The sequence below is a fragment of the Luteolibacter yonseiensis genome, from assembly GCF_016595465.1.
Lineage (GTDB): Bacteria > Verrucomicrobiota > Verrucomicrobiia > Verrucomicrobiales > Akkermansiaceae > Luteolibacter > Luteolibacter yonseiensis.
The window spans coordinates 346,030-403,700 of the sequence record NZ_JAENIK010000004.1 but is presented as its reverse complement, the minus strand read 5'-3'; the positions used below and the strand labels follow the sequence as shown (position 1 = coordinate 403,700).

Annotated in this window: 40 protein-coding genes and 2 tRNA genes (2 of these 42 only partly in view); 21 read left to right on the top strand and 21 right to left on the bottom strand. The window is 61.9% G+C overall.

The genetic code is table 11. The features are described 5' to 3' along the window. The 4 genes from JIN84_RS03285 to JIN84_RS03270 form a co-directional block, all read left to right on the top strand. Positions 1–675, top strand: partial view of an efflux RND transporter periplasmic adaptor subunit gene (locus tag JIN84_RS03285; RefSeq protein WP_200349577.1) — the 3' portion only. 480 nt of this gene lie to the left of the window's left edge; 675 of the gene's 1,155 nt are visible here — the last part of the coding sequence; its start codon lies off the left edge, out of view; its stop codon occupies positions 673–675. A 3-nt stretch (positions 676–678) separates the two neighbouring features. Then, a complete protein-coding gene (locus JIN84_RS03280) occupies positions 679–3,807 on the top strand; it encodes an efflux RND transporter permease subunit (RefSeq protein WP_200349576.1) in 3,129 nt (1,042 codons plus the stop codon). A gap of 43 nt (positions 3,808–3,850) precedes the next feature. Continuing rightward, positions 3,851–4,327 carry a hypothetical protein gene (locus tag JIN84_RS03275; protein ID WP_200349575.1) on the top strand — a complete coding sequence of 159 codons (477 nt, stop codon included), beginning with the start codon at positions 3,851–3,853 and terminating at the stop codon, positions 4,325–4,327. A gap of 130 nt (positions 4,328–4,457) precedes the next feature. Beyond that, positions 4,458–6,434, top strand: coding sequence for a heavy metal translocating P-type ATPase (locus JIN84_RS03270; protein WP_200349574.1), 1,977 nt, complete (start codon positions 4,458–4,460; stop codon positions 6,432–6,434). 155 nt (positions 6,435–6,589) lie between these two features. Here JIN84_RS03270 and JIN84_RS03265 read toward each other — a convergent pair whose 3' ends face one another. The 4 genes from JIN84_RS03265 to JIN84_RS03250 are packed head-to-tail and all read right to left on the bottom strand — an operon-like array spanning position 6,590 to position 10,477. After that, positions 6,590–7,009 carry a VOC family protein gene (locus tag JIN84_RS03265; protein WP_200349573.1) on the bottom strand — a complete coding sequence of 140 codons (420 nt, stop codon included), beginning with the start codon at positions 7,007–7,009 and terminating at the stop codon, positions 6,590–6,592. 12 nt (positions 7,010–7,021) lie between these two features. Further along, complete coding sequence (locus tag JIN84_RS03260) at positions 7,022–7,552, bottom strand: hypothetical protein (RefSeq protein ID WP_234043159.1); 531 nt, start codon at positions 7,550–7,552, stop codon at positions 7,022–7,024. A gap of 58 nt (positions 7,553–7,610) precedes the next feature. After that, a complete protein-coding gene (locus JIN84_RS03255) occupies positions 7,611–8,939 on the bottom strand; it encodes a hypothetical protein (RefSeq protein WP_200349571.1) in 1,329 nt (442 codons plus the stop codon). Beyond that, entirely contained in the window at positions 8,936–10,477 is a 1,542-nt protein-coding gene (locus tag JIN84_RS03250; RefSeq protein ID WP_200349570.1) for a hypothetical protein, read from the bottom strand. The genes JIN84_RS03255 and JIN84_RS03250 overlap by 4 nt, the downstream gene beginning before the upstream one ends. 187 nt (positions 10,478–10,664) lie before the next feature. Between JIN84_RS03250 and JIN84_RS03245 the strand changes: the two genes are divergently transcribed. From JIN84_RS03245 to JIN84_RS03225, 5 genes are all read left to right on the top strand, one after another. Further along, positions 10,665–10,820: a small basic protein gene (locus JIN84_RS03245; RefSeq protein WP_200349569.1), complete on the top strand. Its 156-nt coding sequence runs from the start codon at positions 10,665–10,667 to the stop codon at positions 10,818–10,820. Between the two features lie 81 nt (positions 10,821–10,901). Next, positions 10,902–11,660, top strand: coding sequence for a pseudouridine synthase (locus JIN84_RS03240; RefSeq protein WP_200349568.1), 759 nt, complete (start codon positions 10,902–10,904; stop codon positions 11,658–11,660). Between the two features lie 394 nt (positions 11,661–12,054). Further along, positions 12,055–14,013 (top strand): acetate--CoA ligase, encoded by a 1,959-nt coding sequence (gene acs, locus JIN84_RS03235; protein ID WP_200349567.1) that lies wholly within the window; start codon positions 12,055–12,057, stop codon positions 14,011–14,013. Positions 14,014–14,023: 10 nt separating this feature from the next. Further along, positions 14,024–14,905 (top strand): hypothetical protein, encoded by an 882-nt coding sequence (locus JIN84_RS03230; protein ID WP_200349566.1) that lies wholly within the window; start codon positions 14,024–14,026, stop codon positions 14,903–14,905. Between the two features lie 166 nt (positions 14,906–15,071). Beyond that, positions 15,072–15,359 carry a hypothetical protein gene (locus JIN84_RS03225; RefSeq protein WP_200349565.1) on the top strand — a complete coding sequence of 96 codons (288 nt, stop codon included), beginning with the start codon at positions 15,072–15,074 and terminating at the stop codon, positions 15,357–15,359. A gap of 68 nt (positions 15,360–15,427) precedes the next feature. Here the strand turns inward: JIN84_RS03225 and JIN84_RS03220 are convergent, their stop codons facing one another. The 6 genes from JIN84_RS03220 to JIN84_RS03195 all read right to left on the bottom strand — a co-directional run bounded on the left by JIN84_RS03220 (position 15,428) and on the right by JIN84_RS03195 (position 22,462). Further along, complete coding sequence (locus JIN84_RS03220) at positions 15,428–16,255, bottom strand: metal ABC transporter permease (protein ID WP_200349564.1); 828 nt, start codon at positions 16,253–16,255, stop codon at positions 15,428–15,430. Next, positions 16,252–17,118 (bottom strand): metal ABC transporter permease, encoded by an 867-nt coding sequence (locus tag JIN84_RS03215; protein ID WP_200349563.1) that lies wholly within the window; start codon positions 17,116–17,118, stop codon positions 16,252–16,254. Before JIN84_RS03215 ends, JIN84_RS03220 begins: the two co-directional genes overlap by 4 nt. Next, positions 17,111–18,007 carry an ATP-binding cassette domain-containing protein gene (locus JIN84_RS03210; RefSeq protein WP_200349562.1) on the bottom strand — a complete coding sequence of 299 codons (897 nt, stop codon included), beginning with the start codon at positions 18,005–18,007 and terminating at the stop codon, positions 17,111–17,113. Before JIN84_RS03210 ends, JIN84_RS03215 begins: the two co-directional genes overlap by 8 nt. Next, positions 18,004–18,939, bottom strand: coding sequence for a metal ABC transporter substrate-binding protein (locus JIN84_RS03205; protein WP_325099550.1), 936 nt, complete (start codon positions 18,937–18,939; stop codon positions 18,004–18,006). Before JIN84_RS03205 ends, JIN84_RS03210 begins: the two co-directional genes overlap by 4 nt. A gap of 66 nt (positions 18,940–19,005) precedes the next feature. Next, a complete protein-coding gene (locus tag JIN84_RS03200; protein ID WP_200349561.1) occupies positions 19,006–19,746 on the bottom strand; it encodes a transporter in 741 nt (246 codons plus the stop codon). A gap of 346 nt (positions 19,747–20,092) precedes the next feature. Beyond that, positions 20,093–22,462 carry a transglycosylase domain-containing protein gene (locus JIN84_RS03195; protein ID WP_200349560.1) on the bottom strand — a complete coding sequence of 790 codons (2,370 nt, stop codon included), beginning with the start codon at positions 22,460–22,462 and terminating at the stop codon, positions 20,093–20,095. Positions 22,463–22,517: 55 nt separating this feature from the next. Between JIN84_RS03195 and JIN84_RS03190 the strand changes: the two genes are divergently transcribed. The 6 genes from JIN84_RS03190 (at position 22,518) to JIN84_RS03165 (ending at position 35,294) form a co-directional block, all read left to right on the top strand. Further along, positions 22,518–23,747 carry a class I SAM-dependent methyltransferase gene (locus JIN84_RS03190; protein ID WP_200349559.1) on the top strand — a complete coding sequence of 410 codons (1,230 nt, stop codon included), beginning with the start codon at positions 22,518–22,520 and terminating at the stop codon, positions 23,745–23,747. A 13-nt stretch (positions 23,748–23,760) separates the two neighbouring features. Then, positions 23,761–23,842: transfer RNA gene (locus tag JIN84_RS03185), tRNA-Leu, on the top strand. 738 nt (positions 23,843–24,580) lie between these two features. Beyond that, positions 24,581–24,976 (top strand): hypothetical protein, encoded by a 396-nt coding sequence (locus JIN84_RS03180; RefSeq protein WP_200349558.1) that lies wholly within the window; start codon positions 24,581–24,583, stop codon positions 24,974–24,976. A 35-nt stretch (positions 24,977–25,011) separates the two neighbouring features. Further along, entirely contained in the window at positions 25,012–25,686 is a 675-nt protein-coding gene (locus tag JIN84_RS03175; protein ID WP_200349557.1) for a hypothetical protein, read from the top strand. Positions 25,687–25,778: 92 nt separating this feature from the next. Further along, entirely contained in the window at positions 25,779–34,085 is an 8,307-nt protein-coding gene (locus JIN84_RS03170) for an RHS repeat-associated core domain-containing protein (protein ID WP_200349556.1), read from the top strand. A gap of 792 nt (positions 34,086–34,877) precedes the next feature. After that, positions 34,878–35,294, top strand: coding sequence for a hypothetical protein (locus tag JIN84_RS03165; RefSeq protein ID WP_200349555.1), 417 nt, complete (start codon positions 34,878–34,880; stop codon positions 35,292–35,294). 366 nt (positions 35,295–35,660) lie between these two features. Here JIN84_RS03165 and JIN84_RS03160 read toward each other — a convergent pair. Further along, positions 35,661–35,737: transfer RNA gene (locus JIN84_RS03160), tRNA-Pro, on the bottom strand. A gap of 76 nt (positions 35,738–35,813) precedes the next feature. On the opposite strand from JIN84_RS03160, the gene argC reads away from it, so the two are divergent. Together argC and argJ are read left to right on the top strand one after the other, a co-directional pair. Then, positions 35,814–36,857 (top strand): N-acetyl-gamma-glutamyl-phosphate reductase, encoded by a 1,044-nt coding sequence (gene argC, locus JIN84_RS03155; protein WP_200349554.1) that lies wholly within the window; start codon positions 35,814–35,816, stop codon positions 36,855–36,857. Positions 36,858–36,894: 37 nt separating this feature from the next. Further along, positions 36,895–38,148 carry a bifunctional glutamate N-acetyltransferase/amino-acid acetyltransferase ArgJ gene (gene argJ / locus JIN84_RS03150; protein WP_200349553.1) on the top strand — a complete coding sequence of 418 codons (1,254 nt, stop codon included), beginning with the start codon at positions 36,895–36,897 and terminating at the stop codon, positions 38,146–38,148. Between the two features lie 25 nt (positions 38,149–38,173). On the opposite strand, the gene JIN84_RS03145 is transcribed toward argJ, so the two are convergent. Both JIN84_RS03145 and JIN84_RS03140 read right to left on the bottom strand, forming a co-directional pair. Next, positions 38,174–39,433 (bottom strand): DUF2244 domain-containing protein, encoded by a 1,260-nt coding sequence (locus tag JIN84_RS03145; RefSeq protein WP_200349552.1) that lies wholly within the window; start codon positions 39,431–39,433, stop codon positions 38,174–38,176. Positions 39,434–39,580: 147 nt separating this feature from the next. Further along, positions 39,581–40,648, bottom strand: coding sequence for a DUF3592 domain-containing protein (locus JIN84_RS03140; protein WP_200349551.1), 1,068 nt, complete (start codon positions 40,646–40,648; stop codon positions 39,581–39,583). 26 nt (positions 40,649–40,674) lie between these two features. Between JIN84_RS03140 and JIN84_RS03135 the strand changes: the two genes are divergently transcribed. Both JIN84_RS03135 and JIN84_RS03130 read left to right on the top strand, forming a co-directional pair. After that, a complete protein-coding gene (locus tag JIN84_RS03135; RefSeq protein ID WP_200349550.1) occupies positions 40,675–42,729 on the top strand; it encodes an RNA polymerase sigma factor in 2,055 nt (684 codons plus the stop codon). Then, entirely contained in the window at positions 42,726–43,973 is a 1,248-nt protein-coding gene (locus tag JIN84_RS03130) for a hypothetical protein (protein WP_200349549.1), read from the top strand. Before JIN84_RS03135 ends, JIN84_RS03130 begins: the two co-directional genes overlap by 4 nt. A 44-nt stretch (positions 43,974–44,017) precedes the next feature. Here JIN84_RS03130 and JIN84_RS03125 read toward each other — a convergent pair whose 3' ends face one another. Further along, complete coding sequence (locus tag JIN84_RS03125; protein ID WP_200349548.1) at positions 44,018–44,467, bottom strand: universal stress protein; 450 nt, start codon at positions 44,465–44,467, stop codon at positions 44,018–44,020. Between the two features lie 126 nt (positions 44,468–44,593). On the opposite strand from JIN84_RS03125, the gene JIN84_RS03120 reads away from it, so the two are divergent. Continuing rightward, a complete protein-coding gene (locus JIN84_RS03120; protein WP_200349547.1) occupies positions 44,594–44,968 on the top strand; it encodes a VOC family protein in 375 nt (124 codons plus the stop codon). Between the two features lie 7 nt (positions 44,969–44,975). On the opposite strand, the gene JIN84_RS03115 is transcribed toward JIN84_RS03120, so the two are convergent. The 4 genes from JIN84_RS03115 to JIN84_RS03100 form a co-directional block, all read right to left on the bottom strand. Next, entirely contained in the window at positions 44,976–45,893 is a 918-nt protein-coding gene (locus tag JIN84_RS03115; protein WP_200349546.1) for a hypothetical protein, read from the bottom strand. Positions 45,894–45,936: 43 nt separating this feature from the next. Beyond that, positions 45,937–46,236: a transcriptional regulator gene (locus JIN84_RS03110; protein WP_200349545.1), complete on the bottom strand. Its 300-nt coding sequence runs from the start codon at positions 46,234–46,236 to the stop codon at positions 45,937–45,939. Further along, complete coding sequence (locus tag JIN84_RS03105) at positions 46,233–46,853, bottom strand: hypothetical protein (RefSeq protein ID WP_200349544.1); 621 nt, start codon at positions 46,851–46,853, stop codon at positions 46,233–46,235. Before JIN84_RS03105 ends, JIN84_RS03110 begins: the two co-directional genes overlap by 4 nt. Before the next feature lie 75 nt (positions 46,854–46,928). Then, positions 46,929–49,052, bottom strand: coding sequence for a family 1 glycosylhydrolase (locus tag JIN84_RS03100; protein WP_200349543.1), 2,124 nt, complete (start codon positions 49,050–49,052; stop codon positions 46,929–46,931). A 111-nt stretch (positions 49,053–49,163) separates the two neighbouring features. Here JIN84_RS03100 and JIN84_RS03095 point away from each other — a divergent pair, with 111 nt between their 5' ends. Beyond that, positions 49,164–52,592 (top strand): PVC-type heme-binding CxxCH protein, encoded by a 3,429-nt coding sequence (locus tag JIN84_RS03095; protein ID WP_200349542.1) that lies wholly within the window; start codon positions 49,164–49,166, stop codon positions 52,590–52,592. A gap of 22 nt (positions 52,593–52,614) precedes the next feature. Here the strand turns inward: JIN84_RS03095 and JIN84_RS03090 are convergent, their stop codons facing one another. From JIN84_RS03090 to JIN84_RS03080, 3 genes are all read right to left on the bottom strand, one after another. Then, positions 52,615–54,930: an acetate/propionate family kinase gene (locus JIN84_RS03090; protein WP_200349541.1), complete on the bottom strand. Its 2,316-nt coding sequence runs from the start codon at positions 54,928–54,930 to the stop codon at positions 52,615–52,617. A gap of 205 nt (positions 54,931–55,135) precedes the next feature. Further along, positions 55,136–56,992 carry an aspartate ammonia-lyase gene (locus JIN84_RS03085; protein WP_200349540.1) on the bottom strand — a complete coding sequence of 619 codons (1,857 nt, stop codon included), beginning with the start codon at positions 56,990–56,992 and terminating at the stop codon, positions 55,136–55,138. A gap of 11 nt (positions 56,993–57,003) precedes the next feature. Beyond that, positions 57,004–57,671, bottom strand: the 3' portion of a protein-coding gene (locus tag JIN84_RS03080; protein ID WP_200349539.1) for an anaerobic C4-dicarboxylate transporter family protein. It continues 658 nt past the right edge of the window; 668 of the gene's 1,326 nt are visible here — the last part of the coding sequence; its start codon lies beyond the right edge, outside the window; its stop codon occupies positions 57,004–57,006.

Below are 57,671 nucleotides of genomic sequence, written 5' to 3'. Positions count from 1 at the left end.
TTGCTCAAGCCCGGAGCCAAGGCCCGGATCAGGATTCCAGCGCTCGGGGAAAAGGTCTTCGAGGGAGAGCTGCTCCGCTTCGGCACCGCGGCGGATGCCGAGAACGGCACGATCGACGCGTTTTTCCACATGCCCAATCCGGAAGGAACCCTGCGCCCCAGCATGCGGGCGGAGTTCACCATCGTGAAGTCGATGCGTGCGGGAGTGCTTTCCGTGCCGAAGGAGTCCTTGCAGGGAAATCCGGCCAACCGTCACGTTTACGTGAAACACGCCAAGCTGCCGAACGCCTTCGACAAGGTGATTGTCCAGACAGGTGCGACCAGCAACGACCGGGTGGAAATCGTCGATGGCCTCCTGCCGGGAGACGAGGTCGTCACCCGTGGTTCCTACTCGCTCGGCTTCGCCGGTGGCGGCGGAGGGGTATCCCTCAAGGAAGCGCTTGATGCCGCGCACGGCCACAAGCACAACGAGGACGGCTCGGAAATGAGTGCCGAACAGGCGGCCGCGGCCAAGGCCGGCGGTGGTGATGACGGCCACGACCATGGTGCCGGGAAAGGATCTTCCTCACTGAGGGAGAAGTTCTTCATGGCCACCACGGCGCTGCTCTTCCTCCTCCTCGTCCTCACTTCCATTTTCCGCAAGGGCGGGAAAAACGAAAACTCCGACTTCGCCTGACCCATGCTCAACAAACTCATCCGCTGGGCGCTGCGGAACCGGGCGATCATCCTGTGCCTCGCGGTGCTGATCCTCGCGCTTGGTTTCAAGACAGGCCGCGAGCTGCCGGTGGAGGTCCTGCCGGATCTCACGAAACCGACGGTCACCATTCTCACGGAATCTCCCGGCCTCGCGCCGGAGGAAGTCGAAGCCCTCATCACCCAGCCGATCGAAAATTCGCTCATGGGTGTGTCCGGACTCACCCGGATGCGCTCCACCTCGGACATCTCGCTCTCGCTCGTCTTCGCCGAGTTCGAGTGGGGCACGGACATCTATCGCGCCCGGCAGTTCGTCCAGGAGCGTCTTCAGGGGGCGAACGAATCCCTGCCCGAGGGGACGCAGCCCTATCTCACGCCCGTGGCTTCGCTGATGGGGGAGATCCTGCTCATCGGTGTCAGGAGCACCGACGGCAGCACCTTGCCGATGGACGTCCGCACCCTCGCGGACTGGACCATCCGCACCCGGTTGAAGTCCATCCCCGGCATCGCCGAGGTGCTCAGCCAGGGTGGCGGCGTGAAGCAGGCACAGGTCCAGCCGGATCCCTTCCGCATGCAGGCCAATGGTGTCTCCATCGAGGAACTGGAACAAGCCGTGGCCGATGCCGCGACGAATTCCACCGGCGGCTTCATCGACAAGGGAGCGCAGGAGATCATGGTGCGGAACCTCGCGATGACCGTCGAGCTGGATGACATCGCCCGCACCATCGTGAAGGTCACGAACGGCCGCCCGATCGCCATCTCGGATGTGGCGAAGGTCGCCTGGGGCACCGAACCGAAGCGCGGCGACGCCAGCGTGAACGGCAGCCCGGGGGTGATCATGAGCGTCACCAAGGCCCCGGGATTCGACACCATCGCCCTCACCGGACAAATCGAGAAAGCGATCGAAGGGCTCAAGCCGTCGCTGCCGAAGGACGTGGAGGTCACGGTGTTGTTCCGCCAGCGGGATTTCATCGACCGCGCCATCGGAAACCTGTCGAACGCCATCGTCGAAGGGGCCGTCATGGTGACCGTGGTGCTGTTGCTCTTCCTGCTCAGCATCAGGACCACCTTCATCACGCTGATGGCGATGCCGCTGAGCTTCGCCATCACGCTTCTCACCTTCAAATGGATGGGGCTGAGCGTGAACTCCATGACCTTGGGCGGGCTCGCCGTCGCCATCGGCATGGTGGTGGATGATGCGATCGTGGACGTGGAGAACGTCTTCCGGCGGTTGAAGGAGAATGCGAACCTGCCGGAGCCGCTGCCGAAACTCGAAGTCATCGCCCGCGCTTCCGGCGAGGTCCGGAACTCGATCCTCTACGCGACCATCCTCATCGTGCTGGTGTTCCTCCCCCTGCTGGGCCTGTCCGGTGTGGAGGGACGGCTCTTCGGCCCCATCGCCATCGCGACCATTGTCAGCATGATCGCCTCGTTCGTGGTGTCCCTGACGGCCATACCGGTACTTTGCTCGCTCGTGTTGAAGGTGAGGGCGGGAGGGGATCATGGCCATACGGACGGCAGGTTTGTCCGGGGGCTCAAATGGGTGCTCAAGGTGACCCTGCTCAGACTGAGCCTGAGGCAGCCGGTGATCGTCATCGCCTCTGTTTCGATCCTGTTGGTGCTCGCGCTCGCGCTTTATCCGCAGATGAGCAAGGATTTCCTCCCCGCCTTCCATGAGGAGACGGTCATCGTCACCACGGGGGCCGCGCCGGGTACCTCGCTGGCGGAAATGGAAAACCTTGCGAAGTCGGTGGAGAGCCAGATCCGGCAGGTCCCGGAGGTCCACAACGTCGGCCGCCGGATCGGCCGGGCGGAACGCAGCGACCACGTCGTACCGATTTCCAACGCGGAATTCGACATCGACTTCAAGAAGGGCGAGGGAGGAAGAGGCAACAAGGAGATCCTGGACGACATCCGCGAGCGCATCCGCACCGTGCCGGGAACCTTCAGCGTGCTCTCCGGGCCGCTGTCCCACCGCATCAGCCACCTGCTGAGCGGTGTGACGGCGCCCGTGGCGGTGAAGATCTTCGGGCCGGACCTGGACACCATCACCGACATCGGGGAGAAGGTGCAGGCGGTCGCCAAAACCATTCCAGGTCTGGGGGATGCCAAGCTCGACCAACAGGCGGCCATTCCCCAGCTCCGCATCGAGATCGATCGCGAGCGCGCGCTGGCCCACGGGGTTTCACCCGGTGAGTTGAACTCGGAGCTCTCCACCCTGTTGGGCGGCACGGCGGTCGCGCAGCTCCGCGAGAACCAACGTACCATCGACCTCGCCATCCGCCTGCCGGAGGAGTGGCGCAGCGAGCCGGAGAAAATCCGCGAGTTGCCCATCCACACCAAGACCGGACGGAACATCCCGCTCAAGCTGGTGGCGGACGTGAGGGAGGCCTCGGGCCCCAGCTCCGTGCATCGTGAGAACATGCAGCGGCGCTATGTCATCTCCATCACGCCGACGGAGCGCAACGCGGGCGAACTCGTGAGACGGCTCCAGGAGAAGGTCGCCGAGGAGATCAAGACTCCGGACGGGGTTTTCATCAGCTACGAGGGCGAGTTCCAGGCGGAGCAGGCCGCCGCCCGGCGGATCGCCCTGCTCTTCGCGGGCATCCTCGTGGTGATCATCATGCTGTTGTGGTCCTATTTCAAGAGCCTCACGCTCGCGATCCAGGTGCTGCTGAATCTCCCGCTGGCCCTCATGGGCAGCCTCGCGCTGACATGGCTGCTGGTCGGAAACATCAGCGTCGCCACGCTTGTCGGCTTCATCGCCGTGGGCGGTGTGGCCGCGCGGAACGGCATCATGATGATCTCCCACTACCTGCACCTCATGCGGCACGAGGGGGAAGGGTTCACCTATTCCATGATCGAGCGCGGCACGCTGGAGCGGTTCGTGCCGGTCACGATGACCGCCTTGTCCGCGGGCATCGCGCTCATTCCCTTCGTCCTTTCGCGGGGGGAACCGGGCAAGGAGATCCTCAGCCCGGTGGCCATCTGCATCGTCGGCGGCCTCATCACCTCCACGCTGCTCGACTTCGCGGTGACGCCGGCCGTTTTCCGCCTTTTCGGCAGAAAGGCCGCCGCCAGGGCGCTCGAGCTGAACGCCCCCGCCGCCCAATGATCCATCCTGTTTCCAACAACCAAACCATAGAAAAACACCATAGATGAAATTGAAACTGACGACCCTGCCCCTGCTCATCGCCCTCATCGGAAGCCCGTTGGCCTCCGCCGAGGAAAAGCACGACCACTCCAAGGAGGAACATGCCGGACACGATCATGGCAAGGAGGACGACGACCACGACCATGACGCCAGGAAAGGACCGAACGGAGGTACGGTCGTGGAATCGAAAGCCGGGTTCACCATCGAGGTTTCCGTAGGCAAGGACCGCAAGGCCCGCGTCGTCTTCCTCGACAAGGAACTGAAGGCGGCGGCCCTTGAGGCGCAGTCGATCACCGGTATCGCCGGCGAGCGTTCGGCTCCCGTGAAGCTCACCTTCGCCAAAGGCAAGGATGCGGACGCCAACGTGCTCATCTCCGACCAGGCCCTGCCCGAGGGAGCCCACGTGCCGCTGAACCTCGTCATCAAGACGACGGCCGACGCCAAGGCGGTGAGCGAGAAACTCGAACTGCACATGCATTGATCCCGACCCGCCCGCGCCGCCGCATCAGTGGCGGCGCGGGTGGTCCGATCCCGGTTTCCCATGCGAAGACGAGGCCGGATCCGGAAGCCGTCCTTTCTTCGCGGCATTTTTCATTCTATCATCCCCACCGATGGCGCACCACGAACATGACCACACTCCGCCACCGGTGAAGAAGTCCGGTTGCACCAGTTGCGAACATTGCCATGAGGACAGTTCCCTGCCCCAAGGAACGCTCGTCGCGGCGGCGGGGGCTTTCACCGGCGTGGGTCTGCTGGTGGACTGGCTTTTTCCGCATCTGGAATTGTTCGGCACCATCGCCTTCGCCGCCGCCACGGTGGCGGGCGGGTTACTGGTGTTTCCCGCCGCTTGGGGTGCGCTGAAGGTGCGGCGGCTGGACATCAACGTGCTCATGGCCGTCGCGGTCGTGGGGGCATGGCTCATTGGCGAGGGAGCGGAGGCCGCGAGCGTGGTGTTTCTTTTTTCGCTCTCCGAGCTTCTCGAATCATGGGCGTCCGGCCGCGCTCGGCAGGCGGTGGATTCGCTGCTCAAGCTTTCGCCGCCGACGGCGATCGTGAGAAATTCGGATGGTTCGGAGCAGGAGATTCCGGTGGGCGAGGTCGCCGTGGACCGGGAGATCCTCATCCGCAGCGGCAGCCGCATTCCGCTGGATGGCCAGGTGGTTTCAGGAAATTCCGCGGTCAACCAGGCACCCATTACCGGGGAGTCCGTGCCGGTGGAAAAGAAATCCGGCGATCCGGTTTACGCGGGCACGGTGAATGCGGAGGGATCGCTCGTCGTCCGGGTGACCAAGCCGGCTTCGGAGTCCACGCTCGCCCGCATCATCCAGCTCGTCGGCGAGGCGGAGGAGAACAAGCCGCCGACGCAGCGTTTCATCGACCGCTTCGCCAGGATTTACACTCCCGCCGTTTTCGCGATCGCGATTCTTGTGGCGCTCGTTCCTCCCCTGCTGTTCGGGGAGCCGTGGTTGTTCTGGATCTATCGCTCGCTTGTGTTGCTGGTGATTTCCTGCCCGTGCGCCCTGGTGATCGCCACGCCCGTCAGCATTGTTTCCGGGCTCACCGCGCTCGCCCGCCGGGGTGTGCTGGTGAAAGGTGGCGTACATCTGGAGGAGGTTGGAAAGCTCCGTGCCCTCGCGGTCGACAAGACCGGTACGATCACACAAGGAAAGCCACAGGTTGTCGGGATCATGCCGCTGGGCGGGTTGTCGGAAGAAGAGGTGCTTCGCACCGCCGCCGCGATCAACACGCATTCGGAGCATCCGCTCGCCCTCGCCATTGTGGAGGCCGCCCGCTCGAAGGGTATCTCGTTCGAGCCTGCGGGTGACTACGTTTCGGTCACCGGCCAAGGCGCGCGGGCGACGGTGGAAGGACATCCCTATTTCATCGGCAACCACCGCATGGCCCACGAAACGGGGATCTGCACGCCGGAGGTGGAGGCCGTTCTCGCAACCGTCGAGGCCAAGGGCCAATCCCTCGCCATCCTCGGCCACCTGCCGCACGAAGGATGCGCGGGAAGGATTCTCGGTATCGTCGCCATCGCGGATACCCTGCGTCCGGAGGTTGTCGAGGCGCTCCGCCTCATCCATGCGGCGGGCATTGAAAAAGTCGTCATGCTCAGCGGGGACAACCAGCGCACCGCCTCCGCCATCGCGAAGCTGGCGGGCATCGACGAAGCCATCGGCGATCTCATGCCGGATCAGAAGGTCGGGCACGTCCGCGAACTCGTCAGCCGGTATGCCCACGTCGGCATGATTGGGGACGGGGTGAACGACGCGCCCGCGCTCGCCGTGGCCGGCGTCGGCTTCGCCATGGGGGCCATCGGCAGCGACACGGCCATCGAGACCGCGGACATCGCCCTGATGAAGGACGACCTGACGCGGGTCGCGGAAACCGTGCTGGTCGGCAGGCGCACCCTGCGGATCATCCGCTTCAACGTCGCCTTCGCGCTCGGCATCAAGGCGGTGGTCCTGGTCCTCGCCTTCATGGGAGTAGCGGGCCTGTGGCTGGCGATCCTCGCGGACACGGGGGCGACCCTGCTGGTGATCCTGAATTCGTTGAGGTTGCTGGGGCGTGTGAATTCCGAGTGAGGGGAGTCATGCCAGCCTCGGCAAATGAGGTGAGGAGATGCCGGTCGGATTTTCCTGTTCGTAGTCCAGCCATTTATGGCGTCTTTCGTGCGCTTGGAAGACGCCATAAATGGCTGGACGACATACGAAGAATCTCCTGTGACCCGCCCGTTGTTTCACAACTCTGCGAGATCCGGATTCCAGACAATCTCCCACAGATGTTTGTCGGGATCCTGGAAGTAGCCGGAGTAACCTCCCCAGAAGGTGTCATGCGCTTCTTTCACGATGGTCGCCCCGGCCTGCTCCGCCTGCCGCATGACCGCGTCCACTTCCTCCTTCGAGTCCACGTTGTGACCCAGGGTGAAATCCGTGGGGGCGGCGGCGCTGACAGGGATGCCGGTGTCATGGGCGATGCTTTTCCGGGGCCAGACGGCCAGCTTGATTCCTTGTTGCAGGTCGAAAAACGCGACCGCTCCATGTTCGAACTCGGTTCCGATGATGCCTTTGCTCGGCAGACCGAGGCCGTCCTTGTAAAAGGAAAAGGCCCTTTCGAGGTCGTCCACGCCGAGGGTGATGACGGTGATGTGGGGTTTCATGGAATGTGATGGCTATTCGCCTTGTGCCTCGGATCTGTTTCTAAAATACAGGGCCACCTCGTCGAGGTTGTGGAGGTAGCGTTTCTTTCCCTCCTCCGGAATGAATGCGATATACATGTCTTTCTGTCGATCCAGCGGAACCTTGACCACAAAATAGGCTGTCTCTCCATGAATGGAGAGAGGTCTCAGCCAGCAGACGAACAGCGGGAACACAGGATCGCCTGACATCAATCTCACGCCTCTGTTCAAATCGGGGTGCCGCAATGCTTCCTGATACACTTTCGAATCCATCTGAAACTTGAAGGTCTGGCTCTTGCCTGCGACGCCCGCGTGTGAGGCGACATTCGGAGGGGACCAGCTGATCAATTTGGAATCGGACGCTTCACCAAGTTTCACCATCACATCGTCATATCTGTGGACCTCGGCAAAGTCGTATTCCGATTCTTCGGTTTTATCGCCGGAAGCCTTGCCCTCTTCGAAAGGACTTTTGTCCTGTCCCATCAGGATGCCGACAGGGAGGAGCCAGAGCAATGCGTGTTTCATATCGACAGAGGACGTTGGAAATTTTTCCGGACCATCGAAGCCGGTTCAAGCGACGCACTCATTTCTCCCGGACGATGTTCGGTTGGGACGTCAGGAGCTGCCAGTCGTAGCGGCATTTCAGGGCTTCCTCGCGGGCGCGGGTGTCGGTGATCCGTTCGATGGCGCGGTTGGCTCCCTGGATGTCGCCGCGGGCCCACATGCGGCCGAGGGTCAGCTCGACCAGCCCCCACTCGCGATGCCAGGAGCCGGCGGGGAGTTTTTCGAGCCACGCCTGGCCGGCGGCGGGGTCGTTGAGGAGTTTTTCCGAAATGGCGAGATTGAACACCGCGCGGGTTTCCTGCCGTTCCGGGAAGGTGAGCGCCCATTCGGCGAGGGCATTGCGGTCGGTCTGGAAGCCTCGCAGCTTGTTGGCGATGTCCTCTTTGGCAAAAATATCCCATTGTTCCGCCTGGATCGCCCGGTCGATGGCGAAGAGGAGGGCGGGGGAGCGGTTGTCCACCTGGGCGAGAAGGAGCCGGGCGGCCTGGGCCTGGTCGGCGGCGGGGATTTTTTCCCACTCTTCGGAGAATTTGGTGACTTCCAGTCCGCGCATGGAGTTCGCCCATTCAGCCATCCGCACGGTGCGCTGCGGGCCGGGGGGCAGGTCGTTCCACTCCCCGGCGAGTTTGGCGGGAGCATCGGTCGAGGGAGTGCGGAGGAAGATTTCCGCGAGGCGGCGTTCGATCTGGTCCGGAGATCCGATGCCTGCGAGCTTGGTGAGAAGTTTGGCGCGGATTTCCGGGGTGAGCGGGTTCTCCCGATCGAAAATGCGGTTCATCGCATCGAACCGGAAATTGACCGGGATTTCGTTGAGGATCGAGAGGGTGAATTCCGGGTCTTTGGTGGCGGCGTTCCTGACCCAGGTTCCTGCGAGGAGCGCGCTGGCCATCGGGTTCCGGCTGAGAGCGGCCCAAGAGGATTCCGGGTGCTCGTGGAATTCGGTGGCGAAGGCGGATGCGAGTGCTTCACGGTGGAAGGGATCGGGCGAGGGGCCGTCCCATGCTTCACCGAGGAAGGCTTGCAGCGCTCCATCCAGATCCACTTTCGCCCAAGCGGTGAGAAGCTGTGACTGGGCGGCGACGCGATCCACCGTGTTGAAAGGTTTCTCGGCGAGGGCGGCCCATGCGGCGCGGAAAGCGGCGGACTTGCTCTGGCCGATGGTGGTGCGTGAGGCGGGTTTGGTGGAGGTTTTTCTGGAATCCGGGGAATCGACGGCGGTTTGGCGCCGGTCGCCAGTTTCTGGTCCTGTCTGCCCCTGCCGGGAGAAATGCGGGAGCGCGTTGGCCGCGAGCGCGACGCCCAGGGCGATGGCGCCGAGGTGGGTGATGATTTTCAGGGCGGGTTTCATCGGTGGCTGGCGATGCGTTTTTTGAGTTCCGGATCCGAAACCTGGCTGCGGAGATCTTCCGCGAGCCCGGGGTTTTTCGCATTCACGGCGCGGGCGAGAGAGTAGAGGGCCATTTCCCGGTCCAGGCCGGGAGGGAGGGCCCGGACCCATTCGACGTAACCTTCCTGCAGACGTTCGTTATTCTTGTAGCCGCGCAGGTTCCACGCGTCCAACCTGTCGTCCCACTGTTCCGGTGTGTCGCTGGGAATCTGTTCGAGGAGTTCGAGGAACTTGGAGGGTTCGACGTTATCGAAATGGGTGCGGGACACGAGCAGGGCGAATTCGCTGCGTTTGTCGTCCGGCATGTCTTTCAGCAGGACCATGGCTGCGGCCGGGTTTTCTTCGGAAAGCTCGCGGAATACGAAATTCCGCAAATCATCGGGCTGGCTCCTTGCGAGTTCGGGAGTGCCCGCGCTGACGACCGTCATGATTTTCTCCGCCGTGGCCTGGCCGTTGCGGAATGCGAACGCCCAGTCCCGGTCCTCGGAAAGCAGCCTGCCCACATCACCGGAAATGATCCGGGCGAGGTCCCCTCCGTTTGCCAGACGCATATCGAGGGGGAGAGAGGAATCCCCGATGATCGAGTTACGGGCCATGGGATTTTCTGAAATCTTCTTTCTGAAATCTTCCGGCAGCGATTCGTCCGCGAGCAACCCGGCGATGTAGCCGCCGTGTCCTTCGATGTTTCGTCTGTGGGTCGTGAGCAACATCGGTTCGTCCATTTCCACCGCGAGCCGGATCAGGGCCGTGGTCTTGTCAGCGGGCCAGTTCTGCCCGATGTTGATTACAAGGCGCCGCCAGTCCTCCGGATTGGAGGCGTGGGCATCCGGGATGAGCAATTGTCTGGCTTTCAGGATTCCCGCGATGTCCCCGCTTTTCGCAAGCGACCGTCCAAGATCGCCGGAAAGCTGGTGTTTGCATCCCTCGGCATGTACCAGTTGTGCCAGCACCCCCTCCACTCCCGAGCGCCGGTAGATTTCCGGTTCCAAGCTGAACAAGAGCGAGACGCCGAGGCCGACGCCGCGCTTTTTCGGGTCCGCGCGCAACCAGTCGAAGAATGCCTTCGAGTCATGGTTCATCCAGTGGAAGACCAGGGCGGCCATCTCCACGAATTTTCCTTCGTCAGGTCCCGCTTCCACGGCTTCGAGTTCCTTGGCGAAATCCGCCGGAATATCGATACTGGCGATGCGGTCGAGAATGTTCTGGCTCGTTTGTCTGATGGTATCGTCCGTTCTCTGATCGTAAACCTCCCGTCGGTTTTCCAAGAATGCCAGGATGGGCGCGAGGATTTCCTCCACCGCCTTTGTGTCTTTCGGCGTCCGGTCCGTCGTCTTTGTGTCTTTTGACGTCCTGTCCGTCGACTTGGTCCGGGCGGCGGGAGGTTCCGTGGTGGAGAAACCGGGGCCTTGGAAACCAGAGGCTTGGTAGGCCGCCCAGCCCACGGCGATGGCCAAGGCGTGGGTAAGTGCGATGAATCCGGTGCGAGGGATGGGTTTCATGGAGTCCAACGGATTTGGGATATCGGTTTCCGTTGTTCCGAGAAATCACATTGCGGGGCGGGAGCCAAGGAATCTGTTAGGAATTGCGGGATTCCCGGGAATTTTAAAAAATTCCCGTTTTTCGGGTTGCCAGTGGCGAAACTGGTCCATAGCTTCCGCCTCCCGCGATTTTTAACCTCATTCCGAGATGTCCAAGCACAACAGCCTCAAGTCCAATGCCACCGTCGGCGGCAAACGTTCCGTCCTCAAGCGCTTCGAGCGCGTCAAACTCCTCAAGGAGCGTGGCGAATGGAAAGACGGCAAGTCCCCAGTCGGACTTCCAAAGACCAAGCACGAGGGTTAATCCTCTGACTTCCAATATTTTCTAAATCGCGCGGAGTCCCACGGGCTTCGCGCCTTTTGCATTTCCTCCATCACCACCACCATGGCAACCAACGACGGCACCCGTCTCAACAAATACCTCGCGTCCTGCGCCGTCGGTTCGCGCCGCGCTTGTGACGAACTCATCAAGGCCGGACGCGTGGAGGTGAACGGCACGCCGTGCCTCAACATGGGCACCCGCATTTCCGATGGGGATCACGTGAAGGTGGACGGCAAACGGGTTTCCCCGCGTGAGACGATGATCATCGCCTTCCACAAGCCGCGTGGATTCGTCTGCACCCGTGAGGACGAGCTGGGCCGGGATACCATTTATTCGCTGCTTCCGGAATCCCTCCACTCGCTGCACCACGTCGGGAGGCTGGACATGGACTCGGAAGGGCTGCTCATTCTCACCAACGATGGCGATCTTTCCCAGCAGCTCATGCACCCTTCGAAGTCGGTGGAGAAGGAATACCTCGTGACCTCGAACCAGGCGTTCGAAAACTCCCACCTCGACCAGTTTCTGGAAGGGGTTTACACGGATGAGGGGAAACTCAAGGCGAAGGCCATCGAGCGGCTTTCCCCGCGCCGCCTCAAGGTGGTGCTGGACCACGGCGCGAAGCGCCAGATCCGGGTGATGTTCGAGTCTCTCGGCTATCAGGTGACCAAGCTGCTCCGCGTCCGCATCGGCGCCCTGTGGCTCGGCGATCTGGAACCCGGCGGCTGGGCCATGCTGAACGCGCTGGAAGTGCAGATGCTCCTTGGGAATGAAAAGCCTGCGAAGAAGCGGGCGGCCGGACAGGACGAGCGGAAGAGGCGGTAGGGCTTTTTCCTCAAGGTCCGCACCAGGGAAAATCAGACCGATTCCTGCTGGTTACGGCGGACTGGCACTGCGGATGGCGTCACAGGGAGCGGCGGAACGCGTCCGCCGTGCCGATGAAGGGCTGATGAAACGAGGGAATTCGCTTGTCATTGGTTTCTCAGGAAACGGGCGATCACGTATCGCCCCTCCCCGGGCTGGATGAGCCGCATGATCTTCGCTCCTGCGGGTCGGAAATTTCACGACAAAGAGCGGGTGGGCAAGCGCCCCGCTCCCTTGTCATACTCCAAAAATCCCGGTCCGACCGGTTCTGGGGACTTGCCGGGCGCGGGATGGCTTCCTAGTTTGCGGAAGTAACGCGGGAAATCCACTTCTCCCGCGGCAATTTTCCCAACCCATGAGCGCCAAGAAAGCCACGCCCGATCACGACCACGACGCCATTCACAAGCCGTCCAAGGAATTCTCCGTAAAAGCCCGCATCCCTTCGATGGCGGCCTACAAGAAGCTCTACAAGGAATCCATCGACAAGCCGGACAAGTTCTGGGCGCGCGAGGCGAAGGAGCTGGTGTGGCAGAAGCCGTGGAGCAAGGTGCTCAACTGGAAAGCCCCGAACGCGACCTGGTTCGAGGGCGGAAAACTCAACGTCTGCGAGAACTGCGTGGACCGCCACGCCGCCGGCCCCCGGAAAAACAAGGCCGCGATCATCTGGGAGGGCGAACCCGGCGACAAGCGCACCATCACCTACGGCCAGCTTCAGAAAGAGGTCTGCCGTTTCGCCAACGTGCTGGTGAAAAACGGCGTGAAAGCCAAGGATCGCGTGCTCATCTACATGCCGATGGTCCCGGAGGCCGCCATCGCGATGCTCGCCTGCGCCCGTATCGGAGCGGTGCACACCGTGGTTTTCGGAGGATTCGCTTCCGAGGCGATCGTGGATCGTCTCGAGGATTCCGGCGCGACGGTCATTCTCACCGCCGACGGCGGCTGGCGGCGCGGCAAGGTTGTCCCGCTCAAGCCGGTGGTCGATGAGGCCTTGGTGAAATACAAGAGCGTGAGGCGCGTCATCGTGCTGAACCGTTGCGGAAATGAAATTTCCATGGATGCCGACCGCGACGCGTGGTGGCACGAGGAGGTGGCCGCCGCATCGTCGAAGCACGTCGCCAAGGCGTTTGATTCCGAGCATCCGCTGTTCGTGCTCTACACTTCCGGCTCCACAGGAAAACCCAAAGGTATCCTCCACACTTCCGGCGGCTACCTCACCGGTACCTACTCCACCTGCAAATACATTTTCGACATGCGGGACGAGGACGTCTACTGGTGCACCGCCGATGTCGGCTGGATCACCGGACACTCCTACATCGTCTATGGTCCGCTCGCGAACGGCGTCACCCAGGTGATGTACGAGGGCGCGCCGAATGCCCCGGATTTCGGGCGCTTCTGGAAAATGATCGAGGAACACGGCGTCACCATTTTCTACACCGCCCCCACGGCGATCCGCGCCTTCATCAAGGCCGGCGACCATTTCCCGGCGGCACATGATCTTTCCTCGCTGCGGTTGCTCGGCTCTGTGGGCGAACCGATCAACCCGGAAGCCTGGAACTGGTATCACAAGCATATCGGCGGCGGCAGGTGCCCCATCGTCGACACCTGGTGGCAGACCGAAACGGGTGCCATCCTCATCTCACCGCTCCCCGGCGCGACTCCGTGCAAGGCGGGCACCGCGACGCATCCGTTTTTCGGGATCGATGCCGCCATCCTCGACGACGCGGGGAACGAGTGCAAGCCGGGGCAGGACGGTCGCCTCGTCATCCGCAAGCCATGGCCTTCCATGATCCGCACGATCTACGGTGACAAGGAGCGTTACAAGAAGACCTATTGGTCCGACTATCCCGGTCTCTACACCGCGGGCGACGGAGCGCGCCGCGACAAGGCCGGGAATTTCTGGATCATCGGCCGTCTGGACGACGTGCTCAATGTCTCCGGCCACCGTCTCGGCACGGCGGAGATCGAGAGCGCCCTCGTCTCGCACCCCGCCGTCGCGGAGGCCGCCGTGGTCGGCCGCCCGGATGACATGAAAGGCCAGGCGGTCGCCGCGTTCGTCACCTTGAAGGGCGGTTTCAACGAGTCGCCGGAACTGCAGGCTGAACTGCGGAACCACGTGGGAAAGGTCATCGGAGCGATCGCCAAACCGGACGACCTCCATTTCGCCCCCGGCCTGCCGAAAACGCGCTCGGGAAAAATCATGCGACGGCTCTTGAAAGAACTCGTCTGTACGGGCAAGATCTCCGGGAACATTACCACCCTCGAAGACTTCACCGTCATCGAGTCCCTCCAACGAAAGATCGCGAAGCCGGTCTAACGCATTCCTAATGACGTCCTCCCGCTACTACATCGCCCGGTTCGCCCAAGCGTTCGGCTATTTCAGGAAAAACCAGCGGATGTCCGACGCCGCGAGCGAAATGCACCTGCTGCGCGAGGCCGAGGCGCAGCTGGGCTTCCTGATCTGGGAGCGGGTTGAGAATATCGAGGAACTTTCCGTGGAATATTGGAACCTGCGGAGGTTCATCAAGGAGAAGGAGGACGTCAACAACCGGCTCGCCGAGTGCCAGACACGGCTCGACCAGGCCCATGAGGAGCGTGCGACCGTCCTGAACAGCATCCCGGAGGTGCACCAAGAGCTTGCCGAAGAGCGTGTCACCCTGCTCACCGAACTCGAAAAGCTCGCGCACAAGCGGGATGAGATCGTCGCGGAAGCCCGCGAGGTCCGCCGTTCCTACGACGGACTCAAGATGAAGCTCGAGGTGCTCACCAAGGAGGCTCCCAGCGCGGCATTTGACAAGGAGCAGGTGAACAAGCTGAAGACCCGCCTTGGTGAACTGAAAAACCGGTTTGCCGACCTCAAGCAGCAACGGATCGACATCGGTGCCGAGATTGAAGCCGGTGACGCGAAGGTGGACGCCGTGGATGCCCAGCTCGCCGAGAAGAAAAAAGGCCGCCGCATCCATGCTTCGGAAGCGTTCCAGGTCATCGGGGACGGCAACAAGGAAATGTCCGTCCTCCGCGCGGAGAGCGCCGTCCTGGACACCCAGATGCGGCAGCTTTATGCGGAAATCGGGCGGTTTGTCAGCCGCCACGCCGGGCAACACGCCCCCTGCGCCGAAGCCGCGTCGCCTCACCAAGGGCTCGTCGACGTCATGCGAGCGCTCCGCCGCTCCATCGCGCTGAACCACAGGCTGGCGGGGACGGCGTGAGGCGGTGGCTGCCATCACGCTCGGTTCGGAAGCTTTCCCGGCAGAGCTTGATCCGTATTTGACGCAGGAGCCTGTAATTCCAGATTCCCCTGAGATGACTGAAACGCCTACTCAACCGCAGACCAAAAAGAGTTGCTCAGTCCTCACCGCGGTTTTGGTGGTCTTCGTGTCCCTGCTGCTTGGTGCCTTGTTGTTAGGGACGGAGTTTTCACTGACTTTCGGCTCGCTGGCTTCCCTTCGGATTGTTCGTAATGTCGTCCTGACCGTGCTCTGGCCTCTCAACCCGTTCGGGACGATCGGCTGGCTGCTTTGTGTGAAGAGGATGGCGGGCCTGCAGGCCTCGATTTGGATTTTCCTTCTGGGATCGGCGTTGTCTGGTGTGATGTGGGGCCATGTGGCAGGAGCCATCACACGCTGCCGGGCCGGGAAGAGGGATAGGAAAAAGCGCTGGTGATGCGGATGGGCACGCCCACCGCCTCTCTTCCCGCTTCTCGCCGGAACCGGGAAAAATGACGATCTCCCTCACCCCCGCTTCCAGATCCCATGCTTCGGCGCGAAGAGCAGGGAGATAACAAATACCAGTGCCTGGACCAGCACGATGCAGCCGCTGGTGGAGGAGCCTTCCATCTTGAAGCTGATGAGAATGCCGGCGACCGTTGAGCATACCGCCGCCGTGACCGCGATGACCAGCATGCGGTCGAAGCGGTCCGTCCACAGGTGGGCGATGCTGCCGGGGGTGACGAGCATGGCGACGACCAGGATGATGCCCACCGCTTGCAGCGAGACGACGATGGCGAGTGAGAGCAATCCCAGCAGGAGGTAGTTCAGGAAACGCTCCGGCAGGGCCAGCACGCGGGCCTGGCCGGGATCGAAGCAGATCAGCAGCAGGTCCCGGCGCAGCACCAGGGTCACCGCGAGCACCACACCGCCCAGACCGAGCGTTTCCCATACCTGTTCCCGCGTGATACCGAGGATGCTGCCGACGAGGATGTGATCCAGATGCATGTCCGACGGCGTCCTGCTGAAAAGCACCAGCCCGAAGGCGAACAGGCCGGTGAAGACCACCCCCATCACGGTGTCTTCCTTCACGCGGCTGTTTTGCTTGATGAATCCCGTGCCCACCGCGCAGGTGAGGCCCGCCGCGAAGGCGCCGATCGAGAGCGGCAGCCCGGCGATGTAGGCCAGCACGATGCCCGGCAGCACCGCGTGGGAGATGGCGTCTCCCATCAGCGACCAGCCTTTCAAAATGAGGAAACACGACAGCACCGCGCACATGGCGGCGACGAGCGACCCGACAAGCAGGGCGTCCCGCATGAAGGCGTATTGCAGGGGTTCCAGCAGGGCGTTCATGGTTGCGGGGCCGCGAGGCGCAGGCGGCGTTTGGCGGCGAGGATGCCGTGTTTCGGTGCGAAGACGAAGGCTGCCAGGAACAACAGCGCTTGGAGCGTGACGATGCAGCCGCCGGTCGCGCCGTTGAAGTAGTAGCTCGAATAGGCCCCTGCGAGCGAGGTGAGCACGCCCATGGCCGAGGACAGCCACAGCATTTTTCCAAAGCGGTCGGTGAGGAGGTAGGCCGTCGCTCCGGGGGTGATGAGCATGGCCACCACGAGGCAGGCACCCACCGCCTGCAGGGCGGCGACGGAGGTGGCGGCGAGCAGCGAGAGAAGGGTGATGTGGAGAAGCCCCGCCCGCAGCCCGAGGGTGCGGGCCTGGTTGGCATCGAAGCAGAACAGCATGAGATCCCTCCATTTCAACACGAGCACCCCCACCGTCACCGCGCTGATGATGGCGACCTGCCAGATGTCCGGATCCGAAACGGCGAGGATGTTTCCCAACAGGATCACCTTCAGGTCCACCCGTGCGGGGAAAAGCGAGATCAGCAGAAGTCCGAGCGCGAAGTAGGCGGTGAAAACGATGCCGATGGTGGCGTCCTCGCGGATCCGGCTTCTCGCCTTGACGAAGGCCATGGTCCCCGCGGCCAGCAACCCGGCGACGAACGCGCCGAGCGCGAACGGCAGGCCGAGGATGTAAGCCACCGCGACGCCCGGAACGACGGCGTGCGAGAGCGCGTCCCCCATCAGCGACCAGCCCTTGAGCGTGACGAAGGAGGAAAGGAATCCGCACGTGCCGCCGACGAGCGCGCTGACCCAGATGGCGCGCAGCATGTAGTCATACTGGAAGGGTGTCAGGAGCTGTTGAAGAAACTCACTCATGCTCTTCGCGGCGTTTTTTCAGCAGCTCGCCGTGTTCCTGGCGGTCCTTGTATTCCAGGTGGCCGTCCTTGCCGAAGACCAGGGGCCGCTCGTCATCGGTCAGGACGCGGACCGTCCGGCCGTCGTGATCCTGGATGGTGGACTCCTCGAACTGGAACTGACGCAGCACGCCACCGAAGGCGGCCGCCAGATTCTGCTCGGTGAAGACATCGCACGTGGGGCCGTAGGCGAGCACCGTGCGGTTGATGAGCACGACCTGATCGCAGAACTCCGGCACGCTGCCGAGATTGTGGGTGGAGACGAGGATGATGCATCCCGCCGTGCGGAGTTCGCGCAGGAGCTGGATGATGGCTTCCTCGGTTTTCACATCCACCCCGGTGAATGGCTCGTCCAGCAGGATCACACGCCCGCCCTGGGCCAGCGCGCGGGCGAGGAACACCCGCTTTTTCTGCCCGCCGCTCAGCTCGCCGATCTGGCGGTCCTTGAACTCCCACATCGAGACACGGCGCAGGCTTTCCTCCACCTTCGCCTTGTCCTCCGCGCGGGGGATGCGCAGGAAATTCATCGCGCCGTAGCGGCCCATCATCGCCACGTCCCACACGCTTACGGGGAATTGCCAATCCACCTCCTCGGCCTGCGGCACATAGGCGACGATGTGTTCTTTCAGCGCCGCACGCACCGGCCGGCCGTTGATCTTCACGCTGCCGGACTTCGGTTTCACGAAGCCCATGATGCTCTTGAACAAGGTGGACTTGCCGCTGCCGTTCACCCCCACCAGCGCGCAGATGGTGCCCGCCCCGAGTTGGAACGAGGCGTCGCGCAGGGCGAGGTGCCCGTTGGCATAGGCCACCGACACGTCATCCACGACCAGGCGCAGAGGTTCGTTCATGGCGGGTTGAGAAATCCTTTCACGATGGTGTCGGCGTTGGTTTCCAACAATTTCAGATAGGTAGGTGCGGGTCCTGCGGAATCCGTCAGGGAGTCCACATACAGCACTCCGCCGTAGCGCGCGCCGGTTTCCTTCGCCACCTGGCGGGCCGGTTTGTCACTCACCGTGCTTTCGGAAAAAATGACGGGAACCTTGTTGGACCGGACCCCGTCGATGACGGCCTTCACCTGCTGTGGCGTGCCCTGGGCATCGGCGTTGATGGGCCACAGGTAGAGCTGCCGCAGTCCGTAGTTCGCGCAGAGGTAGGAAAACGCGCCTTCGCTGGTGACGAGCCAGCGCTGGTCCTCCGGGATGGCGGCGAGCTTCTGCCGGACAGGCTCGTCCAACGCCTTGATCTTCGCGGTGTAGGCGGCGGCGTTCGCGTTATAGGTGGCCTCGTTCGCCGGGTCCATTTTCACCAGGGCCTTGCGGATGTTTTCCACATAGATCACCGCGTTGGACGGGGACATCCAGGCGTGGGGGTTCGGCTTGCCGGTGTAGGGACCCTCCGTGATGCCCATGGGCGTCACTCCCTCCGTCAGCACGGCGCTCTGGACATCGCGCACGTTGGTGAAGAATTTTTCGAACCACAGTTCCAGGTTCAATCCATTCCACAGGACGAGATCCGCCGACTGGGCCTTCAAGATATCCCTGGGCGTGGGATCGTATCCGTGGATCTCGGCACCGGGCCGGGTGATGGAATCGACTTCCGCCGCATCCCCGGCCACCTCCCTCGCCATGTCGGCGATGATGGTGAAGCTCGTGACCACCCGCTTTTTCCCGGAAGTGGATTTTTTTGGATCGCCGCAACCGCTGGCGAGAAGGGCGCACAGGCCGACAGCGAGACAGAGCACGCTTCGTCTGGAAAAGGGCCGCAGGGCACCGGATTTCATGGGAATCATCATGGCACGTTTCATATTCGCTTCAATGTAGAATTTTAGATGAGGCTAAATTTTTGGTCAAAACTTCGTGCTGGCTCCCAGGAACGGGGTGAAATCGGCGGATGCGTCCGTCAGACCGAGGCGGATTCCTCCGTCGAGCTGGCAGGTGGATGTGACAGCCCATGTCATGCCAGTGTTGAAATAAGCTTCATAGGCCGAGCGGGATCCGGCGTCCGCCACGCTGACGAGTTCGAGAAAGATGGCGGTGTTTTCCGTGATCCCATGACTGGTGGTGGCGGAGGCCACGCCAACCAGATGGTGGCCGCCGCCGTCGTCGTCCGCCACCAGATCCAGTTCCGCCATGACAGCGCAGGACCACCCGGATGGGCCGTCGAAACCGAACGGAACGATCAGTCCACCTTCGAACTCGTCATTTCCGAGATCGCCGTTCGCGGTCGGGATTTTGACAAACGGCATGATCGCGAGCGCGGTGGAACCCGAATCATTTCCCCAGAGATTGCGTTTCAGACGGATTTCCACGTCTCCGAAGCCTTCGCCTCCATCCCGGACACGGGTGTAGAATGGCGTGACGACTTGCAGGTCCGTGGAGGCATCGAGGCCGATTTTCGAATTCAGTTCCGCAAGGGAGAAGCCGTCGTGCGAGGCGTTCGCCACTTCCATTTCAAATTGGAAATGCCCGGCGTCGACGGTGCGGGGGCTTTCGGTGGTATCCGGGCGGTCGGTGCTGAGGGGGCGCAGTTCGGCGGCGGATACGGAGGCTGCGGAAAGACCGCACGCGAGCAGGTGTAGGGGATTCATGAATAAAAATTAGTCTAGGCTAAGTTTAGTAATCAAGCCTAAATTTAAAATTAGAGCCACGATGATTGAAAGGTCTTCCGAAAGCGGTCGATGAAGGGCGTGAAACCGTCACCCGCGGAAGCGCTGCCCGGAGTTCAAGCTCCAGCTTGCCATCCGCCGGGGCGGGTGAAAGAGCACGATGAATCGTGAACTCCGGACGGTCGTCGGGCCTCAGGCGTTTTCTTTCGAAGGCTCACGCTTCCGGAGGCCCGGGGAAATGCGAATCATTGCCGTCAGGCTTGGCCGTCTATCCTCGGGAGGCTGCGTTAACAGGCACCGCATCGGTCAGGAAGGGAGGCCGGTGGTGTCACTCGTCATCGATCTGCAGCCGCCGCGGACGGGGCAGCGGGATGCCATCTTCGATGTCGGTAAGGTCCAGGCTGTCGAGCACGTTCGTGCGGTGGCGGACGAAGCCTCCCTCGGCGGAGGTGGCGGCGAAGCTGGGGACCTCCGTGTGATAGGGATCGTCGCCGATGAGGGTGGGTTCCTTCGGGCGGACGGGGACGGCATCGAGCGCGGGCAGGTTCAGCGCGGTTATGTCGGGTGCGCCTCCTTCGCTGGTTCCGCCGGAGTGGATGGAGCAGAAGGGAAGCTTCTCGGTGCCCCTGCGGAAGTATTCGCCCACTGCGGTGGAACGGGACTGGATCATGCCCGTGTTCACGTTTTCCTCGTGCTGCTGGCAGAACTGGGTGGCCCGCTCGCCGGATACGGTGCAGACATTCACCTCCACGACGCTGTCGGGCGGGGTGAGTTGTCCGCCGCCGAACGAGGGAGCGGCGGCATTCATGGTTTTCTGCCAGACGGGCATCGAGAGATCCCGGCCGAAGGCACCGGGGTAGATGGCCCCGTCATTGCCCAGGAATCCCGTCCAGACGCCGCAGGTCACGCGCTTGTTGTAACCGATGAACCAGGTGTCCGCGAAGTCATGGGTGGTGCCGCTCTTGCCCGCGCCGCTGAAGTTCTTCTCCAGCATCCCGTCGAGCACGCCCTTCGAGCTTCCACGGAAAAGCGAGCCGACCATCATGCTGTGGACCTGCCAGGCGGTGGCCTCGTCGATGACATCGCGGGTCGGCTGCGGCTGTCTCTGGCGGCGGTAAACGACGCGGCCTTGGGAATTCTCGACGCGGTCGAGATAGACCAGTTTTTCAGGTCCGGATTGTCCGCCGCGAGGGAAGGTGGTCATGGCGCGGACGGCCTGCTTCATGGAAACCTCTTCGAAGCCGACGGCGAGGCGGGGCAGGAGTTCCGCTTTTTGCAAGGGCAGGCCGAAGGAGACCGCGGTGTCGACGACCCGCTGGAGGCCGGTCGCCCCGGCGAAGCGCACGGTGGCGGCGATCTTGGAATTTTCCAACGCCTTGCGCACCGGGATCTTTCCTTCGTAGACCGGTGAGGAAACCTCCATGCCCCACTCTCCGAGGATGCCCTCGCGGCCGCCGACCATGACGGCGCGGTTGTCCATCGGCTCATCCTCCACCAGAGATGCGGGTGTCTGGCCGCCGCTCAACCCGGCCGCGTAGATGTAGGGGAAAAACGCGGTGCCGAGCGGACGCTTGCCAAGCTCGATGAAATCGTAAGGGACCTGCGCGTAATCCCGCCCGCCGACGTGGGCGAGGACCTCGCCCGTGTCATGGTCGATCATGAGCACCGCGCCCTGCAGGTATTCGGCGGGTTTCGGGCTGCCCTTGCGATAATCGCGGTACTTGGGATGGGTGTAGCCCGGCTGGGCTTCCGCTTTTTCCAGGCTGTCGAGCAGGGCCTGTTGGGCCGCGTTCTGGGCCTCGGCGAGAATGGTGGTGTGGACCTTGAATTTCCCGGACGCCAGCGCGTCCTCACCCAAAGCGAGACCGACCGCTTCCGCGATGCGTTCATACAAGTGGGTGGTGCCGCGGCGCAACGGCTGTGAGTTCAACCGCAGCGGCAGGGCCCTGAGGCGGGCGAGCTCGGACGAGGAGATAAAGCCCTCCTCGCGCATCCGGCCGAGCACGTAGTTCCGGCCGGTGCGGTTCACCTCCGGATTGTTCAGCGGGGAGCGGGCGTTCGGGTTCTTGATCAGGGTGACCAGCGACGCGCATTCCTCGGTGGTCAGCTTCATCGGCTCCTTGCCGAAATACCCCAGCGATGCCGAGCGGATGCCGTAGAATCCGCTGCCGAAGTAGATGCGGTTCAGGTAGAAATTGAGGATCTGCTCCTTGGTATACCGGTCCTCGATGCGGCGGGCGAGGAAGGCCTCCACCAGCTTCCGCTGGATGGTCGTTTCCTTGCGCTGCTTCGCTTCCTCCTTGAGATTGTAGGCATTCCTCGCGAGCTGCTGGGTGATGGTGCTGGCCCCCTGGTTCCCGCCCTGCGCGTTCAGGATTCCGGCCCGCACGATGCCGATGTAGTCCACACCATGGTGCGTGAGGAACCGCGAGTCCTCTCCGGCCCGCAGCGTCTTGATGAAAATCTCCGGCACCTGCTCGATCGGGATCACGCTGCGGTTCTGCACGAAGATGCGGCCGATCTCCTTGCCATTCCGGTCCAGGATGATGCTCGGCTCTTCCAGCTCGTTGATGCGCTCCAGATCATAGGTGCCCGCGCGGAGGCGGTAGTCGCGGGTATAGGCCTCGGCGAAGATCCCGCCCGAGACGGCACCGATGATGCCCAGCAGGATGAGCGTGAGCCAGAAGCCTTTACGCATGAAGAACCAAGGCTTACTGTTCTTCCTCTTCCGATTCGAATTTTGAATTTTAGCCATGCCTGATCCTGATTCATCACCGCCACTTCGAGCGGTAAAGCGTGCGACACCCTACCGGAACGAAACGCCGCCCGCAACCCCTTCGTTGGAAGCGGTTCTGCATGAAAAGATCGCGGACGAGGGGCCTCTGCGGTTCGTGGATTTCATGGCACTCGCCCTCTACGAACCCGGGCTCGGCTATTATTCACGCGGCACCCGCCAGGTCGGGCGTGGCGGGGATTTCTTCACCAGCGTCAGCGTCGGACCGCTCTTCGGCCGCCTGCTCGCCCGGCGTTTCCTCCGCGAGTGGGAGAAATTGGGATCGCCCGGCCGCTGGCGGATCATCGAATGCGGCGCACACGACGGGACCCTCGCGGGCGACGTGCTCGGGGAGATTTCCCGGATCCATCCCGTGGCGTTTTCCTCGCTGGAATACGTGATCCCCGAGCCTCTCGCGCGGCTCCAGGCGGCCCAGCGCGAAACGCTCGCGGCCTTTTCGGAAAAGACGCGCTTCATTTCAGACGCCGGAGAGCTTGCCACCGATCCCCTGCCGGGCATCGCCTTCGGAAACGAATTGCTCGACGCGCTGCCGTTCCACGTCGTCGAACGGAAATCCGGCGGCTGGCGCGAGTGCCGCGTCGCCAAGGGGCCGGACGGAATTTTCACCTGGGGGACCGACCATGAAATCACGGATGCCACCCTGCTCACGGCGCTCGCCGGACTCGGCACGGATTTCCCGGATGGCTACCGCACCGAAGTCCGCACGAACTTTCGTGACTTCCTCGCGCCGCTCGCCCGCGGCCTTTCCTCCGGCCTCATGATCTGGCCGGACTACGGATTCGCCCGGCCCGAGTATTACCTGCCGGAGCGGAAAGCCGGCACGCTGCGCACCTTTTCCAACCACCGCGCCGCGGAAGACCCGTTCGAGAGGCCCGGGGAAATCGACATCACCGCGCACGTGGACTTCACCGCCGTCGCCGAAGCCGCGCTCGACCTGGGCGGCAAGCCCCTCGTTTTCAAGAACCAGGGATCATGGCTCACGGAAAACGGGCGTGACTGGCTGCTCTCGCTGGAAGGAAACCCGGATCTCGCGGCGCTCCGCCAGTTCCAGACGCTCACCCACCCCGCCCACCTCGGCGGAAGCTTCCACGTGCTGGAGATTTCGTGGAACCAGCCGGCGGACGAAATCCCCCGGGACGCCCGCCACCGCCTCGCATTGAGTGCTTGCCCCGCGCCCGCGTCCCGGTAGAGTCGCCCCGCAAGCCGGGATGGCGGAATTGGTAGACGCGCCAGATTTAGGTTCTGGTATCGAAAGGTGTGCAGGTTCGAGTCCTGTTCCCGGCACTTTTTCCGAGATGGGGAAGCTTCCGATTTATTCGGTGATAAAGAATAAGTTGCATGTGGTCTCGGCTCAATTTCCAACGCTCGTAATTTCCACGTGAAACGTCTGGCAGGTGGCATGCAGGAAAGCGATCGCTCCCCGTTTTTCGACAATCACGTCAACCCGGGAATGGGCGGGGAGGACGGAGCCGCAGGTTTCAAATACCACTCCGATGGGCGGCGTTCACGTCGATCTCGTCTTCATGTTTCCCGGGGGCGGGTTTCGAGGCATAACATTCACGGGAGCCTATTGGCATATCTTGGTTTGCGAGGGTCTGTGAAGGGAGAAGAGCTCTGGAAATTTCCGAATTGGAATGCGGAGGTCGATGCTCGGGGCCATTGAGACTCTCGGGTGTTGCGGACGATGAGGGCGCCGGCATCCTGCCTTTTTGACGGAAAAGTTTTTTTTCATATCCGTTCCGATATTGAGAATGGATGTCATCTTTCAGGCGGTACAATCCACTCAACTTGAAACTTCAAGAAATCGATGGTTAGTCAAATGTTCGCAATAGTTGTGACCAAATCGGAACTGTTTTTTTAAGGCGGCAACGTCGCCAAAAAAAGATGTTGAATCCCCACAAACGTTGATTCAGTGACCTGCCCGCGTTTGCAAGCACGGGCGGTCGCCCGGGTTCATCCAATCGGACCGAAAGTTGTGCTTCCGCCATCCAACCATCGTTTTCCCCGATCTCAATCACCGCCATGAAAATCAACCTCAAAGCCGTTCTCGCCTGCTTTCCGCTCAGTGCCGTTCTCATATGGTCCGCGGCGGCGCAATCTTCCAACGAATCCTCCGAGGCCTCCCAGGATGAACCAGTGGTGTCCGGAACAAGCGCCGAAATCGTCGCGGAAATGGAGCAGGCTGCCTCGGAGATCCGGACGCGGCTTCACATGCCCGCGTTGCTGGACGTCACTGAGGATCCCGAGCGTGAGGCGGAAATCGCGGAGCTTTACCGCTCCGGATGGATCATCAAGGCGACCGTCGAGGAAGTCGAGGCAGCCATCGAGGCCGCCGCCGCAACTCCCGATCTCGAAGATGACCGGGCCGCGCAGGTGCTGGCGCACCGCGCCTCGTGCCGCTATTTCCTCGAAGAGTGAAAACAATTCAGCCCAAAGACATTTTCCAGATCATTATGAAAATCAACAAACCTTTCGCCGTCGTTTCCGCTGTTGCCCTGTTATTGGCGCTGGTGGCCTGGAGTCCGCCAAGCAGCGAGGATATCGTCGTGGGATCCACCGCGCTCACGAGTCCCAACGGCGCGATCATAGTGGTAGGATCGGGCAGTTCCGGAAAGTCCCGGGGCTCCGTGATCGTCGGCAGCAATCACCTGGTGAGCGACGATCCGGACCGATCCGACCGATTGGGAACCATCATCAGCGGCACCGCGAATACCGTCGACGCGACCGCGTCGCTTGTTTCTGGTACCAACAATGTTGCCAAGAGGCCGGGAACAACGGTTGATGTCAAATCCAGCGGGATAATCGGAACCGACAACAACATCAGCAACGCCCACGGTTACATCATGGGAGGATTCAACAACGTTTCCGGCGATTATGGCGTCGCCCTTGGTGTTTCAAACACGGTCACGGGTGCCTATGGCAGCGCCTTGGGCAGCGGGCTGAGCGCGACACAGAACAATTCCGTGGCGGTTGGCGTTTGGAACGCACCCATGGTTTCCGGTGATTTGTTCGTGGTCGGAAACGGCAGCTCCACCACCCAATCCACGGCGTTCCGCGTTACAAAAGCCGGAGATGTCATGGTGACAAAGGCCCAAGGGGACATCTCCATGGGCGCTTACGGCAACTGACAGGGTTCCGTCCAAGACCCTTGTGTGTGAATGAGGCGGCTCAGGCCCGTCGTGGGCCGTCGTTTTTTAATTTTTCGTTTTCCTGCAGAATTATGTCTGATCATGTTTCCCTTCCGAAGAAGGCTCTTGCCGTCTTTTTGAACTTCGCTTTCCTCCTCAACCAGGTTTATGCGGCCGTGCCTTCCCAATGGCGGGTCGTGCAGCCGGACTGGTGGAGCGACAGCGATACATTGGTGGTCGATCCAGGTATGGGCGCGCCGGTCAACTACGGCCTCGCCAACATCGGCCAGGCGAAGTGGATGGTGTCGCAGGCGTTGAAGGCTTTGGAAGCGACCGCGCCGGGGACCGCCACCGCGATCCGGGCGGATCTCTCGGGGATCGTCGATCTGGCCGTCCCGTCCCCCATCACACAGGAATGGCGGGACAAGCAGAATTCCGTGCTGCTGGTGGGGCAGTTGAAGGCTCTGGCGACGCCGTTCTACACCCGGCTGAACCAGGTGGCCCCCGCGTGGTTGGACAAGGAAAGCGCCTCGCCTTCGGAGCTGGGCCAGTTGCAGTTGAACGGGACCAAGGATACCGCCGCAGGGGCGGAGAACCATTACCTGCCATGGAGCCTCGCGAGCGGGGACGACAAGAACAAGGCGATCGCGACCATCGGCCAGCTCAAGGCGGTGTTTTCCCTGCGGTTCGAGCACCTGCTCAACATCGACAGCGACGGGGACGGCATGACGGACCTTTGGGAGGTGGGAAATGGATCGAATCCCAATCTTTATGACCGGAATTCGATCAAGCCCGGAACGTCGGATTCGTTTTATAACCTGTATCTTAGGTCTTTGGGTGTCGGAAGCGAGGGATACGCCAGCGCTCCACCTCCGGGACTGGGAACCATTCCCGGGCTCACCCTTGAGGAGGAGGCTCCCCACAGGCCGGTGACGGCTCTCAAGGGATCCCTTTCGGTCGGTGCCGACGGCTCGGCGAATTATTCGATCCCGATCGATATTCCGAAGGGCACGGCGGGCATGGAGCCAAAGCTCAGCCTGAGCTATTCGAGCGGCGCGGGCAACGGCGTGATGGGGGTGGGCTGGAGCCTCGGCGGCCTCCAACGGATCACCCGCGGGCCGTCTTCGGTGGCGAAGGACGGCTTTTATGATCCGATGAATTTCGACGTACAGGGCGACGGCGGCACGAAGGACCGTTTCTTCCTCGACGGCGAGCGCCTGATTTGTGTGGAGGGCGTCTATGGTGCCGCGGGATCGGTGTATCGCACGGAGATCGATTCGTTCGCCCGCATCACCGCGGTCGGGGCCGGGCCAAGCTCCTGGAAAATGGAGACGAAGGCGGGCCTGATCGTCACCTTGGGTGCGACGACGAACTCGAAGCTGTCGTTGGGAAGCGGACCGGTGGCGTGGTGTGTGGACAAGGTGTCGGACACGCTTGGCAACTATTACACGGTGGACTACCTGCGCGATGATCCGCTTTCGGCGAATTTCGATTTCACCGACCACCGTGTGTCGACGATCAAATATACGGGGAACGCGAACGGCCTCGCTCCTTACTGCAGCATCGATTTCACTTACGAGGACCGTCCGGACATCAGCCGTTCGTTCAGCGCCTACTCCGGTTCGCGCATGACCCTGCGGCTGGCGAAGATCAGGGTGAAGACGGGAGGATACGTCAACCACGACTATGTTCTGGAATACGAGGTTTCCGATCAGAGCCGCAGGTCGATGCTGACAAACGTGATGAAGTTCATGAACGGCGGCAGATGGGTGGAGCCCACCCGGTTCGTCTATGACGGCCTGCAGGACTCCGATCCGCTCTGGAAGAATCCCGGTGCCACGAGTGTCCCGACCTACAGCGACGGCCTTGACGCGAGCGACGAGGTGAATTCCATGGTCTCGACCTATGATGGGAATACCTCCATCAGGCTTGCCGGAGACGCGGCGAGGGCCTACAAGATACCGGATACCACGATCTACCCTGACACCCGCATCACTTTCGAGGTGAGTTCCGGCGGGCTGGATACCGGTGCCTTCATCGGGCTTGATGGGGACGCCACCTACCAGAGTTCGGATGCTGCCGCCTTCTGCAGGATCGGCGGCGACGGCTCCACGGTCAAGATGGCGGACGGCGTCAACTTCCCCGGCAACGGGCAGTCCAGAACCTACAATTCCAGCGAGAATTGGAAAACCATCACGCTGACGCCAGGCGCTGACGGAGTCACCGGCGTGAAGAAATACCTCGTGCTGATGTGCGTGGACAATGACGTCGACAACGGCGTGGATTCCGTGGCGTTCCGGAATGTGAAGATCTACCGTTCCGGCTCACAGACGCCGGCGAACGTGGCTGCGGTCGCGTTCGAGACGGACACCCAGCTGCCCCGCTTCACGAACGAGGATGGTGAGGATCTTGGAGTCACCTCGCTGGACCTGGACTCGGACGGCCTGCCGGATCTGGCGGACTGGCGGGTGGTCGACTATCTGAGGAATCCGGATGATTCCCTGACAGCCAAGACCTATGGCAGGGTTTACCGGAACACGGGCGACGGGTTCGTGGTGGGAGAAGGCAACCGTCCGCCGGGATACCTGCCGCTGGGCACGCGCCATGACGATGGAGATGGCTATGACTACAATGAAAAGCACCACCTGCTGGCGCAACCCACGGACATCGACGGCGATGGAGATCTCGATCTCATGGGCTCGGTGAATCTCAAGACAAGTTCGGACGAGAGCTACCTGAAAAACGAATACACGTTCTATTCCTTCGACGGCACCGCATGGATTGAAAAGACCGGATGGAAGCTCCCGTTCTACATGGACAACACCTCCTCGTCCGCCCCCGACGGCGGATCGAAACGGGACGAGCATTTCCAGTGGGTGGACCTGAATTCCGACGGTTATCAGGACCTGGTCGTGCACACGACGGACAGGGGCCGCCTCTACGACCTGGCCACCGGCACCCAGTTGCTTGATCCGGATTCCAATGATGACCTCGGAGAAAGCTTCGCGTTCATCAACAACGGCAAGGCGGGACCCGGGTGGACCCGCGACAACAAACGCTACCTTCCGGTGCCGCTGATGGAGGATGGCAAGGATGTGGGACGGAGGATTCTCGATCTCGACGGCGACGGGATCCCCGAGATCGCGCAGTCGCGGTACGAGAGCGGAACCCTGGTGAGGCGCAATCATTTCCTGATGAGCAGCGGTTCCTACTTCTGGACCGCGGCGACCACCTCCCACCTCAAGGATCTCCCTACCGGCCTCGTCCTCTCGAACGACAATCCTTCCGACGCGCTGCTGGTGGATCTCAACGGCGACGGCCTGACCGACATGTTGCGTTCGTGCGAGAACAAGGATGGGTTCGACGCCCGGGCATGGATGAACCGGGGAACACGCGCGTGGGACTCGGAAACGGATCCGGGCGGCGACGCATACGCGCAGTTGAGCAGCTACCGGTTCCCTTACCCGCTCCATTTCGAGAGCGACATGGACAACAGCAACTGGCGCATTCCCCACGGCTTCGAGATGGCGGACCTCAACGGCGACGGGCTGGTGGACGTGCTTTATTCGGACGAGAACAATCCGGAAACCAGTGGCAGCGACAACCTCGCCTTCCTGAACACGGGCGATGGTTGGAAAGCGAAGGAAACCTGGGGCGTGCCCTCTTCCGTCCCACGCATCTACACTTCCGAAAGCGAGCGCAAGGACCGCAAGCGCCATTGCAGGCTCCAGGACGTCAATGGCGACGGTTTCCCGGACCTCATCACCGGACTGCTGGGCGGCACGCCGCAGGTCTGGTACAACAACTGCCGCCCGGAGGTCCTGATCTCCGTCACGGATGGTCTCACCTCGGAATTGAAGGTGGATTACAAGCGGTTGAACGACCCTACGCCGATCGCCGGATTCGACAACCACCGCGTCTATGAAAAGGGCGACTCAGCGCTGCCCGCCGGACAGTCCCGAGTGATCGACTCGCGCCTCGTCGTTTCCTCGTATTCCGAGCCGGACGGCAGGAATGGCAGACGCGTGAGATACCAGCGCTATGGCGACCTGCGTTACGACCGTTACAACGAAAGCTCGCTTGGATTCGGCTGGATCGAGGCCAAGGACGGCTTGAACAGCCAGATCACCCGCACGGAAACCCACAGGTCCTTCCCGTTCGGCGGTTCTCCCATATGGACCCAAACATGGGCACTCGTAGGAGCCGGGGACATGGCCCCGACTGTACCGGCGATCGGCACCGTCCCGACCGGCAAGAGGTTGCTTTCCGAGGAAACGGCGGAATATTCCCAGATGCCGTCCTCGTCCGGTGTCGGCGGCACCGTCCGCCGTCCGGTGCAGACCAAGTCGGTGAAAACCTTGTATGATCTCGCCGGGACGAAGGTTTCCCAAACCACCACCACGCAAGCGGTGGGGGACTTCGATCCCTACGGGTTCGTGAACAAATCCACCGTGGCGTCGCTGGACGGCACGCAGGTGGTGACACAGAGCGCCTACGACAACCTCACCACCTCCGGCCGCTGGTACCTGGGCCGTCTCCGGACCACCACCGTCACCAAGTCCGGCGGGGGCAGGCCCACGCTCGTGAAGAATTCCGCCTTCGACTATTACGAGACCACCCACGGACTTCTGAAGACCGAGACCATCGAGCCGGGCAGTCCCCTTGCTTCCACCAAGACATACACCTACGACACCTCCGGAAACATCACTGCCACCAGTGTCACCGGCTCCGGCATCACCCGCACCAGCACCTCGGAATACGACTCCCGCAGGCGGTTCGTAACCAGCGAGTCGAACCAGCTCAATCACACGGTCAGATACCGGTATGACCAGCAGAGCGCGCTGCTGCGCTCCACCACCGACATCAACGGCCTGACCACGCGTTTCGAGTACGACCTGTATGGCACCCGGGTCCTGACCCGGCATCCGGACGGGACCAAGACCGGAGAGTCCACCGGTTATTATAACAACGATCCCGAAAAGGACCCGACGCCCCTCCCCTCCACGGTGCTGTCCTACCTCAACGCCCCCGGCGAGATCAACCCTGTCGGCATCCGGTATTACCGCGCCACGCAGACCTCCGGCAGCCCCGTCGCCATCGTCTATCTGGATCCCTATGGCCGGGAGGTCGCCACCGCGACCACCATCCTGCGGAGTTTCGTTGGCGGCCTTTCCTCCTACTCCAAGATCTACACCGTCACCCGTTACGACAGTCTGGGGCGGAAGGTGTACATCACGGAACCCTTCGCTGCTGGCGAGGTTCCGCGCTTCACCGCAATCAGGTATGACGTGGTCGGTCGCGTGTTGAGCACCACCCACCCGGACCTGACGACCGACCAGGTGGAGACATTCTCCACGGTGGCCGACCTCGTCAATCCGCTGAGCTATTCCCTATCGAAAACCTCCGACGGCCGCTACCTCCAGCGCTGGGAGGACCAGCACGGGCGCATGGTCCAGAGCTGCGATGCCTCAGGCTTGGTGACGAGGTTCATCCACGACCAGGAAGGCAGGGTCGCCACCGTCGAGCTGGGCGGCACCGAGGTCCTGCGGAACCAGTTCGATATCTTCGGCAACAAGTACCAGGTCTGGGAAACCAACTCCGGTACTTCCTCCTCCGCCTACAACGCCTTCGGCGAGGTCACCAGTTCCACCAATGCGAACGGCAAGGTCACGAACTACTTCTACGACGTGCTCGGCCGCGTCGAACGGGTGCAGAAACCGGATGGGGAAGGGGACTATTACACCTTCTATGACCAGGCGCTCGGCGCGGGCAAGGGCAAGCCGTGGAAAACGACCGGACCGGACCACTATCAGGAAACCGTCGCTTACGATTCGCTCGGCCGCCCCGGCGTCGCCACCAAGACCCAGGTCGCCCCCGGGCAGACGCTTCCGGAAACGTCCTCGACCATCACCTATTATGACGCCCTCGGCCGCGTCTCCAGCGAGACGGACGCCGGAGGCCTCACCATCGTGCACACCTACGATTCCACCTGGTCCTTCCCCACCAAGCTCACCATCGGCCCGGGCATGCCGGGGGCTGGCAAGGACCTGTGGAAGGCGGGCGAATACGACTCCAGGGGCCGCGCCACCTCCCAGTTCCTCGCCCAGGACGTCGCCACCACGTCCACCTACCATCCGGTCAAGGACCAGCTCGCCACGCTCACCGCGAGCCGTGCGGGAACCAACCTGCAATCGAAGGCCTACACCTGGTATGACAATAAAAACCTGTGGACCCGCACCGACGTGCTCAAATCGCTGTCCGAGACGTTCGAATACGACAATCTCAACCGCCTGACCAAGACAACCAGCTCCGGTTCGGGAGTGCCCCCCGTAGCCATCTACGGATATGCGGCGAATGGCAATTTGGAATCCAGGCCCGGCGCCACGCTGACCTATGCCGGCACCAGGCCCCACGCGGTCTCCAGTGCCACGATCAAGGGCTTCACCCGGAACTACGTTTACGATGACGCCGGCTACGTCAAAAACGACGGCAGGCGGGAATACAAGTGGACCTCCTTCGGGCAGTTGAAAGAGCTGAAATACGCGTCCGCCCCCGCCTTGCAGGATTTGAACGGTGTCCAGATCTACGCCGCCGGCGGCCAGGTCGAGAGCAAGTTCAGTTTCGACGCCGGAGGCAACCGTGCGGGCCAGCTCAAGGAACGCCTCGCAGCGGACGACAGCCGCCTGTTGGAGGAAACCCTCTACCTCGGCAGCTACGAACGGGAGATCCACAGCAGCAAGGCCAGCTCGGGTGCGACACCGGTCATCACGCGCACCGTGCACCGGCACAACATCGGCGGCTTCGCGGTCTACACCCGCACCGTCAAGCCGGGCATCCCCGTCGAGACGAAGCTAACGACCATCCTGAAGGACCACCTCGGATCCACCGATGTCCTCCTCACCGGCACCTGGAACGGCACCGACTTCGCCAGCCAGACCATCGAGGAGCAATCCTTCGACCCATGGGGCGAGCGGCGCGCCGCCGGAAACCTCAACAATTTCCGTACCAGCGACAGCAGCGCCTTCCGCACCAGCGCGAGGGACTACGACCGCGGCTACACCGGCCACGAACAGCTCGACGACAGCGGCCTGATCCACATGAACGGCCGCCTCTACGACCCTGAACTGGGCCGCATGCTCAGCCCGGACCCGTACGTGCAGGTGCCGGAGTATTCGCAGAACTTCAACCGCTACAGCTACGTGATGAACAATCCGCTGAACATGACCGACCCTAGCGGCTTCAGCTGGCTGAGCAAGGCGTTCAAGAGCGTCGGCAACTGGCTCAAGGAGAACTGGAGGACCGTGGTGGTGATCGTGGTGGCAGCAGTTTTGACCATCGTCTCCGCCGGAACATTGAGCGGATTCGGGGCCGCGCTGTATGCGTCGGCAGCGGGTGTGGCGGCAACCAGTACCGCGGCTACTCTGGCAGGCTACGCTTTCGCTGGAGCGGCGATAGGAGCGGTGACCGGAGGGCTGGGAGCAGCGCTGGCGGGCGGGAATTTGGGAGATGTCTTGCGCGGGGCCATGATAGGTGGTATCTCCGGAGCGCTCACAGGAGCGATGCACATGGTGGGAGGAACTGCAAATCTGGATGCGCTGAATATCGCAGGACATGGCGTCATAGGCGGAGCATCCAATGTCGCCATGGGAGGTAAGTTCGAAGATGGCTTTCTTTCCGCCGCCGCCTCGGCCGCGACGACCGTCAGCGGTTTGACCGATCCCGGGAGCGAAGTGGGCGCGAATTTAAAATTCACAGGCCGAACCGCAGTCGCATCGATTGCTGGAGGGACGGCTTCAGTCCTCGGAGGAGGGAAATTTGCGAATGGAGCGACCACTGGGGCAATGAGTCACCTGTTGAATGCCGAAGCTCCACGCATAGGCGCGAGGTTGACATATTATGTAAAGGAGCGCATGCTTACGTTCTATAATCCTGAAAATGACGATGCGGCTGTATTCAGAATGAACTCCGGAGCAGGGGACTACAGGACAGGCCGGCTTTCGACTGAAGAGTATCCGGATATGACAAATGACCCTGACTATGAAGGCTTCAGGGCGTTGGGAAGTACCGGGCCGGCGGGGCCCCTGCCCCGCGGTGAATACAGAATAGGCGCCAACGATGCAAAAAAGGCCGGATATAAAACATTCGCGCTGTATCCACAGGATGACACTCCAAGCGATCTTTTCATTAAGGTCAGAAATCCGAGAACCGGGCTTATGAATTCCCGGTCGGAGTTCCTGATTCATCTGGGAACTCCCGGGGGGATAGGATGTATTGTTGTCCCTAATCCGGGCGGGACAGGAGCTCCAACTTTTGAAAGATTTTTGAATTATATGGAGCGCGTCAAACCTAGCGGATCTACGTATGGTTATGTGAAAGTTGTAGGAAGCATGTATGATTAAAATATCAATAATTTTTACTCTTTTGATTTGTTCATGTGCGTCTGTTCATCCGATTGGTGGCGATAATGTCGTGCGAAGCGAGGTTCGTCTGATTTTGAATAACTTCGAATTATATCGAAACAATCCTCTAAACGAAGGAGGAAATGAAAACTCCGTTTTTGAGCCCTCATTTTACCCTGTGGAGTCAGATCGCCCCAGTTGGATGCGGGGTGGCGAAGGAGCGTGGCTTGTCCTGACGGCATTGATAGGATCAGACCCCGCATTTGATGAAAATAATTGGATTTCGTTTTTTCATGGTTTGCCACTCGAGGGGAGGGATAAGGTGAGAAACAAAATGCTCATAGTAACTGCTAGGGAATACTCGCGCATTTGCAGTAGGTATGGAGTGCCGCCTTTTGTTGATTATCAAGAATTTAAGAAAAAGATAAGGACTTATTCAAAATGTGACAACCACCCGCAGTAGACGTGTCACCCGGATTTCGTGCCAAAGCCGGACGGGCTTCTTCGGAAACGGTCCGCGGCGAAGGTGGCTTGGCTCCCATTTGATCAATCCTGACGCTTCAACCCAAGGTCCACCCGCTCCATGAGCTGTCTTGCCAACCGGCGTCCGCATACCCGGCGTCTTTCAGCCATGGGGAACGCCGCACATGATCGCAGCGTCGAGCCCTGCCCGATCGGCTCCCGTCCGACCTGAGGACGTTGTATGACGCCGGCTACCCTCTGGTTGTCGGAATACCCGGGAACACGAGCGACCGACATGCGATTTTCACATCATGAGGATCAACTCCTTTTATGATCAATAGGCGACATGTTATTATTGGGATCATTCTGCCGGTGCTTTTCGCCTTGGTGTATGTTGCCAGCTCCCTCAATGAAAGGTCACCGGAGAAGCTGCTGAATTGGATCGATCAAAATGACGCAAATCTGATGGACTCTCGAGATCCGAGCTTGCCGTCAGCGGTCCCATGGGACCTGGACAGACAATATTATCGGATTGAAAAAGGACGTCTCCATGAGGCTCAAGTGAGGTTTCCCCAGATCGTCCAAATTTACGTCGGATTGAAAGAGGGGAAGGATTTCCAAATCGTGATTGTTACAAAAGGTCCTTGCTACGTGATGAAAAGATCAATGTTCCTTGAGAAATTCAAGGGGTTCAAAGAAATTCACAGTCTGAATGACTATGTTGCGCTGGACGGGGCTAGGGATTGACTGTCGTTGATCCTGGAGCGGTGGACCGAAATTCGAAGCGCGCGAGAAGTCTATGGACAACGCAATGGAACGATCGTCTTGCACCGATGGTGCGGACCTTTTCGAGGTTCGATAGATTCAGGCCCATGCCTGGCCTCTGCGTTGCGTTCATGGGGTTGCCATCATGCGGGTCAATCGGCGTTATGGCGGGATTGTTCTGTCGCGCGGAATGTCATTTCTCATGCCAACCGCATTTCGCGGGACAGCAGGCGGTCGGTCATGACGCGGGGGCGATGAGGAATCCGCTTTTCACGGAAAAGCGCCTCTCCCCAATCTTGAGCAGTGGATCCGTCGATTCTGAATTGAAAATCAACCCATTAAGAAAAATGGTCGGGCTGGCGGGATTCGAACCCACGACCCCTTGCCCCCCAGGCAAGTGCGCTACCAGACTGCGCTACAGCCCGTCACAAGAACGGACGGCGAAAGAATCAGGCCAAATGCGGATTGGCAAGCACGGAAAATCATGAGATTGCCTCCCGCATGAATCGCATCAAGACCGCCATCGTCGGAGCCAGTGGCTACACCGGCATGGAATTGCTCCGCCTGCTCCTCACCCACCCGGGGGTGGAACTCGTCGCCGTCACATCCCGCGCGGAAGCCGGGAAGTCGCTGGACGAGGTGTTTCCGCGTTTCACCAAGGCCCCGGGGGCGCGGCTTGAGTTCATCCTGCCGGATCCCGACGCCATCGCGGCGACGGGAGCGCAGGTCGCTTTCCTCGCGCTGCCCCACGGCGTCGCGGCGGACATCGCGCGGGCGTTGCTGGAGCGGGGGTTGAAGGTCATCGATCTCAGCGCGGACTTCCGGTTGAGGGATGCCGCGGTTTACGAGGAGTTCTACGGCCACGCGCATCCCGCGCCGGACCTCCTTGGCGAGGCGGTTTACGGTCTGCCGGAAGCCCGCACCCCGGAAATCCAGGCCGCCCGGCTGATCGCCGCGCCCGGTTGCTACCCGACGAGCATCCTAATGCCGCTGCTGCCCCTGCTCAGGGAAAATCTCATCGATCCCGCAACCATCGTCGCCAATTCGATGAGCGGCGTCAGCGGAGCCGGACGCAAGGCGGATCTCACGCTGCTCTATGTGGAATGCAATGAAAGCGCGCGGGCATACGGCGTGCCGAAGCACCGCCACCTGTCCGAGATCGAGCAGGAGCTCGGCTTCGCGGCGGGGGAAAATGTCACCATTTCCTTCATTCCACACCTCATCCCGGTGAACTCCGGCATCGTCACGACCACCACCGCGAAGCTGCGGGACGGTGTGCCGCCGGAGGCGATCGGCGCGGCTTTGGAAAAGGCCTACCAGGATGCGGATTTCGTCCGGTTGCTCGGTCGCGGCGGTTGTGCGGACACGAAAAACGTCACCCGCACCAACTTCATCGACATCGGGTGGCAGCATGATCCGCGCACCGGCCGGGTCATTCTCATGAGCGCCGAGGACAACCTCGGAAAAGGCGCGGGCGGGCAGGCGGTGCAGTGTTTCAACCTCATCTTCGGCCTCAGCCCGACTGATGGGTTGCAAAATTTTTAACAGGGACCCAGTCTCGCCCGCTGTTCCCCATCACCTCATGGATCATCCCTTCACCAAAATCAAAGGCGGCGTCGGCGCGCCCTTGGGTTTCCTCACCAGCGCGGTGAGCTGCGGCATCAAGAATCCGGACGCCACGCGGCTCGACCTCGCGCTGATCTACTCGGAAAAACCATGCAGTTCGGCGGGCACCTTCACCACGAACCGGGTGAAGGCCGCGCCCGTCCGTGTCTCCCAGACCCACCTGCGGAAGGGGAATCTCCGCGCCATCATCGCGAATTCCGGGAACGCGAACGCCTGCACCGGCGTGCAGGGCATCCGCGACGCGAACGCCATGTGCGATGCCGTGGCGAAACCGCTCAAGCTCAACCGCTCCGAAATCGGCGTCGCCTCCACCGGTGTGATCGGCCTGCCGCTGCCGATGATGCGGCTGGAGCCGAAATACGACGATCTCATCGAGCAGCTCGGCCCGAAAAACGGCTCGAACGTGGCCGCCGCCATCATCACCAGCGACACCCATGCGAAGGAGGTCGCCATTTCCTTCGACCTCGGCGAGCACCGTGTCCGTCTCGGCGGTTGTGTGAAGGGTGCCGGCATGATTTCTCCCAGCATGGCCACCATGCTGTGCTTCATCACCACCGATGCGAACATCCCTGCGGAAAACCTCCGCAAGACCGTGCTCGAGTGCGTGGAAGGCAGCTTCAACCGCATCACCATCGACGGTGACATGTCCACCAACGACACCGTCATCGTGCTTGCGAACGGAGCCTCGAAGATGCCCGCCATCCGCCGGAACAGCACGAACTGCAAGCTCTTCCGCCAGGCCCTCCAGTGGCTCATGCTCGAGCTCGCGAAAGCCGTCGTCCGTGATGGCGAGCGCGTCACCAAGTTCGTCACCGTGAAGGTGGAGGGCGCGAAGACCTACCTCGATGCGAAGAAAGTCGCCGAAGCGGTCTGCAAATCCGCGCTGGTGAAATCGTCCTGGAACGGCGGCGATCCGAACTGGGGCCGCATCATCCACGCCGTCGGCTATTCCCGCGCCCGTATCCGGGAGGAGCTCGTGGACATCCACATCGGTGGAAAAGCCGCCTGCATCGGTGGTCTCCAGGCGGACACGCCGATGGAGCTGCTCCGCGAGGCCGTCTCCCATCCGGAGTTTGAAATCGTCATCAACCTCAATCAAGGGACCGCCGATTACACGATGTATTCCAGCGACCTCTCGCCCGAATACATCGACTTCAACCGCTCCGAATACGCGTATTGGAAACAGGCGCGGAAGGACGGGCTGGTGTGAGCGGCGGGGGCCGCGTCGCGGAACATCAGCCGAGGGCGGACCGCACCTCGGCGACGAATTGATCCGCGAGTCCGCCGTCCATCCACCAGGCGATTTTCTCCACGGTGTCACCGGCGATGAGATCGACGCGTTTCATGACTTTCGCGTTTGAGGAACCGCTGACCGACGCGCGGATGCCGGTCACCGAAGCACGCGGGAAGGTGCGGTCCTTCACCACACGCCCGTGCCGGTAGCTGCGGAACGAGATTTCCAGCTCCGTGCCCTCCAGCCGCTTCTCGATGCCCCGGGACCGGAACTCGATGACGATCATGGCCAGGCCGATCAGGGAGAACACACCGCAGGCCAGGATCAAGGCGGTTTGGAAGCCACCTGTCGACAGGTTGAAAATCTGATCGAACCAATGCTCCGGGTTTCGTGGCACGGGGTGGAATCCATCTGAAAGGGCTCCCCATACGAACGCGAAAACCGGGCCCATCGAAAGCAGTGTGATGCCCATCGGAAGGAGCTGGCCACGCGAGCGCGGGAGCGGAATGGAAAAGTATGACTGCCTCCCCGCGCCGGCGTCCGTGGATTCCGCCGGCTTTGCCGGTTGCTTCAGCAGGACACGCCGCAAGTCGGCGGCCATCCAGGATTTTTCCGCATCCGTGAGGGCGGAGCCGAAGCGGAGCTTGCCCTTTTCCGCACGGATTTCGATGCCGAAGACCGGCTCGTAGTTTTGTTGGTAGAACTGCACCTGTTCGATGGACCGGATGGATTCCAATGGCAGGGATTTCTCGGAAGACCTGCCGAACAATTCACGGCGCAGGGTCAGCCGGCCATTTCCCGCGGTGATGCGGTGGCGGGCGTATTTGCTCCGGAACCCCGCGTAGAGCATGCCCAATCCCACCAGCCAGAAAACCGTGAAAAATGGAATGAGCCACCATTGGGGGATATCTCCTCCCTCGATCTTGTTTCCGCTCAGGATGGTGATCAGGAATCCTCCGCTCACCACCGCGGTGATGGCGGACCATGCGATGCCGAAGAACAGCAGCCCGCCCGAGCTTCCGGACGCGGGAATCTGCCAGGCAACCCCGCCGGAGGCGTCCGTGTCGCGGGCAATCTTCGACTCCGGAGGCGGAGTGGGGGATGCGGCGTACGCAGCCGCAGCAGCGTTCCGGCCCGTACTGGAAGTCCACTCCGCGATGGAGGCCGTGGTTCCGCAGGACCGGCAGCGGACCACCTGACCCGAGAGGTCGCCGGATGCCGCTCCACATTCCGGGCAGGCGGCGAGGCCTTTCGCCGACATTTTCCGGAATCCCGTGGATTCGAATTTTTCAAATGACCGCTTCCACATGACTTGTCCGATGGAAGCGAGATTCACCCGGGCGCGGGCCGGGCGTCGAGTGGGAACGTGCGGCTTGTTTGTACTGGCCACCCGGCCGTTTTCGAAAATTCATCCCCCGACCCGTGCCGAAGGAGCCCTCATTCGCAGTGCCTCCCATCCGGTCCACAAGCCGATCGCCAGGAAGGGCAGGGGAAACAAGGTGAAAAGCGCCACCCAGCCCGGCGATGTCAGCAACACCGCCCTCTCCGGCCGGGTCGGGTGGACATGACAATGGGTCCGCCGACCCACTGCAAACAACCGTAAGATCTCCGTAGCCGCCGACCGGCCGGACTCCGGCGTTTCTCCCGCGCGGACCCGGTTGTTGCGCCACGTCCTTCCCGCCGCCTCATACTCGTAGCAGACGTCCGCGCGATAGCTCGTGGATTTCGTGCCGTGCGTCACCCTCAGCTCGCTCCACACGATTTCCGCAGGCGTCTCATTCCAGCCCAGCACCGCGATGGATTCGATCCACACCGGCAGGGAGAGGTTCAGAAAAAGAAGCAACCCGGGAATGCCGAAAAGCAGGGCCACCGGAGGCAGCACCCGTTTCATCACCTCCTCTTCCGGCAGGTCCCTCGTCCGGTCTCCTTGGAAGAGGAGCCAGGCCATGCTGGCTCCGAATCCGATGATAAACAAACTTCCCCACTTGGGTGCCGGCCGGAGGAGCACCGCGCTTTCCGACGACCCATCCGGCAGATAGCAGACGGTTTTCGGGTTTTCGGAGAATTTCCTCGCCAGTTCGAGCGGCACACGCGCGTCCTTCCAGCCCCTGATGCCGACATGGCCGGATTCATGCGGCTTGCCATTCCAGTCGAAACGATAACGGGCTTCGGCGGAAAACGGCGGATCCTCGTCCGGGTTGTCATGGATTTCGAACTCCAGCACCTCACATGGGGTCGATTTCCAGAACCATGGCGCGATGGATGGGAGGAACCCGGACAATCCCGCTCCCGCGAAGATCAGGCAGAACAGAATGCCGGCGTAGACCGTCGGCTTGCCTGCCACACGCACGCCGCCGCGCTTGGGAATTTTCTTTCGGGAGGAAACGAACCTTCTCTCGCTCATCAGGATGATGGGAGTGATAGCGGCGGGGAGGGTTTGCAACAATCCGGCATTCTTAAAAATTTTGTCCGCCATCGGCTCCCGGTGGTGTCTTCTTCGTGATGATGACGCAAGACACGAAGGAACTCCTGCGGGACTACACGCGCAACCGGTCGGAAGATGCCTTCCGCGTGCTGGTCCGCGAGCACTCTCCCGTGGTCTATGGCACGGCCTTGCGCAAGCTCGGAGGGGATCGCGCCGCCGCGCAGGATGTGACACAGGAGGTGTTCACGCTGCTGGCCAGGAAGGCCCATCGGTTGGAATCCGTGGTTCTCGGCGGCTGGCTCTACCGGCAGGCGTGCCGCCGGGCGGCGAACCATGCCCGCTCCGAAGCCCGGCGGAAAAAACGTGAATCCATCGCCATGGAAAACCAGAACCATCCTTCTCCTGCCGACGGGTTTCTTGCCAAGGAACTCGACGACGCGCTGCTCGCCCTCCCTGAAAAAGACCGCGACGCGCTGATCCTGCGGTTTTTCGAGGACAAGGAATTCAAGGTTCTGGGAACCACCCTCGGCCTCAGCGAGGAAGCTGCGAGAAAACGGGTTACCCGCGCCCTCGAACGCCTGGCGGAAAATTTGAAACGCAGGGGCGTTCCGGTGGGAAGTGTTTCGCTTGGCACGGCCATGCAAGGCTTCGGAGCGACGCCGGTCCCGGCGGCGGTCATTTCACAGGTCTCCAGAACCGCATTCCAGGCGGGCGCGGGTGGTGGATGGACGGTTTGCATTTCCCTCCTGAAACCGATCGCCGCCGGAGTCGCGACGGTTTCCCTGGTGGCGGGCTCCACGCTTGCTTTCCGCTCCGGGAATGCGGACGAGGCATCCGCGGAAGCCGTCGCGCCCCAGGTGGCGGCGCGTGGTCCTCGCTCCTCGCGCTTCGCGGAAAAGCTGCCGGAGCATCTCACGCTGGAACAGATCATCGCCGAGATCCGCCGCATCCGGTCGGGACCCGGCACGGTGCTCACGGAGTTGCGGATGCAGGTGGTGCTCGGGAAAATACAGGTTTCACAGATCCCGGAGTTCGTCCTGTTGGGAAACCGGGAGCTCAACCAGGACGAGCGGGAGGAGATCTACCGGCCGTTGCTCACGCTCTGGTGGGATCGGGATCCGGAGACGGCGATGACATTCATCCTCAAGGAAAGGATCGACGCAAAGACGTCGGGACAAGACAGCCATTATCTCGTCGGAGAACTCTACCGCCGCTGGGCGGAGCGGGACCGGAAGGCGGCCGAGGCATGGCTGGCACGGAACTGGGAAGATGAGGTGCTGGCGAAAAAACACGGAAACGGGAAATTCAGGAACTTCCTCTCCATGTGGATCACGGGTGAGTTCTTCTCACACGGAGACATCGACGGACTGTTCGCATTCTCCAGACGGATGCCGACCATCGATGATCAGGCGGGCGCGCTTTTCAACATCGTCGGCATGGCGCCCATGCATTCCATGTTCAACTACTCCGGGAAAAACCAGGACCGGTGGCGGAGATTCCACCGCGGCCTCGAACAATTCCCGGACGACCGCTGGCGGAGCGAACTCGTCCGGCAATTTTGGAAAAACATCGGCGAACACCACGCCGACGACGTGCGGACGATCCAGGAGTCGTTCCAGCCCGCCGATCCGTTCGCGGCATCCCTGGGTCTGCTCAGCGTGAAGAAAAGGCTCGCACGAAGGACGGACTCTTCCGGCATGACCTCCTATGAATCCACTCCTGTCAGCGACCGTTCCGAACGGGAGGCGGATTCGATGGCGATCGGCCTGGCCCAGGGCCTCACCCGCGGGCAGGTCCTCACGGCCATGGGCAGGGCGTTGCCGGAGGGAATGAAAAAGGAGGACTATTTCGCATGGGTGGACTCCCATCGGGACGAGCTGGAGCTGGATGATTTTTTCCTCAGACAGGCGATGGAGAAGGGGATTGACGGACAGGTGAGGGGACGGCAGCCGGAAGCCATCGAATGGGCATCGAGAATCACGGACACGGAACTCAGGAGGAAGGCATGCCGCGCCATTTTCAGAAGATACAGGGCGGGAAACCCGGAATGGGCGGCCAAATATCTCGCGGAAGGGAAGATGCCCCAGGACCTCGCGGAGGAATTCCAACTCATCGCCAACTCCGCACCATGAAACCCTCCCGACGTGACCTTGCGGTTTTCGGCCTGACGTGCCTCGCCACCGCCGCGGCTTGGATTCATTTCCGACCGATCGAAGCTCCTGCTGCTCCGGCCCCTGCTCCGCCTGTCACCACGCCGACCGGCTGGAGCGGGGAGCGGCTGGACCAGGCACTCGCCGCGGTTGGAAAAGCAGGCTCCGCCGCAGCCAGGCTGGACGCTTGTAAGGATCTGCTCCAGATCCCCCCCACCGACATTCTTGCCACCCTTGAACAGCAGGTGGCGGAGAGTGACAGACAGCTCTCGCTCGTCGCGAAGACACTCTTGATCCGCTGGGCTGCTGAAGATGGTGAAGCGGCGGCCCGTTGGGCGTGGAACCGGCTCCGCTCGAAGGAAGCGTGGGAAGAGGCGTTCCGGCAGATCGGCCCGGCATGGGCCGCGCACAACCCCACGGGCTTGGGACGGTGGGCGATGACGATCGATGCAAAAGGAACGCCGCCTGATGATGCGCCGGAAGCCGGGACCATGGAAATGCGGGTCGCCTCAAGGGGATTGCACACCGATATCTCACGATGGCTGGTGACCGAAGATCCCCGGTTGGCTTATGAAATCCTGATCAAGCACGGACGCATGTCGTCCGAGGATCCGAAAATCGCGCTCGCCCTGTCGTCCGTGGAACGGGTGCGTGAGGCCGTTTCGGCATTCGGTGATTTCAAGATCGGCAACCCTGTCCGTCTCACCGGAAAAGAGATCCATTTGTATTATCTTTTCCTCCGGTGGTCCGAACTGGATCCGGACGATTTCAACCGGTCGAGACATGCGGGGACCATCGCAATCGGTGATACCGAGAAAGCCGCCGCCGCCCTCGAGCGCTTCAAGTCGCTCCCCGCCCGGGAGAAGCCTGATGCCGCGGAAAACCTGATGGCGGGCATCGTTCCAGCCGCGCGGTCCGGGCGGATGCGGTCCATCGCGCAAACATGGGCGGACACGGATCCGTCGGCGGCCATCCGTTGGCTCGACGCACGGCCTCCGGAAGATCGCCCGGCGGCGAACACCGCCAGAGCCTCCGCGATCGCTCCGCATGACCTCACCGTCACCTTGGACTGGATGGATGGCTTGCCGGAAGAGCAGCGGTTGTCGCTGGTACAAATTTTCGATTCATGGACAAAGGCCCATCCCGGACAGCGCGCGGACCGGTCCGGGTGGCCCGCCGGACGGGTGGAGGCGTGGGAGGATCTCGAGGCGTTGCAGGTGGAATGAAGGCAAATCGCCCGGCATTCCGGAAAGCCGCCGGGATATGCGGATCATTCCGGCCCTGCCGGAACCACCAGCGTCGGCACCAGAGCTTTCCGGACCATGCCCTCAGCCACGCTTCCGAGCAGGAACGACGCGATGACGCCGTGACCATGCGAACCGAGCACGACGAAATCCGCACCGCCCTGTTTCACATGATCGATCAGCGAATGCAGCGGACTGCCTTCGGTGAGATGGGACGTGGTGTCCGGGATCTCGAGGCGCACGCGGGAGAGAAGTTCCTCCAGCTTCGCGGTGGCCCGGCGTTTCGCTTCTTCCTGGAACGCGTTCATCGCTGGAAATTCGTCCGGTGTGAAGCCGTAGGCGGTGTAGCTGGGTTCCGGCTCGATGACGTGGAAAAGCTGCAATCCCGCTCCGAAGGACTTCGCGAGCCGGATGGCCATTTCAATCACGCCGGGCGTGGCGTTTGAAAAATCGACGGCGACTACGATGGTTTTCATGATCCTTAGCAGATAGTCCTGTTTTCCCCGGATTGCAAAGACTCATCAGCCGGTGCGCGGAAAATGAGGAAATATGCGCAATCCCGGTTTGGCAAACCCGCGGCCTTGCGCCAGAATCCGCGCGCCATGATCCGTTTCCTCCACACCCGCATCCGCGTCCGCAGCCTGGACGCGTCCATCGCCTTTTATCAGAAACTCGGCTACACGCTGGACAAGTTCAAGGACTCGCCGCAGGGCAACAGCCTCGCATTCCTCGCCCTGCCCGCAAACGAGGTCTTTCTCGAGCTCTGCCACTCGCCGGAATACACCGCCACCTGTCCGGAAGACCTGATGCACACCGCCCTCGGGGTGGATGACATCATCGAATACTGCGACGGCGTCGAGAAGGCGGGCATCGAGATCTGGCCATCCGGCTGGCGCGAGAAGTTCTCCTCGGGCGGCCAGAAGATGGCGTTCGTCACGGATCCGGACGGCTACGAGGTCGAAATCCTGGAACGCTGAGCGCGTTTTACCTGCCCGCCAGTCCCGCGGCCACCGCGAGGACCGCTTCATGAGTCGCGAACGCCCCTGCGGTGAGCGCGACTTTTTCATTTTTGAAATCCAAAGCGGCCAGGTCGTCCGCGGAGGTGACGAGGGTGGGGGCCTTTCCGCGGCGCAGCGTGGTTTCCACCAGCGCCTCACACGAGGCTTCTCCCGCTTCGCCGACGATGACCACCCTGTCACATGCTACCAGAAGGCGTTCGAGCGCCTCCTCTCGGGCGGCCATCGCCGGCGAAACCGTGTCCAGGAACGTCACCTGCGCATCTCTCCAACGCAGCCGGAGTTGCTGGACCAACCACGACACCCGGCGTGGTGAGAGAGTTGTCTGGCACACCACGCCGAAGGCCGGGGCGAACCTCAGCCGCGAGGTGTCCGTGGTATCCTGGAGGATGCTGCCGGAGCGTCCTCCGGAAATGGAGATGCTTTCCGGGTCGTCGTGACGGCCGATCACCAGCGGTTGCGATCCCTCCATCTTCAACAATCCCAGGGCCACCTGCGCCCTCCGGACGCGCGGCGAGGTCAGGTCTTCCAGCGGATGACCTTCTTCTTCCCATTCCCGCCTCTGTCTCGCCGTGGCACCACTGAAGGGGATGATGATGCGGTGGTATTTGAAAAAATCCGCTTCCTCCACGTTTTCCATGACACCGAGCGAGGCGAGCCGCGCGCTGACTCCCGCATCCGGCATGAACCGGCCCGCCACGGCGATCTTCCGTGACCTGGCCATGCCGCAGATTCTTTCCAGGGCCTCCCCGGCCTCGGCGTCCATCCCGAGCTCCGTGGCGATTTTCAAATCCACCCCCCCGCGTCTGCGCGGGTTTGGTGAATGATCCGTATCCGCTTTGTTCTGCAAAGTATTTTGGCGCGAGGGATTGATGAGGGATCGCATGGCGATTTGCTTTGTATCGCAAAGTAAGATCCGGGCAAGTCAATTATTTGCCCAGTCCCAAAATCTGTTCCAGCACACCGAGATACGCGACGAACGCAGCCCGCCCGGCTGTGGTCATCACGTACAACGTCTGGGGTCTACCATCTCCCGTGAGCTTTTCCCCGGAGATGAAGTCCACCTTTTCCAAGGTCCGCAGGTGGGTGATGAGATTGCCGTCGGACATGTCGAGCTGCGCCTTGAGATCCTGGAACGCCCACGGCTCGATCCGCGAGGCGAGCAGTGTCATGATCGACAGCCGCCCTTTCTCGTGAATCGTTTTGTCCAGTTGGGAAAAATCAATCATACCGGAATCTCATCTCGCCGCCCGGTGGTGACGATCAACCCTCCATAAATCAAGTGAAAGCCTCCGAAAGCGATGGCCATCAGGCGCGAGCTGTTGAGGTGCATCATCCAATGCTGTTCGAGATGAATGACATCCGCCACGAAGGCGAGACTGGCCACTCCGAAAACCACGAACGCCCAGCCGAGCCAAACCATTGACTTCGGTGCGAATTCCCGGATCGCCAGCAGAGCCAATCCGTAATGGATGACCCACATGCATGCGGCGACCACATCGTTTCCGCCGCGGACGAAAAGCAGACCGAGAAATCCTCCCGTGATCAGCGGAGGCAAGGCTCCCCGCAGTGCGAGACGGAGGCCGGAACCCCAGAAGGGACGGTTGTCCACCGCCTTCATCCGGTACGACTGGAACGCGTAGAAGCAAAGGACCACCAGCAGCCCGCCGATCCACCATGCCGACCACGGCCAGCCGTGGCGTTTTTCGGAAAACCACGCAACGGTCATCGAGATGGCTCCCCCAACCAACGCGGTTTCTCCGGACAAGGCGCGGAAAACCGTCGCCCGTTCCATCATCGAGCGGATCACCCGCAATTGTTCAGCCGCTTCTTCCTGCGTCGTCATGCCCTGCTTTGCCATACAAAGCCGTTGGAGCACAAGAGACAAACCATGAGAGCTTGAGAAATCGGGAACCTTCCCTCACTTCTCCACCAAAGCGATGATCTCCCGGTAAACCTCCACCTCGCTTGTCGGCACGCGTTTCAGTTCAGGGTCCTTGTCGAGATCGACGAAATAGAGGCCGAAGTCGGTGTTCGGGTCGAACGCGTGGCCCCACTCGCGGTTCGAGGTGATGGACCAGAAGTTGTAGCCCTTCACGGGCACGCCTTTGGCCATCGCCTTTTGCATTTCGGCGATGTGGGAGCGCAGATAGTCGGTGCGCGGCACCCCGTTCGCCACGGGAACGCTGCCGTTTTCCACGATGAACAGTTCCTGGTCCGGGAACCAGCGGTGGAATCTCCTCAGCGCGTGATACAGCCCGCGCGGCCAGACGGGGGCCTTGAGGAATTTCCCGCGCGCGGCATCTTCCAGCGAACGGAATTTCCCCAGTTTCCATGTAGGCAGGCCCCAGTAGTAATCCAGGCCCACGAAATCCTGCGCGCCTACCGCCTCATCCGGGCAGAGTTCCACGGGAAGCCTGCCGGAGGTGCCGAGGTACCACCAGTTCGCGTTCGCGATCATGGTGGTGGTGCCCCAGAACCGCCACGCCCAGTTCAGCCAGCCCGCTTTGGTCTCCAGCACCTTGAGCCGTTCGCTCGGTTCCAGAGGAACGATCTCCAACCGCTTCTCATCGTGGAAAATCTCGTAGGCGATCCGCCGCGCGAGCCGCATTTCCAGCCCCTCTTCCGAGCAGCCGTTCGTCATGTCCGGAGCGTCCGTGCGGATTCCGATGCGGATTTTCCCGCGCCGCCGCACGCGTCTCACGTCGTGGCTTTCCACCAGCCATTCCGGGCTGTCATCCTCGCCGGTCAGCACCTCGCGCAGCGAGACGGGACGCTGCGCCTCCTTCGCTTCGGAATCGGCGGCTGGAGATCCCGCCCGCTCCGCCTGGAATGCCGCCACCGCGCGGTTCACCCGCTCCAGCAACTGCTGGTGTCCGTGGGGCGCGACGACCACGTAGGCTTCGTCGCTCAGTCCCTTGACGAGGAATTTCAGGCGGTCCTTGGTTTCCTTGGATCTGAGGAAAAACGCGTCGCCATACACGGCGTCCAGCTTTCCTGACAACAATGCGCGGCGTGCCTCGTCGTAGTTCGGGAAAATCTTCTTCACGCAGTCCTGCGGCAGATCCCGCTGCCAGGACTCCGGTTGGTTCCCCACGCCGATCACTCCGACCTTCTTCCCCGAGAGTGACGCGATGGCTTCTCCCTGGTAGTCCGTGGAGACGATGACCGCCTTGCTGGTGCGCAGATACGGGTCGCTGATCTCATAGCGCGTCTGTTCGCCGATGGTCACGCCGCCGATCACGAGGTCCACGTCGCCGCGTTCGCTCACAAGGGCGCCTTTTTTGGTAAACTTGAAAAGCGCCTCGATCAACCCGCGGTGGCAGGCCCCGAAGTCCATCAGCATCTGCAACCACGTCGGGAAGCCCGTCACCAGGGGATTCACGCCGACCTGTGCGGACGGCTGTCGGGCCTTGATGGATGCCCGCGCCCGGCTGTGGGCGAGGAAAAGATTCGGAATCAGCTTGCCCACCGCTTCCGCCTCCACCTCGACATCCGTCCCGCGTGGCAGGCCGGGTGGCATGAAATAGCGGTTCTGCCACCAGGGCTTGATGTAGCCGAAGGTGAGCTGGCTCGGTTCGTTGAAGGTGATCCAGTAGTCCACCACGTCCCCCATTGCCTCCTCCACCCGCGCCGCGTAGCGGGCGAAGAATTCCGGGAACCTCTCGCCGATCATCCCGCCACGATCCCGCTCCAGCCATACCGGCCAGACGAAGTGGTGCAGCGTGAGCATCACCTTCATACCGTGGCTCCGGATGCACTCCGCCACTTTCCGGTAATGTGCCAAGGCTTCCTGGTCGAACTCCCCTTCCGCGGTTTCCACCCGCGCCCAGGCGGTGGAGAACCGGAACAGCCTGCAGCCGAGACCCGCGGCGGCGGCGATGTCCTCCTCGTAGCGGTTCGCGAAATCCGTCGCCCTGCCGCGTGGCGTGAGCCCCTGGCAGCGTTCCCAAACGTCCCACACGTCCTCCCGCGCGGGATCATGCGCCTCCACCTGGTGATCGGCGTTCGCGGTGCCGAAGAGGAATCCTTTTGGAAAAGCCATGGGCGCTCCCCTTTGCAACCGTTCCCATGGGCGTGGTCAAGGTTGTTCCGGTCAACTTTTTGTCAGATCATCGGAAATGACAACGTTGTGTCCCGTTCATACCACCCATTGATGAAAACCCATTTCCTCAAGCCTCTTCTCGTCATCGCCAGCTCCGGCGGGCTCGTCCTCGCACAGGAGCTGAAACCACCGGTGATCCGCGCACAGGCGGACGGTCTGCCTCCCAAGGAGGCGCTGGCGAATTTCACCACCTATGAGGGGTTCCACATCGTGCAATCCGCGGCCGAGCCGGAGGTGCGGCAGCCCGTGGCGATGACCATCGACGAACGCGGGCGCGTCTGGATCGCGGAGGCCTACGAGTATCCGTTGCGGGCGGAGGGGGACACGGGGAAGGACCGCATCCTGATCTTCGAGGACAAGGACGGTGATGGGGTTTTCGACAGCCGGAAGGTTTTCACCGAGGGGCTCAACCTCGTGTCCGGGCTGGAAGTGGGCTTCGGCGGGGTATGGGTCGGCGCGGCTCCCTATCTGATGTTCATCCCGGATGCGGATGGAGATGACAAGGCGGATGGCAAGCCGGAAGTCCTGCTGGATGGCTTCGGCTGGCACGACACGCACGAGACGTTGAACTCCTTCGCCTGGGGGCCGGACGGCTGGCTCTACGGCTGCCACGGGGTTTTCACCCACTCCCTGGTCGGCAAGCCGGGAACGGCGGAAAAAGACCGCCAGCCATTGAACGCGGGAATCTGGCGGTTTCATCCGACGAAGAAGGTTTTCGAAGTTTTCGCCCAAGGGACATCGAATCCATGGGGGATCGATTTCAACGACCACGGCCAGGCGTTCGTCACGGCGTGTGTGATCCCCCATCTGTTCCATGTGATCCAAGGGGCGCGTTACCAAAGGCAGGCGGGGCGGCACTTCGACCCGCACACGTATGACGACATCAAGACCTGCGCGGACCACCTCCATTATATCGGCGACCAGTGGGCGAATTCACGCGACGGTTCGTCCTCGGACTTCGGCGGTGGTCACGCGCATTGCGGGCTTTCGATCTATCTCGGCGACAATTTCCCGGATGAGTTCAGGGGAAAACTTTTCTTCAACAACCTCCACGGCCACCGGATGAATCAGGAAGTCCTGGAGCGGAAGGGGTCAGGCTTCGTCGGGAAACACGCGCCGGATTTCCTGTTCTCGAATGACAAGCAGCACATGGGCGTCTCCCTGCGCTACGGGCCGGACGGCGGGATGTTCCTCACCGACTGGTATGACAGCCAGACCTGCCATAATGTGAATGGGGAGATATGGAACCGCAGCAACGGGAGGATCTATAAAATCAGTTATGGCGAATCGAAGGCCGTGCAGGTCGACCTGAGGGAATGTCCTGACATGCAGCTGGCCAAGTATCAGCTGCACAAGAACGAATGGTTCGTGCGCAACTCGCGGAGACTGCTGCAGGAAAGGGCGGAGAAAGGAAAGCTGAAGGACACCAGTGTCGTTCCCTATCTTGAAGAAATAATGACGATCAACCCCGATCCGACACGCCGCCTGCGGGCCTTGTGGACTTTGCACGCCATCGGTGCCGATCGCCCCGTGAGGATGGCTTACTGGTTGCAGGATGAAAACGAATACGTCCGGGCATGGGCGGTCCAGTTCCTAACAGAATCAAAGACGGTGGATGCGGCGGCCGCCGGCGCGTTGCAAAAGCTGGAGGCGGGCGAAAAATCCCCGGTGGTGCGGCTGTATCTGGCGTCGGCATTGCAGCGGATGGAACCCGCCACCAGATGGGATCTGGCGGCGGCGCTTCTCTCCCATGGGGAGGATGCGGGGGATCAGAACCTGCCTTTGATGATCTGGTATGGTGTCAGTGATCTCGTGCCGCTGGACCAGGCACGTGCGCTGGATCTGGCCGTGGCGTCGGAGATTCCGCTGGTCCGCCGCTACATCCTCCGCCGGATTTCGGAATCACCGGAAGGGCGGGCGGCGGTGATGGAGAGGGTGACGAAAGAGTCCGGCGATTTTCCGGCCGATGCCTTGTCCGGCATCGCGATGGCGGTGGCGAACGAACAACAGCTGGACGCGCCTCCGTCCTGGATCGCCGCTTCCGGGCGGTTTGAAAAACTGGTGGGAGAGGGCAGCCGTCATGATTTCGAGTTGCTCGCCACCCTGTTCGGAGACCAGCGGATGGCGGATCGTTTTGAGAAAAGTCTGGCGGATGTCAGCGTCGCGAAAAAGACCCGCACCGCTGCGCTGGGGAATCTTCTGCGGATGAAAAACCCGAAGCTCCCGGACCTGTTGATGAAGCTGGCGCGCGACGACCGGGACGACCAGAGGCCGGAGATCATCCGCGCCCTCGGCATGGTGCCGGACGAGCGGACCGTGCCTTATCTGGTCGGGCTGTTTCCCGGACTGAAGCCCGCCGAGAAGGAGGCGGCGGTCCAGACACTGGCCGGCAGCCAGGCGGGAGCACGCGCCCTTGCAAGCGGACTGGCGGACGGATCGGTGAAACGGGGTGACATCAGCGCGTTCTCCGCCCGCCAGATGCGGAACTACAACCAGCCGGAAATCACCAGCGCGGTTGAGAAATATTGGGGAGCCATCTCCTCCGGCCAGGGAGGGGACAAGACGCCTGAGATCAACACGCTCGCGAAAGCGCTTCATCCGGACATCCTCGCCAAGGCCGACCTGGGGAAAGGCCGCGAGCTTTTCCAAGCCACCTGTTTCGCCTGCCACCAGTTGTTTGGCGAGGGCATGAAGATCGGACCGGATCTGACGGGATCGAACCGCAAGGATCTGAAATACCTGTTGGAAAACATCATCGATCCGAACGCGTTGGTCGGAGTGGATTACCAGCTCCAGATGATCACCAAGAAAGACGGCCAGATGGTCACCGGCCTGCTGCGGGAGAAAACCCCCACCGCCCTGACCATCGCGATGCTCGGTGGCGCGACCGTGCCGGTGTCCGTCGCCGAGATCGAGAAACAAGAGGTGTCCACCACCTCGATGATGCCGGAAGGGCTTCTCGCCAATCTGTCCCCCGAGCAAAGGCGCGATCTCATCGGCTACCTCCAGAGTCCGAAACAAGTGCCGCTGCCGGTCGAGGGAGAGATCGTCGTGGGGGATGACCGGATCAACGTGGCCGAGGTGAACCGTGGCAGCGTGCAACAACAGCCGATGCTTTCATTCAAGGCGGACACATGGTCCGGCAACTCGCAACTGTGGTGGAAAAACGGAGAGAAGGGGGATCGCCTGGTCCTGCGGTTCGAAAGTCCGTCCGCGGGAGTTTTCGACGTTCATGGTGTTTTCGGGATGGCCCCCGACTACGGGCGGTTCCGCATTCTCCTCAATGGAAAGATCGCGCTGGAGTCGATCGATTTATATAACAAGGACGTCGTCATCACCACAGGCGAGATCAACCTGGGAAAACATGAGATTAAAAAAGGCCTCAACCAGTTGATCCTGGAAATCCTTCCCGCGAACCCGGAAGCGACGCCCGGGAACATGGCGGGAATCGACCATCTGCGCTTGCTGCCGGTGAAATGAACCGGAACCGTGACGGGTGGTTTCAATCCTCCGTCTGGATCCCGACAATGAAGCCCTCGGCGCCGTTTTTCAGATTCGCGGCATTGGCTTCGTCGGTGTCGATGTGCATTGCGAGGGCGAAATGGGGATCCACCCGGATGCGCACGTCGCCGAAGAGCAGTTCCCTATCACCGGCCACGCGGACGCGCACCGTGGACTTGTCCTTGATTCCATAACGCAGCGCGTCGGCCGGAGTCATGTGGATGTGGCGCAGCGCACAGATCACGCCCCGGTCGATCGTCACGCTGCCGGACGGTCCTTCCAGCGTGCAGCCTGGCGAGCCGTCGATGTCGCCGGACTCGCGGATCGGAGGATGGATGCCGAGCTTGAACTGCTCGGTCATCGCGATCTCGACCTGGGTGGCTTTCCGCACGGGGCCGAGCACCCGCACCCGCTCGATGCGGCCTTTCGGGCCGACGATGGTCAGCTGCTCCTTGCAGGCGAACTGGCCGGGCTGCGAAAGATCGCTGTGGTGTGTGAGCTGGTGGCCGGCGCCGAACAGCGCTTCCACGTGCTGCTGGGTCAGATGGATGTGGTGTGCGGAGACCTCGATCGGGATCGGCTCCGTCCGGCACGCCTCGCTCGTGCGCACCAGGTAGTCGCGGCTGAGGGTGCGCAGGGTCTCACGCGCGATCATGCGCTCTTCATCGGTCGGCACCACGAGCACGGTGACAGGGGAGGTGTCGGAGGAGATCCGGGTGATCTCGGTGCCGCCGCTCGCGGCCCGGTTGCGCTCTTCATCAAGAAGGATTCCCATGCATCGCAGCCCTTGCAACGCCGTGGCGCGCACCCCGGCGCTGCCTTGGCCGATGCCTGCCGTGAAGATGAGCACGTCCAGCCCGCCCATGGCGGCGATGTAGGCGCCGATGTATTTCCGCACGCGGTAGCAGAACGTCTTGAGAGCCGCGAGCGCCTCCGCATCCCCGGCATCGGCCTCCTGTTCCACCTCCCGCATGTCGCTCGAAATGCCGGACAGCCCGAACAGGCCGCTTTGCTTGTTGAGGAGATCGTCGATCTGCGCCGCGCTGAGGCCCTCGGTGCGTGCGAGGAACGCCAGCACTCCGGAATCGATGTCGCCGCACCGTGTCCCCATGATCAACCCTTCGCCGGGGGTGAAACCCATCGATGTGTCCACCGAGCGTCCGTGATCGATCGCGCAGACAGAAGCTCCGCTGCCGAGATGGCAGCTCACGATCTTGAACTCACGCGGACGGCGCTTCAAGAAGCGTGCCGCCGCGAGCGAGACGTAGTTGTGCGACAGGCCGTGGAAGCCGTAGCGGCGTATTCCCTTATCTTCGTAATATTCGTTCGGCAGGCCGTAGAGATACGCGTGGCTGGGCAGAGTGGCGTGGAATGCCGTGTCGAACACCGCGACATGAGGCACCGCCGGGAAAACCCGCCGTGCCTCGCGGATGCCGGCCGCGTTCAACGGATTGTGCAGCGGTGCGAGGGGGCTCAGCAATTCGATCCCGGCGAGCACCACGTCGTCGATGAGCACCGCTCCGGTGAATTTCCTGCCTCCATGGACCACCCGGTGGCCGACCGCGCTGATCGCCGAAGCCTCGCGGATCACCTGGGCGTGGGGGTCCATGAGTGCGGAGAGCATCGCTCCGAAGGCTTCCGCGTAGCCGCCCTGCGGGAGCTCGTGCGCGAGCACCCCCTTCGGTCCGCGCTGGACCAGCCGGGTTCCGTAGGTGCCGATGCTTTCGATGTGACCGTGAACCGTGTCGTCCGGATTCCTTGTGTCGAAGATGCTGTATTTGAGGGATGACGAACCACAGTTCAGCACCAGGACGCACTCGGGGCGTTCGCCCTTGAGCTCCAGCAGGCCGCTCACGTCCTCCTTGTTGGTCAGCGCCGCGGCCGTGGCCGGGTCCCCCATCGCCCGTTGGAACCGCTGTCCGATGGTGCGGGAGATATGGCGCACGGCGCGCGGCTCCGCCATGATGTGGGACTGGAAAAGCGTGAGCGGCACGAGCAGCACGCGGCAGGCGGACTCCGCCGTCAGATCCGCCAGCATCGGATCGCCGCTCAGCAGCGCCATCTCTCCGAACGTATCGCCGGGGCCCAGTCGCCCGAGATCCTGCCGTCCTCCATCCGCCGCCTGCACGGAGGCGGTGATGGTTCCATCCATGACCACGCCGAGGAAATGGAATTCATCACCGGCGTCCGCGATCAGGGTGCCCTGCCCGAAGAACTCGATACGGGAACCCTTGGCGATTTCCTCCCGGCGCGCGTCCGAAAAATTCGCGAACAGTGTGACTCTGGATTTGAGAAATTCGAGATCGGTCGCGTTCATTCGGTGGCAACCCAGGCCGGGGCGGATTCGTGTTCGGGCGCGCGGATCACGCCGGTGGGGGTTTGGGGGAACCGGCGGGTCCGGAATCCGGATTCATCCCGCCGGGTGTCCGGGCCGGTGTTTCGCATCCACATCGGAAGCGGAACACGCGTCACGAACGGGCCGGAGGGTGCCGGAATCCGGAAAGCCTGCGGTGTCAGGTTCATCAGACTTGTCTTGGATGGGTCATGTTTTCGGGTTTGAGCAGGTCATCCAGGCGCTCTTTCGTCAGCCAGCCCTTTTCGAGCACCAGGTCATAGACGCTGCCGCCGGTCTTGAGCGCTTCCTTGGCGATGGAGGCGCTGCGCTCGTAGCCGAGGACGGGGTTGAGCGCCGTCACGAGGCCGATGGAATTGCGCACGTAGTCCATGCAGCGTTCGCGGTTCGCCTCGATGCCGACGATGCACCGGCTGTGCAGCATGATCGCGGCGTTGCGCAGCAGCGTGAGGCCGAAGAGCAGGTTGTAGGCGATGACCGGCTCGGCCATGTTGAGTTCCAGCTCGCTGGCCTCGGATGCCATCGCGACGGTGACATCGGCGCCGATGATCTGGTAGCAGATCTGGCTGACGGCTTCGGGAATGACCGGGTTCACCTTGCCGGGCATGATCGAAGATCCCGGCTGCATCGAGGGCAGACGGATCTCATAGAGGCCGCAGCGCGGACCGGATGACATCCAGCGCAGGTCGTTGCAGATCTTGGAAAGCTGGACGGCGGCGGATCTCATGGTGCCGCTCATCAGCGCGAAGTCGCCGGAGTCCTGCGTCGCCTCGACAAGGTCCTCGGCGAGGGTCACGGGGACCCCGCTGACCTCGGCGAGCCGCTTCGTACAGAGCGAGGCATAGCCGGGAGGACTGTTGATGCCGGTGCCGATGGCGGTCGCACCCATGTTGACGGAGTGGAATTCCTCGCCCACCCGCGTCAGGTGGCGGATGCCGTCGCCGATCATCACGGCATACGCGCCGAATTCCTGGCCCAGCGTCATCGGCACGGCGTCCTGGTTTTCGGTGCGGCCCATTTTCAGCACGTCGGAGAATTCCAGGGCTTTCGCGCGGAGGGCCTCGCGGAGTTCCCGCAGTGCGGAAAGCGTGTCACGCAGCGTGAGCACCACGCCCACCTTGATCGCGGTGGGGTAGGCGTCGTTGGTGGACTGCGAGCAGTTGACGTGGTCGTTCGGATGCAGGTGTTCGTACTGGCCTTTTTTATGGCCGAGGATTTCAAGCGCGCGATTCGCGATCACCTCGTTCGCGTTCATGTTCGTCGAGGTGCCGGCACCGCCCTGGAACATGTCGATGACGAACTGGTCGTGCAACTTCCCGGCGGCGATCTCGTCGCACGCCTTCACGATGGCGTCCGCTTTCACCGCGTCGAGCACGCCGAGCTCCTTGTTCGCGAGCGCGGCGGCCTTTTTCACAAAGGCGAACGCGCGGATGAAATGCTCGAAGTGGAACATCCGGATGCCGGACGTGCGGAAATTCTCCACACCGCGCAGGGTTTGCACGCCATAGTAGGCATGGTCCGGAACCTCGCGGTCGCCCAGCGAGTCGTGTTCGTTCCGCACCGCCGAAACGATGGCCGAGATTTTCTCGCCCGCGATCCGCTCGTTGGCCATGTGCAGCCGCTCGTTGAGCCTTGCGGCGATGCGGCCGACGATGCGGTAGAAGATCTCCGGTTTTTCCTCCCGCGCCTTCTCCAGCTCCGCGCGGCTGATTTTCCAAACCTTGGCACCCAGACGGGTCACCGCGCTGGAAGCATGGGGCGAGTCGTCGAGCATCACGCCTTCGCTGAAAACCGCTCCCGGCACCAGGGTGGCGAGCGTGATGGTCCGGGCCTGCGCCCCCCGGAGGATTTCCACCTCGCCCTCGAGGACGATGCCGAGCCATTCGCGCGGCGTGCTTTCGTGGAAAAGGTAATCACCCGCCTGGTAGGAGGCGTCGGCACCGGACTGGACGATGGCGGCCAGGTCTTCGGTCGGGATGCCGATGCGTTTCGCAGTGGCGGCGATGGTTTCGAGTGGGAGTGGCATGGTGCGTGGATTTACTTGAAGAACGAGCCGATGATCAGGCCGATGGTGACGGATCCGATGGTGCAGATCATGCCCGGCAGCATGAACGAATGGTTCAGCAGGTACTTGCCGATGCGCGTCGTGCGCGAACGGTCGAACTGCATGGCGGCGATCAGCGTTCCATAATTGGGAATGAAGAAGTAGCCGTTCACCGCCGGGAACATGGCGATGAGAAAAGGCGCGGGAATGCCGAGCGACAGGCCCAGCGGCATCAGCGCGCGCGCCGTGGCCGCCTGGCTGTACAGCAGCATCGAGGCGAGGAAGAGTCCGATGGCGAAGGTCCACGGCGCGGCGGTGGCCATGTTGGTGAGGCCGCCGATGATGACTTCGCGGTTCGCGTTGATGAAGGTGTCACCCAGCCACGCCAGGCCGAGGATGCCGATGATCGCGGTGACACCCGACTGGCAGGTCTTGCTCTTCGGCACGTCGTTCACCGGGGCCTTCGACACCGCCAGGATCACGGCGGCGACGGCGAGCATCACGATCGCGATGGAGATCGGCATCGTCAGCGGCTTGTCCGGCAGGCTCGGGACGGTGCGGAGGGCTGGGAAAATGCCGGCGAGCACGACCAGCGCGACGCCGGTGAGGAAGATGAAGGCGCTCGCCTTCGCGCCGGATTTCAACGGTGGAGGTGTCCCGC

Coding starts and splice junctions, on each gene's coding strand:
- JIN84_RS03165 (WP_200349555.1), top strand. CDS start 34,878: ATGATCAATAGGCGACATGTTATTATTGGGATCATTCTGCCGGTGCTT.
- JIN84_RS03205 (WP_325099550.1), bottom strand. CDS start 18,939: ATGAAATCCGGTGCCCTGCGGCCCTTTTCCAGACGAAGCGTGCTCTGT.
- JIN84_RS03240 (WP_200349568.1), top strand. CDS start 10,902: ATGGCAACCAACGACGGCACCCGTCTCAACAAATACCTCGCGTCCTGC.
- JIN84_RS03280 (WP_200349576.1), top strand. CDS start 679: ATGCTCAACAAACTCATCCGCTGGGCGCTGCGGAACCGGGCGATCATC.
- JIN84_RS03210 (WP_200349562.1), bottom strand. CDS start 18,007: ATGAACGAACCTCTGCGCCTGGTCGTGGATGACGTGTCGGTGGCCTAT.
- JIN84_RS03215 (WP_200349563.1), bottom strand. CDS start 17,118: ATGAGTGAGTTTCTTCAACAGCTCCTGACACCCTTCCAGTATGACTAC.
- JIN84_RS03135 (WP_200349550.1), top strand. CDS start 40,675: ATGATGACGCAAGACACGAAGGAACTCCTGCGGGACTACACGCGCAAC.
- JIN84_RS03195 (WP_200349560.1), bottom strand. CDS start 22,462: ATGCGTAAAGGCTTCTGGCTCACGCTCATCCTGCTGGGCATCATCGGT.
- JIN84_RS03190 (WP_200349559.1), top strand. CDS start 22,518: ATGCCTGATCCTGATTCATCACCGCCACTTCGAGCGGTAAAGCGTGCG.
- JIN84_RS03120 (WP_200349547.1), top strand. CDS start 44,594: ATGATCCGTTTCCTCCACACCCGCATCCGCGTCCGCAGCCTGGACGCG.
- argC (WP_200349554.1), top strand. CDS start 35,814: ATGAATCGCATCAAGACCGCCATCGTCGGAGCCAGTGGCTACACCGGC.
- JIN84_RS03105 (WP_200349544.1), bottom strand. CDS start 46,853: ATGACGACGCAGGAAGAAGCGGCTGAACAATTGCGGGTGATCCGCTCG.
- JIN84_RS03100 (WP_200349543.1), bottom strand. CDS start 49,052: ATGGCTTTTCCAAAAGGATTCCTCTTCGGCACCGCGAACGCCGATCAC.
- JIN84_RS03200 (WP_200349561.1), bottom strand. CDS start 19,746: ATGAATCCCCTACACCTGCTCGCGTGCGGTCTTTCCGCAGCCTCCGTA.
- JIN84_RS03265 (WP_200349573.1), bottom strand. CDS start 7,009: ATGAAACCCCACATCACCGTCATCACCCTCGGCGTGGACGACCTCGAA.
- JIN84_RS03090 (WP_200349541.1), bottom strand. CDS start 54,930: ATGAACGCGACCGATCTCGAATTTCTCAAATCCAGAGTCACACTGTTC.
- JIN84_RS03255 (WP_200349571.1), bottom strand. CDS start 8,939: ATGAAACCCGCCCTGAAAATCATCACCCACCTCGGCGCCATCGCCCTG.
- JIN84_RS03180 (WP_200349558.1), top strand. CDS start 24,581: ATGAAAATCAACCTCAAAGCCGTTCTCGCCTGCTTTCCGCTCAGTGCC.
- JIN84_RS03140 (WP_200349551.1), bottom strand. CDS start 40,648: ATGGCGGACAAAATTTTTAAGAATGCCGGATTGTTGCAAACCCTCCCC.
- JIN84_RS03125 (WP_200349548.1), bottom strand. CDS start 44,467: ATGAAAACCATCGTAGTCGCCGTCGATTTTTCAAACGCCACGCCCGGC.
- JIN84_RS03220 (WP_200349564.1), bottom strand. CDS start 16,255: ATGAACGCCCTGCTGGAACCCCTGCAATACGCCTTCATGCGGGACGCC.
- JIN84_RS03115 (WP_200349546.1), bottom strand. CDS start 45,893: ATGCGATCCCTCATCAATCCCTCGCGCCAAAATACTTTGCAGAACAAA.
- JIN84_RS03095 (WP_200349542.1), top strand. CDS start 49,164: ATGAAAACCCATTTCCTCAAGCCTCTTCTCGTCATCGCCAGCTCCGGC.
- argJ (WP_200349553.1), top strand. CDS start 36,895: ATGGATCATCCCTTCACCAAAATCAAAGGCGGCGTCGGCGCGCCCTTG.
- JIN84_RS03175 (WP_200349557.1), top strand. CDS start 25,012: ATGAAAATCAACAAACCTTTCGCCGTCGTTTCCGCTGTTGCCCTGTTA.
- JIN84_RS03145 (WP_200349552.1), bottom strand. CDS start 39,433: ATGTCGGCGAAAGGCCTCGCCGCCTGCCCGGAATGTGGAGCGGCATCC.
- JIN84_RS03245 (WP_200349569.1), top strand. CDS start 10,665: ATGTCCAAGCACAACAGCCTCAAGTCCAATGCCACCGTCGGCGGCAAA.
- JIN84_RS03270 (WP_200349574.1), top strand. CDS start 4,458: ATGGCGCACCACGAACATGACCACACTCCGCCACCGGTGAAGAAGTCC.
- JIN84_RS03250 (WP_200349570.1), bottom strand. CDS start 10,477: ATGAAACCCATCCCTCGCACCGGATTCATCGCACTTACCCACGCCTTG.
- JIN84_RS03230 (WP_200349566.1), top strand. CDS start 14,024: ATGACGTCCTCCCGCTACTACATCGCCCGGTTCGCCCAAGCGTTCGGC.
- JIN84_RS03130 (WP_200349549.1), top strand. CDS start 42,726: ATGAAACCCTCCCGACGTGACCTTGCGGTTTTCGGCCTGACGTGCCTC.
- acs (WP_200349567.1), top strand. CDS start 12,055: ATGAGCGCCAAGAAAGCCACGCCCGATCACGACCACGACGCCATTCAC.
- JIN84_RS03110 (WP_200349545.1), bottom strand. CDS start 46,236: ATGATTGATTTTTCCCAACTGGACAAAACGATTCACGAGAAAGGGCGG.
- JIN84_RS03170 (WP_200349556.1), top strand. CDS start 25,779: ATGTCTGATCATGTTTCCCTTCCGAAGAAGGCTCTTGCCGTCTTTTTG.
- JIN84_RS03085 (WP_200349540.1), bottom strand. CDS start 56,992: ATGCCACTCCCACTCGAAACCATCGCCGCCACTGCGAAACGCATCGGC.
- JIN84_RS03275 (WP_200349575.1), top strand. CDS start 3,851: ATGAAATTGAAACTGACGACCCTGCCCCTGCTCATCGCCCTCATCGGA.
- JIN84_RS03260 (WP_234043159.1), bottom strand. CDS start 7,552: ATGAAACACGCATTGCTCTGGCTCCTCCCTGTCGGCATCCTGATGGGA.